The sequence below is a fragment of the Kitasatospora sp. NPDC001175 genome, assembly GCF_053598215.1.
Map to the genome: position 1 here is coordinate 1 of NZ_JBSFJU010000048.1, position 56746 is coordinate 56746.

Annotated in this window: 49 protein-coding genes and 2 tRNA genes (1 of these 51 cut by a window edge); 32 read left to right on the forward strand and 19 right to left on the reverse strand. The window is 71.9% G+C overall.

Annotated elements, in window-relative coordinates; translation table 11 throughout:
• A partial coding sequence (locus ACWDAK_RS28110; protein WP_427395115.1) for an FtsW/RodA/SpoVE family cell cycle protein occupies positions 1-1049 on the reverse strand: 1049 nt, incomplete at its 3' end.
• A 232-nt stretch (positions 1050-1281) separates the two neighbouring features.
• Between ACWDAK_RS28110 and ACWDAK_RS28115 the strand changes: the two genes are divergently transcribed.
• Positions 1282-2481, forward strand: coding sequence for a cytochrome c oxidase assembly protein (locus tag ACWDAK_RS28115; RefSeq protein WP_427395114.1), 1200 nt, complete (start codon positions 1282-1284; stop codon positions 2479-2481).
• 61 nt (positions 2482-2542) lie between these two features.
• Here ACWDAK_RS28115 and ACWDAK_RS28120 read toward each other — a convergent pair whose 3' ends face one another.
• Entirely contained in the window at positions 2543-3214 is a 672-nt protein-coding gene (locus ACWDAK_RS28120; RefSeq protein ID WP_344640162.1) for a CGNR zinc finger domain-containing protein, read from the reverse strand.
• Between the two features lie 238 nt (positions 3215-3452).
• On the opposite strand from ACWDAK_RS28120, the gene lpdA reads away from it, so the two are divergent.
• Positions 3453-4853 carry a dihydrolipoyl dehydrogenase gene (gene lpdA / locus ACWDAK_RS28125; RefSeq protein WP_344640163.1) on the forward strand — a complete coding sequence of 467 codons (1401 nt, stop codon included), beginning with the start codon at positions 3453-3455 and terminating at the stop codon, positions 4851-4853.
• 202 nt (positions 4854-5055) lie between these two features.
• A complete protein-coding gene (locus tag ACWDAK_RS28130; protein ID WP_427395113.1) occupies positions 5056-5913 on the forward strand; it encodes a metallophosphoesterase family protein in 858 nt (285 codons plus the stop codon).
• A 65-nt stretch (positions 5914-5978) separates the two neighbouring features.
• Here the strand turns inward: ACWDAK_RS28130 and murJ are convergent, their stop codons facing one another.
• The gene (gene murJ / locus ACWDAK_RS28135) at positions 5979-7949 is read right to left on the reverse strand and encodes a murein biosynthesis integral membrane protein MurJ (RefSeq protein ID WP_344640165.1); all 1971 of its coding nucleotides are present in this window, start codon (positions 7947-7949) and stop codon (positions 5979-5981) included.
• Positions 7950-8338: 389 nt separating this feature from the next.
• Positions 8339-9145: a phosphatase PAP2 family protein gene (locus tag ACWDAK_RS28140; protein WP_427395112.1), complete on the reverse strand. Its 807-nt coding sequence runs from the start codon at positions 9143-9145 to the stop codon at positions 8339-8341.
• Between the two features lie 376 nt (positions 9146-9521).
• Between ACWDAK_RS28140 and ACWDAK_RS28145 the strand changes: the two genes are divergently transcribed.
• Positions 9522-10493 carry a sigma-70 family RNA polymerase sigma factor gene (locus ACWDAK_RS28145; protein WP_344640167.1) on the forward strand — a complete coding sequence of 324 codons (972 nt, stop codon included), beginning with the start codon at positions 9522-9524 and terminating at the stop codon, positions 10491-10493.
• Between the two features lie 115 nt (positions 10494-10608).
• Positions 10609-10788 carry a hypothetical protein gene (locus ACWDAK_RS28150; RefSeq protein WP_344640168.1) on the forward strand — a complete coding sequence of 60 codons (180 nt, stop codon included), beginning with the start codon at positions 10609-10611 and terminating at the stop codon, positions 10786-10788.
• Positions 10789-10825: 37 nt separating this feature from the next.
• On the opposite strand, the gene ACWDAK_RS28155 is transcribed toward ACWDAK_RS28150, so the two are convergent.
• The 4 genes from ACWDAK_RS28155 to ACWDAK_RS28170 all read right to left on the reverse strand — a co-directional run bounded on the left by ACWDAK_RS28155 (position 10826) and on the right by ACWDAK_RS28170 (position 14826).
• Positions 10826-11149: a hypothetical protein gene (locus ACWDAK_RS28155; RefSeq protein ID WP_344640169.1), complete on the reverse strand. Its 324-nt coding sequence runs from the start codon at positions 11147-11149 to the stop codon at positions 10826-10828.
• 177 nt (positions 11150-11326) lie between these two features.
• Positions 11327-11617, reverse strand: a complete 291-nt coding sequence (locus tag ACWDAK_RS28160) for an FmdB family zinc ribbon protein (protein ID WP_344640170.1) — start codon at positions 11615-11617, stop codon at positions 11327-11329.
• Positions 11618-11755: 138 nt separating this feature from the next.
• A complete protein-coding gene (locus ACWDAK_RS28165; RefSeq protein WP_344640171.1) occupies positions 11756-13045 on the reverse strand; it encodes an MFS transporter in 1290 nt (429 codons plus the stop codon).
• Positions 13046-13341: 296 nt separating this feature from the next.
• Positions 13342-14826: a potassium/proton antiporter gene (locus tag ACWDAK_RS28170; protein WP_427395111.1), complete on the reverse strand. Its 1485-nt coding sequence runs from the start codon at positions 14824-14826 to the stop codon at positions 13342-13344.
• Between the two features lie 248 nt (positions 14827-15074).
• Between ACWDAK_RS28170 and ACWDAK_RS28175 the strand changes: the two genes are divergently transcribed.
• A complete protein-coding gene (locus ACWDAK_RS28175) occupies positions 15075-17801 on the forward strand; it encodes a penicillin acylase family protein (RefSeq protein ID WP_344640173.1) in 2727 nt (908 codons plus the stop codon).
• 62 nt (positions 17802-17863) lie between these two features.
• On the opposite strand, the gene ACWDAK_RS28180 is transcribed toward ACWDAK_RS28175, so the two are convergent.
• Positions 17864-18445: a 5-formyltetrahydrofolate cyclo-ligase gene (locus tag ACWDAK_RS28180; RefSeq protein ID WP_344640174.1), complete on the reverse strand. Its 582-nt coding sequence runs from the start codon at positions 18443-18445 to the stop codon at positions 17864-17866.
• An 88-nt stretch (positions 18446-18533) separates the two neighbouring features.
• Here ACWDAK_RS28180 and ACWDAK_RS28185 point away from each other — a divergent pair, with 88 nt between their 5' ends.
• From ACWDAK_RS28185 to ACWDAK_RS28220, 8 genes are all read left to right on the forward strand, one after another.
• Positions 18534-19559 (forward strand): GGDEF domain-containing protein, encoded by a 1026-nt coding sequence (locus ACWDAK_RS28185; protein ID WP_344640175.1) that lies wholly within the window; start codon positions 18534-18536, stop codon positions 19557-19559.
• A 46-nt stretch (positions 19560-19605) separates the two neighbouring features.
• A complete protein-coding gene (galU, locus tag ACWDAK_RS28190; RefSeq protein ID WP_344640176.1) occupies positions 19606-20526 on the forward strand; it encodes a UTP--glucose-1-phosphate uridylyltransferase GalU in 921 nt (306 codons plus the stop codon).
• A 58-nt stretch (positions 20527-20584) separates the two neighbouring features.
• Positions 20585-21907 carry a molybdotransferase-like divisome protein Glp gene (gene glp, locus ACWDAK_RS28195; RefSeq protein ID WP_427395110.1) on the forward strand — a complete coding sequence of 441 codons (1323 nt, stop codon included), beginning with the start codon at positions 20585-20587 and terminating at the stop codon, positions 21905-21907.
• Between the two features lie 158 nt (positions 21908-22065).
• Positions 22066-22506, forward strand: a complete 441-nt coding sequence (gene moaC / locus ACWDAK_RS28200; protein ID WP_425557829.1) for a cyclic pyranopterin monophosphate synthase MoaC — start codon at positions 22066-22068, stop codon at positions 22504-22506.
• Positions 22503-23036, forward strand: a complete 534-nt coding sequence (locus tag ACWDAK_RS28205) for a MogA/MoaB family molybdenum cofactor biosynthesis protein (RefSeq protein WP_344640179.1) — start codon at positions 22503-22505, stop codon at positions 23034-23036. Before moaC ends, ACWDAK_RS28205 begins: the two co-directional genes overlap by 4 nt.
• A 14-nt stretch (positions 23037-23050) precedes the next feature.
• Positions 23051-23659, forward strand: a complete 609-nt coding sequence (locus tag ACWDAK_RS28210; protein ID WP_344640180.1) for a GNAT family N-acetyltransferase — start codon at positions 23051-23053, stop codon at positions 23657-23659.
• Positions 23660-23811: 152 nt separating this feature from the next.
• On the forward strand, positions 23812-24939 hold the full coding sequence (gene sepX / locus ACWDAK_RS28215; RefSeq protein WP_427395109.1) for a divisome protein SepX/GlpR: 1128 nt from the start codon (positions 23812-23814) through the stop codon (positions 24937-24939).
• 112 nt (positions 24940-25051) lie between these two features.
• Positions 25052-25125, forward strand: a tRNA-Ala gene (locus ACWDAK_RS28220).
• Positions 25126-25522: 397 nt separating this feature from the next.
• Here the strand turns inward: ACWDAK_RS28220 and ACWDAK_RS28225 are convergent.
• The 3 genes from ACWDAK_RS28225 to ACWDAK_RS28235 form a co-directional block, all read right to left on the reverse strand.
• Positions 25523-26191, reverse strand: a complete 669-nt coding sequence (locus ACWDAK_RS28225) for a TNT domain-containing protein (protein ID WP_427395108.1) — start codon at positions 26189-26191, stop codon at positions 25523-25525.
• A 215-nt stretch (positions 26192-26406) separates the two neighbouring features.
• Positions 26407-27294: a peptidase gene (locus ACWDAK_RS28230; RefSeq protein WP_427395107.1), complete on the reverse strand. Its 888-nt coding sequence runs from the start codon at positions 27292-27294 to the stop codon at positions 26407-26409.
• Between the two features lie 2 nt (positions 27295-27296).
• Positions 27297-28613 carry a VWA domain-containing protein gene (locus tag ACWDAK_RS28235; protein ID WP_344640226.1) on the reverse strand — a complete coding sequence of 439 codons (1317 nt, stop codon included), beginning with the start codon at positions 28611-28613 and terminating at the stop codon, positions 27297-27299.
• 539 nt (positions 28614-29152) lie between these two features.
• Here ACWDAK_RS28235 and ACWDAK_RS28240 point away from each other — a divergent pair.
• Positions 29153-30634 (forward strand): amino acid permease, encoded by a 1482-nt coding sequence (locus ACWDAK_RS28240; protein ID WP_344640184.1) that lies wholly within the window; start codon positions 29153-29155, stop codon positions 30632-30634.
• A 144-nt stretch (positions 30635-30778) separates the two neighbouring features.
• Positions 30779-32407: a N,N-dimethylformamidase beta subunit family domain-containing protein gene (locus tag ACWDAK_RS28245; protein ID WP_427395106.1), complete on the forward strand. Its 1629-nt coding sequence runs from the start codon at positions 30779-30781 to the stop codon at positions 32405-32407.
• A 43-nt stretch (positions 32408-32450) separates the two neighbouring features.
• On the opposite strand, the gene ACWDAK_RS28250 is transcribed toward ACWDAK_RS28245, so the two are convergent.
• Together ACWDAK_RS28250 and ACWDAK_RS28255 are read right to left on the reverse strand one after the other, a co-directional pair.
• The gene (locus tag ACWDAK_RS28250) at positions 32451-34130 is read right to left on the reverse strand and encodes a penicillin-binding transpeptidase domain-containing protein (protein ID WP_427395105.1); all 1680 of its coding nucleotides are present in this window, start codon (positions 34128-34130) and stop codon (positions 32451-32453) included.
• A 130-nt stretch (positions 34131-34260) separates the two neighbouring features.
• Complete coding sequence (locus ACWDAK_RS28255) at positions 34261-36084, reverse strand: dolichyl-phosphate-mannose--protein mannosyltransferase (protein WP_344640228.1); 1824 nt, start codon at positions 36082-36084, stop codon at positions 34261-34263.
• Positions 36085-36343: 259 nt separating this feature from the next.
• Here ACWDAK_RS28255 and rsmI point away from each other — a divergent pair, with 259 nt between their 5' ends.
• The 7 genes from rsmI to ACWDAK_RS28290 all read left to right on the forward strand — a co-directional run bounded on the left by rsmI (position 36344) and on the right by ACWDAK_RS28290 (position 42989).
• Complete coding sequence (rsmI, locus tag ACWDAK_RS28260; RefSeq protein ID WP_344640186.1) at positions 36344-37189, forward strand: 16S rRNA (cytidine(1402)-2'-O)-methyltransferase; 846 nt, start codon at positions 36344-36346, stop codon at positions 37187-37189.
• Positions 37190-37438: 249 nt separating this feature from the next.
• The gene (locus tag ACWDAK_RS28265; RefSeq protein ID WP_344640187.1) at positions 37439-37885 is read left to right on the forward strand and encodes a hypothetical protein; all 447 of its coding nucleotides are present in this window, start codon (positions 37439-37441) and stop codon (positions 37883-37885) included.
• Between the two features lie 107 nt (positions 37886-37992).
• On the forward strand, positions 37993-39612 hold the full coding sequence (gene metG, locus ACWDAK_RS28270; protein ID WP_344640188.1) for a methionine--tRNA ligase: 1620 nt from the start codon (positions 37993-37995) through the stop codon (positions 39610-39612).
• On the forward strand, positions 39612-40487 hold the full coding sequence (locus ACWDAK_RS28275) for a TatD family hydrolase (protein ID WP_344640189.1): 876 nt from the start codon (positions 39612-39614) through the stop codon (positions 40485-40487). The genes metG and ACWDAK_RS28275 overlap by 1 nt, the downstream gene beginning before the upstream one ends.
• Before the next feature lie 79 nt (positions 40488-40566).
• Positions 40567-41166: a Uma2 family endonuclease gene (locus ACWDAK_RS28280; protein WP_344640190.1), complete on the forward strand. Its 600-nt coding sequence runs from the start codon at positions 40567-40569 to the stop codon at positions 41164-41166.
• Positions 41167-41193: 27 nt separating this feature from the next.
• A complete protein-coding gene (gene rsmA, locus ACWDAK_RS28285; protein WP_344640191.1) occupies positions 41194-42078 on the forward strand; it encodes a 16S rRNA (adenine(1518)-N(6)/adenine(1519)-N(6))-dimethyltransferase RsmA in 885 nt (294 codons plus the stop codon).
• Positions 42075-42989 carry a 4-(cytidine 5'-diphospho)-2-C-methyl-D-erythritol kinase gene (locus ACWDAK_RS28290; RefSeq protein WP_427395104.1) on the forward strand — a complete coding sequence of 305 codons (915 nt, stop codon included), beginning with the start codon at positions 42075-42077 and terminating at the stop codon, positions 42987-42989. The genes rsmA and ACWDAK_RS28290 overlap by 4 nt, the downstream gene beginning before the upstream one ends.
• Positions 42990-43025: 36 nt before the next feature.
• Here the strand turns inward: ACWDAK_RS28290 and ACWDAK_RS28295 are convergent, their stop codons facing one another.
• Entirely contained in the window at positions 43026-43367 is a 342-nt protein-coding gene (locus tag ACWDAK_RS28295) for a DUF6191 domain-containing protein (RefSeq protein WP_344640193.1), read from the reverse strand.
• A gap of 132 nt (positions 43368-43499) precedes the next feature.
• Here ACWDAK_RS28295 and ACWDAK_RS28300 point away from each other — a divergent pair, with 132 nt between their 5' ends.
• Positions 43500-44135 (forward strand): hypothetical protein, encoded by a 636-nt coding sequence (locus tag ACWDAK_RS28300; RefSeq protein WP_344640194.1) that lies wholly within the window; start codon positions 43500-43502, stop codon positions 44133-44135.
• A 76-nt stretch (positions 44136-44211) separates the two neighbouring features.
• Positions 44212-46026, forward strand: a complete 1815-nt coding sequence (locus ACWDAK_RS28305; protein WP_344640195.1) for an ABC-F family ATP-binding cassette domain-containing protein — start codon at positions 44212-44214, stop codon at positions 46024-46026.
• Positions 46027-46184: 158 nt separating this feature from the next.
• Here ACWDAK_RS28305 and ACWDAK_RS28310 read toward each other — a convergent pair whose 3' ends face one another.
• Positions 46185-48023, reverse strand: a complete 1839-nt coding sequence (locus tag ACWDAK_RS28310) for an FUSC family protein (protein ID WP_427395103.1) — start codon at positions 48021-48023, stop codon at positions 46185-46187.
• 345 nt (positions 48024-48368) lie between these two features.
• On the opposite strand from ACWDAK_RS28310, the gene ACWDAK_RS28315 reads away from it, so the two are divergent.
• The gene (locus ACWDAK_RS28315; RefSeq protein ID WP_427395102.1) at positions 48369-49745 is read left to right on the forward strand and encodes an MFS transporter; all 1377 of its coding nucleotides are present in this window, start codon (positions 48369-48371) and stop codon (positions 49743-49745) included.
• A gap of 41 nt (positions 49746-49786) precedes the next feature.
• Here the strand turns inward: ACWDAK_RS28315 and ACWDAK_RS28320 are convergent, their stop codons facing one another.
• The gene (locus ACWDAK_RS28320; RefSeq protein ID WP_344640198.1) at positions 49787-50383 is read right to left on the reverse strand and encodes a flavodoxin family protein; all 597 of its coding nucleotides are present in this window, start codon (positions 50381-50383) and stop codon (positions 49787-49789) included.
• A gap of 148 nt (positions 50384-50531) precedes the next feature.
• Between ACWDAK_RS28320 and ACWDAK_RS28325 the strand changes: the two genes are divergently transcribed.
• The 6 genes from ACWDAK_RS28325 (at position 50532) to ACWDAK_RS28350 (ending at position 55516) form a co-directional block, all read left to right on the forward strand.
• Entirely contained in the window at positions 50532-50930 is a 399-nt protein-coding gene (locus ACWDAK_RS28325; RefSeq protein ID WP_344640199.1) for a winged helix-turn-helix transcriptional regulator, read from the forward strand.
• Positions 50931-51086: 156 nt separating this feature from the next.
• Positions 51087-51159: transfer RNA gene (locus ACWDAK_RS28330), tRNA-Thr, on the forward strand.
• A gap of 213 nt (positions 51160-51372) precedes the next feature.
• Positions 51373-52041, forward strand: coding sequence for a helix-turn-helix transcriptional regulator (locus tag ACWDAK_RS28335; protein ID WP_344640200.1), 669 nt, complete (start codon positions 51373-51375; stop codon positions 52039-52041).
• Positions 52042-52297: 256 nt separating this feature from the next.
• On the forward strand, positions 52298-53401 hold the full coding sequence (galT, locus tag ACWDAK_RS28340; RefSeq protein WP_344640201.1) for a galactose-1-phosphate uridylyltransferase: 1104 nt from the start codon (positions 52298-52300) through the stop codon (positions 53399-53401).
• A complete protein-coding gene (gene galE / locus ACWDAK_RS28345) occupies positions 53398-54366 on the forward strand; it encodes a UDP-glucose 4-epimerase GalE (RefSeq protein ID WP_427395101.1) in 969 nt (322 codons plus the stop codon). The genes galT and galE overlap by 4 nt, the downstream gene beginning before the upstream one ends.
• 283 nt (positions 54367-54649) lie before the next feature.
• Entirely contained in the window at positions 54650-55516 is an 867-nt protein-coding gene (locus ACWDAK_RS28350; protein ID WP_344640203.1) for a LuxR C-terminal-related transcriptional regulator, read from the forward strand.
• 43 nt (positions 55517-55559) lie between these two features.
• On the opposite strand, the gene ACWDAK_RS28355 is transcribed toward ACWDAK_RS28350, so the two are convergent.
• Both ACWDAK_RS28355 and ACWDAK_RS28360 read right to left on the reverse strand, forming a co-directional pair.
• The gene (locus ACWDAK_RS28355) at positions 55560-56054 is read right to left on the reverse strand and encodes a MarR family winged helix-turn-helix transcriptional regulator (RefSeq protein ID WP_344640204.1); all 495 of its coding nucleotides are present in this window, start codon (positions 56052-56054) and stop codon (positions 55560-55562) included.
• 132 nt (positions 56055-56186) lie between these two features.
• Positions 56187-56746, reverse strand: the 3' portion of a protein-coding gene (locus tag ACWDAK_RS28360; RefSeq protein ID WP_280701072.1) for a TetR/AcrR family transcriptional regulator. The gene runs 43 nt beyond the window's last position; 560 of the gene's 603 nt are visible here — the last part of the coding sequence; its start codon lies off the right edge, out of view; its stop codon occupies positions 56187-56189.

The window sequence follows — 56746 nt, forward strand, 5'->3', positions numbered from 1 at the left end:
CGTCCGGCGAAGCCGATCAGGTACGGCCGGCCCTGGCCGAGGCCGGTGCCCAGCAGGTGTCCGGTGCCGAAGCTGAACATGGCCTGGGCGGGCTGGTCGGAGATCAGGGCCGGGTTGTGGACGGGCTTGTAGATGTCCAGGGGGTGCAGCCAGGCTTCCACGCGGCCGTGCACGTGCGGTTCGATCGTGCCGACGACGGCGGCGCCGCCGACGGCCATCAGCAGGCCGAGGACCACCCAGCTGGTCCGCTCGGTGGCCACGTAGAGCATCACGACGAAGATGCCGAAGAAGATCAGCGAGGTGCCGAGGTCGCGCTCGAAGATCAGCACCAGCAGGCTGACCACCCAGATGGCGAGCACCGGGCCGACGTTGCGGCCGCGCGGCAGGTTCATGCCCCAGACCTTCCGCCCGGTCAGCGCGAGCGCGTCGCGGTTGGCCATCAGGTAGCCGGCGAAGAAGACGGTGATGGCGACCTTGACGAACTCGTCCGGCTCGAGCTGGATCCCGGGGAACTTGATCCAGCGCTTGGCACCGAAGTCCTCCGGGCTGGAGGGGAAGAAGGCCGGTGCCGCCAGCAGGATCATCGCTCCGGTCATGAGCAGGTAGACGTAGCGCTGGAAGAACCGGTGGTGCTTCACCAGGATGATCAACCCGGCCGCCACCGCCAAGGCGATCCACACCCACATCACCTGGTTCGGGGCCGCCGGGATCTTCTGGTAGTCGCCCTTGGCGGCGTGGAAGAGCGCGTAGGACTGGTCCAGCCGGTTGAGCAGCACCAGTCCGAAGCCGGTCAGGAAGACGGCCAGCGGCAGGATCAGCGGGTCCGCGTACGGGGCGAAGCGCCGGACCGCCAGGTGCAACCCCAGGGCCAGCAGCGGCAGGCTGAGGCCGTAGACCAGCAGGCCCTTGGGCAGCGCGTGGTTCATCGCCTCGTTGGCGGTCACGTAGCCCACCAGGCAGACCAGGACCGCCGCAGCCAGCATGAAGAGTTCGAGGTTGCGGCGCCGGGTGGCCAGCCTGCGCCCGGAGCTTCGTGGGCTGTCTGTCACGGATTCCCCACCTCGGCGGCTTCGACAGTGATGTAGTAGACGACGAATCCTCGCACGAGAGTGACGTCGGTGGGAGCGCAGGGGGTTCCGGACCCAGCTCCGGTGATCGTCCGGGCGTCGGTCATCATGTCCGAGGAGCCGCAAGCGCCGCAGCACGGCGACCGGCCGCGCGACGGCCGGCTGCCCTGCACCGACCGGCTGCCCGCACCAGCCGGAACAGGAGAACCACCGGATGCCGACCGCAGCACTCGCCCTCGGGCACGACGGCCCGCCACCCTGGCACTGGGCCGACCTGGCCACCAACTGGACCGCCGAGCCCGTCGTCCTGGCACTCGCCGTACTGCTCGCGGGCGCCTACCTGCTGGGCGTACGGGCGTTCCACCGCGGCGGCGGGAGTGACGGCGGGAACGGCAGCGGTGCTGTGAGCGGCAGCGGAGGCGGTGGTGCGAGCGGCGCTGCGCGCTGGCCCCTGCATCGCACGGCCGCGTTCCTCGGCGGCCTGCTGGTCTGGGTCTGGGTGACCTGCTCGGGCCTCGGGGTGTACGAGCGGATCCTGTTCACCGACCGGGCCGTCCAGGTCGTGCTGCTGCTGATGCTGGTGCCGTTCCTCCTGGTCCTCGGTGCTCCGGTCTCGCTGCTGGTCGAGACCGCGTCCGAGGCCCGTCGCGCGCGGATCATGCGAGTGCTGCGCAGCCGACCCTCCCGGGTGCTGATGTTCCCCGCGGTGTCCACGGTGCTGCTGATGGCGCCGCCGTGGCTGCTCTACTTCACGCCCTGGTACGAGAAGACCCTCACCAGCGGTGCCTGGAACATCGGCCTGCATCTCTCACTGGTCGCCCTCGGCCTGCTCTACTACTGGCCGCGACTGCAGCTCGACCCGGTCGCGCACGAGTACCCGCTGCTGGTCAGCCTGGTCATCACCTTCGCCGAGGTCATCTTCGACGCGGGCCTCGCCCTGATCCTCATCTACGGCCACCACCTGATCGCCGAGCCCCACTACGCCGGCCTCGGCCGCACCTGGGGACCGACCCTGCTGCAGGACCAGACCTGGGGCGGCAACGTGATCTGGGTACTGGGCGACCTGATCGGCCTGCCCTTCCTCTGTGCGCTGATCCGCCGCATGATCGTGACCGGCCGGGCCGAGACGGCGGCGGTGGACGCCGCACTGGACGCCGAGTACGAGGCGCAGATGGCCGAGCGGCGGGCGGCGAAGGCGGCCGAGGGGGAGGCGGCCGAGGGGGAGGCGGCCGAGGGGGAGGCAGCTGCGGCAGAGGCAGCTGCGGCGGATACGGCCACGGGGGAGACGGCTGCGGGAGAGGCGGTGCCCGTCGCCGCGCGAGCCGCCGTCGAGGAGGACGAGCCGGAGGGCACGCGCCCGTGGTGGCTGGACGACCCCAATCTGAAGCACCGTTTCGGAGGCGCCGGGCGCTGAGCCGTTCCCGGTTGGGCGCCCCCCGGGGCTCGGGAGTCCGCCCGGTCGCCGGTCAGTCCTGCTAGGCCGCGGGTTCGGTTCGCCGCCCGGTGGCGGGTTCCGCCGGCGGTTCCCCCGCCCCCGGTTCGCGATGGCGGCGGCTGTGCCGCGCGACCCGCACCCGGTTGCCGCAGGCGCTGGTGCACCACTCGCGGCGGGCGTGGCTCTTGACGAAGTACAGGATGCAGTCGGGAGCCGGGCATGCCCGCACCTGTCCGGCCGACGGTCCGGTGAACAGGGCGACGGCCGCCGCCGCGACCTCACCGAGCGCGACCAGGTGCAGATCGGGCTCGGTCCAGCGGGGTATCCGGACGCCGGGACGGTCCGGGTCCAGCTCCAGCCAGCCGGTCGAGAGTCGGGCGGCAGCATTGACGGCGGCCACCGTGCCGGGCGGCGGAGTCGTACCGGAGACCGTCGCGGCGGCCAGGTCGCGCAGCGCGGCGCGCAACTCGCGGTAGCGGTCGAGGTGGAACCGGGTGGCCGGGGCGCCGTCGTCGAGCAGCGGACGCAGCGGCTCGCCGAAGTCGGCCGACCGGGTCCGCAGCCAGTGGTCCAGATCGGCGGGTTCCCGCAGGGCGTCCACCAGGGCGCCGCGGGCGCCGCCCTGGATGAACGTGGTGTTCACCAGGTCGAGCGCGAGGGACTCGCCGGTGAGGGGCAGGTCGTCGACCGCCGATGCCGTGGGACTGCTCATGGCTCCATCATGCCTGGCCGCCGGCCCCGGCCACGCCAGGCGTTGCTAATGAGAAATATTCCTGTCTCCTATTAGCGTTCTCCGATCCTGACCGTCCCTCCCCGGGACTCGCCGGCCGATTCTGGGGTCCCCGGTGCCTGCCGCGCCCGCATAGGCCAGGCTTGGGGGCGGTCGGTCTCTCCGGAGCCGGCTGTCCGGATGAACACGGACACGGTCACCAACCGAATCGAAGGCGAAAATGACCAACCACTTTGATGTCGTTGTCCTCGGTGCCGGCCCTGGCGGGTACGTCGCTGCCATCCGCAGCGCGCAGCTCGGCCTGAGCGTCGGCATCGTGGAGGAGCGCTACTGGGGCGGGGTCTGCCTCAACGTCGGGTGCATCCCCTCCAAGGCGCTGCTGCGGAACGCCGAGCTCGCGCACATCCTGACGCACGAGACGAAGACCTACGGCATCCAGGTCGAGGGTCGGATCACCTTCGACTACAAGGAAGCCTTCCAGCGCAGCCGCCAGGTCGCCGACGGCCGGGTCAAGGGCGTCCACTACCTGATGAAGAAGAACAAGATCACCCAGTTCGAGGGCCGGGGGCACTTCACGGACGCCAACACCCTCCAGGTGGCCGGTGCCGACGGCTCCGTGCAGACCGTCACCTTCGACCACTGCATCCTGGCCACCGGCGCCACCCCGAGGCTGCTGCCCGGCACCTCGCTGAGCCCGCGCGTGGTGACGTACGAGGAGCAGATCCTGGCCGACCAGCTGCCGGAGAGCATCATCATCGCGGGTGCCGGCGCGATCGGCGTCGAGTTCGCGTACGTGATGCACAACTACGGCGTGAAGGTGACCATCGTCGAGTTCCTGGACCGGATGGCCCCGCTGGAGGACGCCGAGGTCTCGGCCGAGCTGTTCAAGCGCTACAAGCGCCTGGGAATCGAGGTGCTGACCTCCACCCGGGTCGACGCGATCGACGACTCCGGTGAGAAGGTCAAGGTCACCGTCACCGCGGGCGGCGAGCAGCGCGTGCTGGAGGCCGACAAGGTCCTGCAGGCGATCGGCTTCGCTCCCCGGGTCACCGGCTACGGCCTGGAGAACACCGGTGTCCGGCTGACCGAGCGTGGCGCGGTCGAGGTGGACGGCCGCTGCCGCACCTCGGCGCCGCACATCTTCGCCATCGGCGACGTGACCGCCAAGCTGATGCTGGCCCACGCCGCCGAGTCGATGGGCGTCATCGCCGCCGAGACCATCGCGGGCGCCGAGACCATGGAACTCGACTACGTGATGATCCCCCGCGCCACCTACTGCCAGCCGCAGATCGCCAGCTTCGGCTGGACCGAGGAGCAGGCCCGCAGCCAGGGCTTCGACGTCAAGGTCGCGAAGTTCCCGTTCATGGCGAACGGCAAGGCCCACGGTCTCGGGGACACGGTCGGCTTCGTCAAGATCATCAGCGACGCCAAGTACGGTGAGCTGCTCGGCGCCCACATGATCGGCCCCGAGGTCACCGAGCTGCTGCCCGAGCTGACCCTGGCCCAGCAGTGGGACCTCACCGTCACCGAGATCGCCCGCAACGTCCACGCCCACCCGACGCTGGGTGAGGCCGTCAAGGAGGCGATCCACGGCCTGGCCGGGCACATGATCAACATGTAGTCGCCGCGCCGCCCCCGCCCGCCGTTCTGCCGGGGGTGCCGAGACCGTCGACTCGGCGCTCCCGGCCGGATCGCCAGCCGCGAAGCCCGTCCGCCACGGCTCCCCGCGCCCTCGGGCGCTGCGAGACGGGCGGGGCCCGGGAATTGACCACCACTCACATTCGTTGATCCACAGGTCAGTTCCCGAGCGAGATGATGGCGCGATGAGCGAGAGCACCGAACGGCCCGGCCGTCTGCTGGCCGTCTCCGACCTGCACGTCCACCATGCGGACAACCGCCGCATCCTGGCGGAGGAGCTCCTCGCGACCTCGCCCGAGGACTGGCTGATCGTGGCCGGGGACGTCAGCGAGACCGTCAGCCAGATCGAGTGGGCGCTCGGCCTGCTCAAGGAGCGTTTCGCCCAAGTGATCTGGGCCCCCGGAAACCACGAGCTGTGGACGCCGCCGACGGACCCGGTACAGCTGCGCGGTGAGGCACGCTACCGGCACCTGGTGGAGATCTGCCGCCGCCTCGGCGTGCTGACGCCGGAGGACCCGTACGCCGTCTGGCGCGGCCAGGGCGGTCCGGTGGCCGTCGCACCGCTCTTCCTGCTCTACGACTACTCGTTCCGCGAGCCGGGCCTGAGTCGTAAGGAGGCGATGGAGCGGGCCTACGAGTCGGGCGTGGTGTGCTCGGACGAGTTCATGCTGCACCCGGAGCCCTACCCGGACGCCGCCGCCTGGTGCGAGGCGCGTCTGTCCTGGACGGGTCAGCGGCTCGCCGCCGTCGACCCAGGGCTGCCGACCGTGCTGGTCAACCACTTCCCGCTGGTCCGCGAGGACACCGCGGTCCTGCGCTATCCGCAGTTCGCCCAGTGGTGCGGCACCGAGCGGACAGCCGACTGGCACCGCCGGTTCCGGGCCGCCGCGGTGGTCTACGGCCACCTCCACATCCCCCGGACGACGGTCTACGACGGCGTCCGCTTCGAGGAGGTCTCGATCGGCTACCCGAGGGAGTACCGCCGCTGGGGCTTCCCCCGCGGGCTGCTGCGCGAGGTGCTGCCCGGGGCGGAGAGCGTCTGACCGCTACGGCCGGAGGAGACCGGCACCGTCCGAGGAGACCGCCCCGCCCGGCGGGCGGGTGCGGGCTACCGCCGGTGCTTGCCGCTGTTGGCGGGCGTCGGCTCCGGGTACGGGATCCGGAGCTTGCGGGCCAGCGGGGCCACGGCGCCCGCGGCACCGAGCGGCTTGGCGAGCACCAGGACGGAGAGCAGCACCGCCGGTGCGCCGGCGCCCAGTGCCGCGAAGTTGCCCACGATGCCGTGGCCGAGCGCACCGCCCACCTGACCGGCGATCCAGTGCGCCGCCAGGGCGCCGGGGGCGCAGGCGAGTGCCAGGCCCAGGTGCAGGGTGGTCACCCGGACACCGTCCAGGCCGCTGCGGATCCGGCCGCGCCGCCCGCCGCCGATCTCGAGCGTGGCGTCGGCGGATACGACGGCCGCCGCCTCCCGGCGGAGCCGCTTGCCCAGCGCCCGACCGGTGATGATCACGCCGAGCGTGGTGGCCAGCGTCTGGGCGAAAGCCATCCCGATGATGATCCAGCGCACCGGCAGGGTGTAGTACGCGACGGCAGAGAAGGCGACGTTGCTACCCGCGATCGCCGTGGTCAGCCAGAACGGGGTCCGGGCGTCGCTCATCGCGTAGAACCCGCGTGCCAGTGCGTACTGGGCGCAGAAGGCCGGCAGGCCGATCGCGAAGGCGATCAGGACCTGGGCCATGACATCGACGTCCGCGGGCCGGACCTGGCTGCCGTGCCCGTAGGCGAGGCCGATGATCGGGTTGGCCATCGAGAGGAAGACCGCCATGGCCGGGACGATCATCCCGGCCGAGCTGCGCAGCGTCTGGGCCAGCTCCCGGCCGACGTCCTCGAACCGGCCCGAGCTCACCGCACGGGACATGATCGGCAGGATCGCCGTCACCATCGAGACCGTGATGATGCCCTGGGGGACGACGAAGAGCAGGTACGCGTTGTTGTACGGGGTGTAGCCCAGCCCCGCCTGCAGATGCAGGTTGTGGGCCTGCGTGCCGGCGCCGGTCGCCATGTTGGTGATCGCGTTGAAGGACAGCTGGGTCACCACGACCAGCATCAGCGCCCAGCCGGCGGCCCGCAGCGGGGTGGTGAGACCGGCGCCCTTCCAGTCGAAGCGCGGCCGGAAGCGGAATCCCGAGGCGCGCAGCGAGGGCAGCACGGAGAGCGCCTGCACCAGGATTCCGAACGCCGTGCCCGCGCCCAGCAGCATGGTGGCGCCGCTGGTCATCTGGTCGGCGGATTCCGCGTGCTTGCAGACCCCGATGTAGAGGCTGAAGACGCCGATCACCACGACGTTGTTCATCACCGGCGCCCAGGTCATCGCACCGAAGCGGTCACGCGCGTTGAGCACCTGGCTGAGCAGGCCGAAGACGCCGTAGAACAAGATGGCCGGGAGGCAGTACTGGGCCAGCGCGATGGTCAGATCCCGCTGGACGTGGTCCTTGGGGGTGTAGTTCGTGTAGGAGTCCACGATCTGCGGCGCGAACAGCCAGGCAACCAGGGTGATGGCGATCAGCGCCACACCGCAGGCCGTCAGCAGACGGTTGGTGTAGGCGACGCCGCGGTCCTTGTGGGTCTGCGCGGCCCGGACCAACTCGGGGACGAAGACCGAGTTGAGCACACCGCCGATCAGCATCATGTAGACGGTGGTCGGCAGCAGGGTCGCCACGCCGTAGCCGTCGGCGAGCTGCTGGGTGCCCAGCGCGGCGGCGATGACGCCGGCCCGCACGAAGCCCAGCGCGCGCGAGGTGAGCGAGCCCAGAGCCATGATCAGCCCGTTGCGGGCGGCGGAGGACTCCTTGCCCTCCGGCGCCTTCTCGGCCTCCGCCGGGGGCTGCTCCACCGGCTGGCGCGGCGGCGGCAGCTGGGTGCCCAGCTGCATGGTCGGATGTGAGCCGTGCTGCTGTTGGGACACGGGTGGCAGGTACTGCTCGGGCGACATGAACTGCTCGTCAGTGATCTGACGCAGCGGCATGGTGGGCGGGTCGCCGTACGAGCCGGAGGGCTCGCCCGTCGTGTGCATGGTCATCGGACCCCCGTCACTCGGTGCCTGGGCAGTGCGCGGTCACGGGGCTTCCGCAGACCGCTGTCCGGCGGTCCCTTGGTGTACGGAGCCGGTACTGCCTCGTACGACCGGCTCGGTCCGCGCCGTCGTGCTTGGTTCCCCCGGGCTGGGCGCGGGTGCACCCAGCCGGAGAAGTCTGCCTTAACTCGGTACCCGATGGGGAGCGGTGTGCCGCGTGCCCGAGATCTCCCAGTGGCACTGATTGGCCCGTATTCCGAACGAACCCGGCGGAAGTCGGTCCCTAATGACCGGATTTGCAGCGGTTTTTCCCGGCTCTGATGCGAGGGACTTCGGCGGGCGCGGCACTCTACCGATTCCTCCCCGAAGGTCACCCCAATGAGATGTGACCTTTCTCACTGACTGTCAGGAGTGGCGGCGGATCCACTTTCGCGACGGGTTCCGGCCCCCGCTCCGGAGGCCAGGACGCGCTGCACCCTCGGCCTGGTCCGCCAGTCGACCCGGCGCACGTCCCGGCTCAGTGCGCGGGGCCGCCACAGCTCGACCGCGACCGTCACCCCGCCGACCACCAGGCCCGCCGTCAGCCATCCGGCCAGGACGTCGCTGGGCCAGTGCACGCCGAGGGCGATCCTGGTCCAGCCGATGGTCAGGACGGCGAGTGCGGCGATGGTGCAGGCGACCGCCCGTCCGGCCCGGTTGGCGTGCGGCCAGACCAGGATCACCAGGGCGGCGGCGGTGATAGCCGAGGCCATCGCGTGCCCGGAGGGGAAGGCCGCACCCGTGGCGGACGAGACCGGGTCGACGAAGTGTGGCCGGGCGCGGCCGACCAGCGCCTTGCCACCCCAGTTGGCCAGCCAGCCGAGCAGGATCTGGGCCGCCGCCCAGCCGGCCAGGATCCGCGCGCCGATCGCCCAGAGCCAGACCGCCGTCACGCCCAGCAGGGCACGGGTGACGGTCGGGCCGCCGAGGTCGGAGACCATCTGCATGGATGCCGTCCAGGCGGTGTGGTCGCGGGCGTAGTCGTGTAGCGAATCCACCCAGTCGCGATCCAGCCGGGCCAGCGGGCCCCAGTGGCTCTCCGCCAGGGCCAGGAGCAACCCCAGGAGGGCGGCGCAGCCGAGAGTCAGCGCTGCGGACTCGATCAATCGGCCACGGCGGTGCCGTGCGGTGGCGGCGGTGGCGCCGTCGATGGACAGGTGCATGGCTGACACCTTCCCAGGGGTCGAGATGGCCCCGCACCGTACCGATAGCAATTTTGCATCTTTTGTGAGGAGAAGCTGCGGATGTCGGATCTCGTTCGTTGATCCGGTGGACGGGGTGATTGCCGACACTGTCCGCACCTGCTCGATCGCATAATGTGCGCGATCATGGGCCAAATTGCGCAGGATACTGCATCGCGCGAAGAATCTGGGCTAGTTGGGAATGTTGTCCGAAATCTGTGCGTTGGATCGTTACGTGTGAGCCTTCAGGGGCCCGCATCTCTTTGCCTTCATCTCTCTGCCTCCTCTCTTCGGCCCTAGCTCGCCCCGTCGGGGGTGAAGACCAAGGCAGACCGGCACCAGCAGCAAGGGAGCAAGCATGGCCACTCGTGCCGTCGTTCGCGGCAGTGCCGACCACCCTCGTTCGGCTCGCCCGAACAACCTTGAGGCCGACCGCGACCTTGTCGGCATGTACCTCGACGAGATCGCCCGGACGCCACTGCTCGATGCCGCCGAGGAGGTCGAGCTCTCGCTGCGCATCGAGGCGGGTGTCTACGCCCAGCACCTGCTGGACGAGGACGCCATTCCCGAGAGCACCACGCGCAAGGAGCTGGAGGCGATAGCCGACGACGCCGAGCGCGCGAAGGACGTCTTCATCCGCTCGAACCTCCGCCTGGTGGTCGCGGTCGCCCGGCGGTACCCCCGCAGCGGCCTGCCCCTGCTCGACCTGATCCAGGAGGGCAACGCCGGCCTGGTCCGAGCGGTCGAGAAGTTCGACTACGCGAAGGGGTTCAAGTTCTCCACCTACGCGACCTGGTGGATCCGCCAGGCGATCACCCGCTCGATCGCCGACCAGTCGCGCACCATCCGGCTGCCCGTGCATCTGGTCGAGGAGCTCGGCCGGATCCGCCGGGTGCAGCGTGAAAAGGCCAAGGAGCTGGGCCGTGAGCCCGAGCCCGCCGAGATCGCGGCCGAACTCGACACCACCGAGGACCGGATCAAGGACGTGCTCGACTGGGCCCGTGACCCGGTCAGCCTCAACATGTCCGTGGACGACGAGGGCGAGACCCAGTTCGGTGACCTGGTCGAGGACACCGGCGCGGTCTCCCCGGAGGACGCCGTGATGGTCATGCTCCGCCGCGAGGAGCTGGACGACCTGATCGGCCGGCTCGACGACCGGACGGCCTCCATCATCCGCTCCCGGTACGGAATGGAGGACGGCCGCGAGCGCACGCTGACGGAGGTGGGCAAGCAGCACGGACTCACCCGGGAGCGAATCCGCCAGATCGAGAAGCACGCGCTCGCCGAGCTGAAGAAGATCGCCGACCACGCGGGCTTCGAGGCAGCCTGACACCCGGTTCTCCCGGGGCCCCGGTCCGGTGCCGGCCGGACCGGGGCCCCGCTGTCCGAAGCCGCTGCTGCCGTGCCGCCTACGCTGGATGCAGTTGACAAGGATCGGAGCAGAGATGGCCGAGCAGGAAGAACCGACCCGGCCGAAGGCGAAGCTGGTCTTCGGCGACCCGCTGGACCGCCAGACGGGGGACGATACCGACCGGGGCTGGGGCGAGCGCCCGGAGTCGGGGGAGAGCGGCGGGCGCGGCCTGGACTGGTATCTGAGCCAGCGGCCGCCGCACCACGGTGACTGACCGCTGACCGAGGCCCCGCGCCGGGGCTGCGCGGATCTCAGCCGTCGGGCGGCGCCGTTCCGGTGCAGCGCGGGGTGGCGGTCGGCCCGGCCGCTGCCGAGGCCGTCGAAGGGGCGGCGGGCGGCGGTGGGCCGGGCCGCAGCGGACCGGCGGTGATCGCGGTGGCGGCGGCCAGCAGCCCCGTCGCCAGCAGCCCGGGCCGGTGCCGGACGGCCTGCTGGAGCCGGTGTCGCCCCCCGCCCCCGCGCCGGATCGGTGGGAAGGGCGGAACGGTGCGCCGTGGTGGTACGGCCGAGGGTGCCGTGGCGGTCGTGGTGGCGGTCGGGTGGCAGTGCGGCTGGTTCGCCAGGTACGTCGTCATGCGCATCAGGGTGAGCGCACCGCACCTGCCGCGGAATGCCCCCTCGAATTCCTGTGGAAAACCCGGCCTTGTGGACAACTTCGTTCACCCGCAAGGCTGGTGCGGTCATACGAAAGGCCCGGGTTCGGAACCGAACCCGGGCCTTTCGTGCGGATGCCGCGGACGGCGGTGCCGGCGTCAGCTCGCGGTGCTGGTGCTCGCCGCCGGAGCCGGGGAGGCGGCCGGAGCCGACGAGGCGGACGACGAGGACGAGGCGGACGACGACGAGGAGCTCACCGAGCTGCTCGAGGAGGACCGGCTGTCGGTGCGGTAGAAGCCCGAGCCCTTGAAGACCACGCCGACGGCGGAGAAGACCTTGCGGAGCTTCCCCTGGCAGTCGGGGCACGTGGTCAGCGCCTCGTCGGTGAACTTCTGCACCGCCTCCAGGCCGTTGCCGCACTCGGTGCACTGGTACTGGTACGTGGGCACTTGTCTTCCTCCTGGCACTCTCGCCTGATGAGTGCTAACGACGGTCAATGATGCGGCATTCCGCTGGATCAGTCCAGCGACATCGGGTGTGAGATATCGCTGCCCCGGCCCGGTTCGGGCCGGGGCAGCGGACGCGTCTCAGCCCTTGGAAGCGCCGGCCAGTTGCACCTTGGCCCCGCCCTGCGCCGCGATGCGGCCGGGCCCGGCGGGAGTGTCCAGCAGCCGCCGCAGCGACACCAGTGCGACCAGGCCGATCCCGGCCCCGACGACCGGTACCACGAAGCCCGCCCTGGCACCGTGCGAGTCCACCAGTAGTCCGGCCACGATCGAACCCGCGGCCAGGCCGAGGCCGATCGCACCGGTCAGCCAGGTGAACGCCTCGGTCTTCGCGCCGGCCGAGACCAGCGTCTCAACCAGGGTGTAGCCGCTGATCAGGGTCGGTGCGATGGCCAGACCGCAGCACAGGCCGGCGATCGCCAGCGCGGTCAGGTTGGGCATCGCCCAGAGCGTCGAGCAGCCCAGGACCAGCAGCGTGTAGCTGCCGAGCATCCGCTGCCTGACCGAGCGGCGCCAGGCGATCATGCCGTACAGCACGCCGGCCAGCATGCTGCCGCCCGCGAAGATGCCGTACACCACGCCGTTGAGGCCGGGCTGGCCCTCGGCCCTGGCGAAGGCCGCCACCGTGACGGTCATGGCGCCGAAGACGGAGCCCACGCCCAGGAAGGAGCCCGCCAGTAGCCGGACACCGGGCGATGAGAGCGCCGAGGCCTGCTCGGCGCCGGGTACGGACGGGTGCGGAGCGGGCGCGGTGCCGCGCTGCGCGGCGAAGGCCAGGCCGCCGATCACGGTCAGCGCGGCCTCGGTGATCAGCGACACCGAGGGCGAGACCAGGGTGGCGATGCCGGTGGCCAGCACCGGTCCGATCGCGAAGGTGAACTCGTCGGTCACGGACTCGAAGGCGAACGCGGTGTTCAGCGTCTTGGGCGAGTCGGAGAGTCTGGTCACCCAGCGGGCCCGGACCATCGCGCCGATCTGCGGCACGCTGGCACCGGCCACGCCCGCGGACACGAAGAGCGTCCAGGTCGGGGCGTGGCCCAGGGCCAGCGCGAGCAGCGCGCCCACCGAGACCGCGTGCACCGCGACGGTGGGCAGCAGCACGGCGGCCTGGCCGTACCGGTCGGAGAGCCGGCCGGTCTGGGGGCCGATCAGCGCCTGGGTCGCGGCGGCGAAGGCCACCACCAGGCCGGCCGTGCCGTACGAGCCGTAGGCGCTCTGGATGAGCAGGACGATGCCCGCGCTGAGCATCGCGTAGGGGAGTCGGGCCGCGAAGGCGGGGACCAGGAAGGTCCAGGCTCCGGGGGTGCGGAGCAGGGTGCCGTAGCCGACGCGGGTGGGAGTGGGCTCTGCGACCGTTCGGCGCGCCGTCACGGTCGGTCCTTCCTGCTGCCTGGTAGCACTCACCGGGCATGGGGCGGCCCGGTAGCGCCGAGAGTTGTCCTCTCGTGCGTTGACCGGGGTAGATACCGGGTCCACGCCGGCCGGGGGAATCGCGGAAGCGGGCCGGCAGAGGAGGGACCACGGCCGCCGAGCGGTCGCGCCAACTCTGCATCAGACAGATGTTGCGGATTTTCGGTGATCGAAACAGGTATGTCGGTCCATAGTACGCATTGCGGACCGGTCCCACGCGATCAATGCATGGTGAACAGCGTGGAAAAGGTAGGAATCTAGCGGCCGTGCAGCCAGCCGGCAAGCTTTCCGCCCCGGTCTACCGCCCGCAGCCTGCGCTCGGCGGCCTCGCTGACCTCCTCGGTGGTGACCACCAGGAGTTCGTCGCCGCCTCGCAGCACGGTGGCCTTGTCGGGCACGAAGCTGCTGTTGTCCCGGACCACCAGGGTGACCGCGGACCCGGCGGGCAGCCGCAGCTCGCCGACCTCGACGCCGGACATCTTCGACTCCGCGGCGAGCGCGACGGAGAGCAGCCGGCCGTGCAGGTGCTCCAGCGGCGCGGACTCGATGCCCAGGTCCTGGCCCATCGCACCCTCGGAGATCCGCAGGCCGCGGGCGACCAGCGGCAGGGTCGGGCCCTGGACCAGGGTGAAGACCACGACCAGGATGAAGACGATGTTGAAGACCTGCTGCGCCTGCGGCACCTCGGCCACCAGCGGGATGGTCGCCAGCACGATGGGCACCGCCCCGCGCAGTCCGGCCCAGCTCAGCAGGGCCTGCTCGCGCCAGGGCAGCCGGAACGGCGTCAGGGTGGCGAAGACCGAGGCCGGCCTGGCGACGAAGACCAGCACCGCGCCGATCACCAGCGCGGGGACGAACGCCGAGCCCATGGTCTCCGGGGTGCACAGCAGGCCGAGCACCACGAACATGCCGATCTGCCCGATCCAGGCCAGTCCGTCCGCGAAACCCCGGACGGCGGGGCCGTGCGGCAGTTTGGCGTTGCCGAGGATCACCGAGGCGGTGTAGACGGCCAGGAAGCCGGAGCCGTGCAGCAGTGAGCCGCCCGCGTAGGCCAGGACGGCCAGCGACATCACGGCGATCGGGTAGAGGCCGGAGGAGGGCAGCGCGACGTGCTTGACCGCGTACGCGCCCAGCTTGCCGACGACCAGGCCGACGACGGCGCCGATGGCCAGCTCGGCGACGATCGTGGCGACCAGTGCGTACCAGGAGTCCAGCGGCCCCGTGGTGGCGAAGGCGACCACCAGGATGACCACGGGGGCGTCGTTGAAGCCGGACTCGGCCTCCAGCAGACCGGTCAGCCGGGACGGCAGCGGCACCGTCCGCAGCACCGAGAAGACCGCTGCGGCGTCGGTGGAGGAGACGATCGCGCCGAGCAGCATCGAGACCCGCCAGTCGAATCCGGCCAGCCAGTGCGCGCCGGCCGCGGTGACGAAGACGCTGACCGCCACGCCCAGGGTGGCCAGTACCGAGGCGGCCGGCAGGACCGGCTTTATCGCCTGCCAACTGGTCTTGAGGCCGCCCTCGGCGAGGATCACCACCAGGGCCGCGTAGCCGAGGACCTGGGTGAGTTCGGCGTTGTTGAAGGTGACTCCGAGGCCGTCCTGGCCCATGGCGACGCCGATGCCCAGGTAGATCAGCAGACTGGGCAGCCCTGATCGGGTCGAGAATCGCACGGCCACCACCGCGAATAGGAGTATCGCGGAGAACTCGAGCAGGAAGCGGTTCAGGTGGTCGACAGTCACGCAGTAGCACCTCGGCACGTCAAGGGGGCGGTCGGGGGCAGAGAGTGGCCGGAAACGATTGGCTCGCTCGACGACTTGTTACTCAGTCTAACATTTTACCTGATCTTTGATTGTCTGATTCCGCCCATCGAGACCGGATAGGGTCCACCTCGGCCGACCGTGGACGTCCCCAGTGCATGTCCGCCAACCGAGTCGCCCTAATGTGGTGACCTGTCACGGCCGTCAACGCAACCCAGCCAAGGACCCAGATGCCCCGCTCGAAGAAGTTCCGGCGCGCCCGGCTGCTTGTGCTCGTGCTGGTCGTGCTGCTCGTGGCCGCCGTCGGAGGCGGTGGTTACTGGGCGGTGAGCGCCGTCCGCGCTTCCTTCCCCGACGTCGACGGCAGCGTCTCGGTGGCCGGCATGTCAGCGCCGGTCGACGTCAAGCGCGATGCCAACGGCATTCCGCAGCTGTACGCCGACACCCCCGAGGACCTGTTCCGCGCCCAGGGCTACGTCCAGGCCCAGGACCGGTTCTGGGAGATGGACGTTCGACGGCACATCACCTCGGGGCGGCTCTCCGAGATGTTCGGGTCCAGCCAGGTCGAGACCGACACCTTCCTGCGCACCATGGGCTGGCGCCAGGTCGCGCAGCAGGAGTACGACACCCAGCTCTCCGCCGACACCAAGAAGTACCTGAAGGCCTACTCGGACGGCGTCAACGCCTGGCTGAACCAGCACCCCGGCGGCCAGAGCGCCTCGCTGGAGTACGCCGTGCTCGGCGCGGTCAACAGCGGTTACAAGCCCGAGGCCTGGGACCCGGTGGACTCGGTGGCCTGGCTGAAGGCGATGGCCTGGAACCTCTCCGGCAACCTGCAGGAGGAGATCGACCGGTCGCTGCTCTCCCAGGACTTCTCGACGGAGCAGATCGCCCAGCTGTACCCGGACTACCCGTACGACCGCAACGGCACCATCGTGAAGACCGGCACGATCGGCAAGGACGGCAACTACCAGCCCGCCGACGGCTCCACCGCTCCGGCTGCCGCCACCGCCGCCGCCCAGGGCCGGGCGACGACCAAGTCGCTGTTCACCGACATCTCCGACAAGATGGCCGCGCTGCCGCAACTGCTCGGCCCGCAGGGCCAGGGCATCGGCTCCAACTCCTGGGTGGTCAGCGGTGACCACACCACCACCGGCAAGCCGTTGCTCGCCAACGACCCGCACCTCGGCCCCGGCCTGCCCTCGGTCTGGTACCAGATGGGCCTGCACTGCCGGACCGTCAGCGCCAAGTGCGCCTTCGACACCTCGGGCTTCACCTTCGCCGGCATGCCCGGTGTGGTGATCGGCCACAACCAGAAGGTCTCCTGGGGCTTCACCAACCTCGGCGCCGACGTCCAGGACCTCTACCTGGAGAAGGTGACCGGCCCCGACACCTACCTGGTCGACGGCCAGCAGGTGAAGTTCCAGACCCGCAAGGAGACCATCAAGGTCGCCGGCGGAGCCGACCGGACCATCACCGTCCGCACCACCAACCGCGGCCCGCTCATCTCGGACCAGAGCTCCGAGGAGCAGAGCGTCGGCAAGTACGCCCCCGCGGGCAATGCCGCACCCGACCGCGCCCAGGGCTACGGCGTGGCACTCCAGTGGACCGCCCTCACCCCGGGCAAGACCATGGACGCGGTCTTCATGCTCGACCGCGCCACCAACTGGAACGAGTTCCGCAACGCCGCAGCCGACTTCGCGGTCCCGGCGCAGAACCTGATCTACGCCGACACCAGCAACAACATCGGCTACCAGGCGCCGGGCATGATCCCGCAGCGCACCAAGGGCGACGGCACCTACCCGGTCCCGGGCTGGGACTCCGGCTACGGCTGGCAGAAGGACTTCGTGCCCTTCCAGGCCCTGCCGTACAGCTTCAATCCCAAGAACGGCTACATCGTCACCGCCAACCAGGCCGTGGTGGGCCCCACTTACCAGTACACGCTCACCAAGGACTGGGAGTACGGCACCCGGGCCAAGCAGATCACCGACCTGATCGAGGGCAAGCTGAAGAACGGCGGCAAGATCTCGCCGGACGACATGCAGTCGATGCAGCTGGACAACACCAACGTGATGGCGGAGACGCTGGTCCCGCTGCTGCTCAAGGTCAACATCACCGACCCGTACGTCCGCGAGGCGCAGGACCTGCTGAAGACCTGGAACTACCGCCAGGACGCCGACTCCGCCGCCGCCGCGTACTACAACGGCGTCTGGCGCCAGCTGCTCACCCTCGCGTTCGGCCAGAAGTTCCCGGCCGACCTCCGGGCCAAGGGCGACTGCCTGCTGGTCCGCCAGAAGAGCAACAGCACGCTGCCCGACGGCGCGGTCGGCGCGGACACGCACCCGGTCACCGAGTGCGGCACCCGCGACGCCCACTTCGCCCAGCCGGACGGCGGCGACCGCTGGACCGAGGTGGTCCGGCAGCAGCTGGCCAACCCCAAGAGCCCGTGGTGGGACTACGTCGACTCCAACCACATCCAGCAGCACGGCCTGAACAACCTGCTCGCCGAGGCCCTCAAGGACGCCCGTCAGGACCTCACCGCGCAGATGGGCAAGGACATCAAGACCTGGAACTGGGGCCGGCTGCACTCGCTGAGCCTCAAGGAGCAGACGCTCGGCACCGACGACTCCTCGATCGCCTCCGGGCTGGTCCACGCGCTGCTCAACCGAGGCCCGTACCAGCTCTCCGGCGGCAGCGCGGCGGTCAACGCCTCCGGGTGGAACGCCGCGGCGGGGTACGACGTGGACTGGATCCCCTCGATGCGGATGGTCGTCGACCTCAGCGACTTCAACGCCTCACACTGGATCAACGTCGGCGGCGCCTCGGGCCACGCCTTCCACGCCAACTACAACGACCAGACCGCCCTGTGGGCCAAGGGTGACCTGCTGCCCTGGGCCTGGTCGGCGGACGCGGTGGAGAAGGCCACCAAGCACAAGCTGGTCCTCAGCGCGCAGTAGGCCCATGGAGTAACCCCGTAGGGGGGCGGCGCGGTCCCCCGGGACGCGCCGCCCCTTTCGCGTCATCGGGGGCCGAAGCGGTGCACGGCGCTGGGCGTGACCACGGCGTGGACCGGGCGGTCGTGGGGCTCGGCGGGGACGGCTTCGAGGAGTTCGGCGTCGTACAGCAGCGTGGCCAGCAGCGGGTGCGCCCGGGCGCGGGCCAGCCGGGCCAGCACCCGGTCGTACGAGCCGCCGCCGCGGCCGAGCCGCAGGCCCCGCCGGTCCACCGCGAGCCCGGGCAGCAGGACCAGCGCGGCGCCGCAGACCGCGTCCGGGCCGAGCCGCTGCCCGGTCGGCTCCAGCAGGCCGCGCCCGGCGGGGGCGAGTCGCTCGGGGCCCTGGTACTCGGCCCAGTCCAGGTCGTTGTCGGGGAGCAGTACCGGCAGCAGCACCCGAACTCCCCGTCCCCGCAGGGCGTCCAGCAGGGGCCTGGTCCCGGGCTCCGTCCCGACCGACACGTACGCGGCGACGGTCTGCCCCGGACCGGCCAGCTCCACGGCGTGTTCCGACAGCGCGGCGGCGGCGGTTTCGCGCCATTCGGGCGACAGCGCACGTCGGTCCGCGAGCAGCCGTGACCTCAGCTCGGCCTTCTCGTTGTGCAATGGATCCTCCTGGGTTCCGCTCCCGCCGACGCCACGGGTCTGTCCTGTGCCGGTCGGCGTTCAGAGCCTGACATGCGGAAGGCGATGGATGTCCACCCAGCTGCTGACCGGCGCCCTGGCCGGGCTGAGCGCCACCGGGCTGGCCGCGGCCGCGCTGTCCGGGCTGCGGCTGCGCCGGCTCGCCGCGGGCGCCGCCGAGCGGGAGTCGGGGCTGCGGCAGCGGATCGCCGAGCTGGAGGCCGAGCGGGACGCGCTGCAACGGACCGCGTCCTACGACCCGCAGACCGGTGTCTGGAACTACCGCCATCTCCAACTGACCCTGGACCGCGAGGTGGAGCGCTGCCGCCGGGCCGGGGCGGGTACCGGCCCGCGCCGGCTGGCGCTGCTGATGATGGAGATCACGGGCTTCGAGGCGGTGGTCGCCGAGCACGGGCGGCGCCGGGCCAACGCGGTGCTGCGCGACCTGGCCCAGCGGCTGAGCGTGGAGATCCGCCGCTCCGACACCCTCGGCCGGTACGGCGGTGAGGAGTTCCTGGTGCTCCTGCCGGACACCGGCGCCGAGGGTGCGGCGCACGTGGCCGAGCGGCTCTGCTGGTCGGTGCGCCGGCACCAGCTGCTGGACTGGTCGCCCGCCGGCCCGCAGACCCGCCGACCGGTCGGCGGCAACGGCCTGACCGCCGCCATCGGTATCGCGGTGCTGCCCGCAGACGGCATGCACGCGGCCGTCCTGCTGCGCGCCGCCGACCGCGCGCTCGCCCGCGCCCGTAGCGCGGGGGGCGACTGCTGGCGCTCCGCGCAGCAGTCCGAGCACACCGGTGACGAGGGCCCGGTCAGCCACACCAGACCCGTGGACCCGGTGCACCGGGCCGACCCGGTGCGGCGCTCGCACGAGGCCGCCCTCGCCCGCGGCGCCGACGGCGCCGGGCCCGACGTCCCCCGGGACGGACCGGAAGATCGGAACAATCAGCCCGAAAACGCTGAAAGCACCGGTAATCTGGCGCCCTGCACCGAAGGGGCGGCACCTCTCACCTCCATCGGTGCTGCCCATCCCACCCGGCCACAACCGCCGGACACGACGGGATCTGAAAGTGATCTCGGGTTTACGTTCGGTTAACCCGGATCTCAGGTCAGCGGAACCATGCCTTAGTAAGGTCGACGCCATGACGAAGACGCACTCCCGAACGCCCGTCACGAAGGCGGTCGTTCCCGCCGCAGGGCTGGGGACCCGCTTCCTGCCCGCGACCAAGGCGACCCCGAAGGAGATGCTGCCGGTTGTCGACAAGCCGGCCATCCAGTACGTCGTCGAAGAGGCCGCCGCCGCCGGGCTCTCCGACATACTGGTGGTCACGGGGCGCAACAAGCGGGCCCTGGAGGACCACTTCGACCGGGCCTACGAGCTGGAGGAGCTGCTCGCCCGCAAGGGTGACAAGGACCGGCTCACCCGGGTCCAGGAGTCCGCCCGCCTGGCCAACATGCACTACGTCCGCCAGGGCGACCCCAAGGGCCTCGGCCACGCCGTCTCCGTCGCCGAACAGCACATCGCGGGCCAGCCGTTCGCCGTCCTGCTCGGTGACGACCTGATCGACCCGCGCGACCCGCTGCTGTCCCGGATGATCGAGGTGCAGCAGGAGCTCGGGGGCTCGGTGGTGGCGCTGATGGAGGTCGACCCCTCGCAGATCCACCTCTACGGCTGCGCCGCCGTGAAGCCCAACGGCTTCGGCGAGGACGTGTTCCGGGTCACCGACCTGGTGGAGAAGCCGGACACCGCCGACGCGCCGTCCAACTACGCGGTGATCGGCCGCTACATCCTGGACCCGGCGGTCTTCGACGTGCTGCGCGAGACCGAGCCGGGCCGCGGCGGCGAGATCCAACTGACCGACGCGCTGCGCGAGCTGGCCCAGCGGGACGAGTCCGCGGGCGGACCGGTGCACGGTGTGATCTTCAAGGGGCGTCGCTACGACACGGGCGACCGCGCGGACTACCTTCGCGCTATCGTCCGACTTGCGTGTGAGCGCGAGGACCTGGGCGCGGAGTTCCGTTCCTGGCTCAGGGAGTTCGTGACCACCGAGATGCAGGACTGAGCCGCGGCCGACCGGCCGCCGGGGTGCGACCGAGCTGCGAGGAAGCGAGCGTGAGGCGATGACCGGGACGAACGACCCCTGCTGCGAAGAGAGTTCGACCCCGGCTGCGCCCCGGATGTGGACGGTCGACGAGCACCTCGCCGACATCCTCGGGCAGATCGCCCCGCTCCCGCCGATCGAACTCCAGCTGCTGGACGCCCAGGGCTGCACCCTCGCCGAGGACGTGGTCGCCGCCACCGACCTGCCGCCCTTCGACAACAGCTCGATGGACGGCTACGCGCTGCGCACCGCCGACACCGCCGGGGCCACCGAGCAGCACCCGGCGGTGCTCACCGTGGTCGGCGACGTCGCGGCGGGCGCGGACGAGCTGCCCAAGGTCGGCCCCGGCCAGGCCGCCCGGATCATGACCGGTGCCCCGATGCCCCCCGGTGCCGAGGGCGTCGCCCCGGTCGAGTGGACCGACGGCGGCACCGGCACCGGGCGGGCCGCTGACAGCATGGCCGCCCCGGTCGAGGGTGAGGAGGTGCGCGTCCTGCGCCCGGTGGACGAGGGCGCGCACATCCGCCGCCGCGGCAGTGACATCGCCGCCGGCGACCGGGTGCTCCCGGCCGGGGCCATGCTCGGCCCGGCCCAACTCGGCCTGCTGGCCGCCATCGGCCGCGGTACGGTCAGGGCCCGGCCGCGGCCGCGCGTGGTGGTGCTCTCCACCGGCAGCGAACTGGTCCAGCCAGGGGAGAGGGTGGGCCCCGGACAGATCTCCGACTCCAACAGCTTCACCCTCACCGCCGCCGCCCGGGACGCGGGCGCCATCGCCTACCGGGTCGGCGGCGTCCCGGACGACACCGCCACCCTGCGCTCCGTCCTGGAGGACCAGCTGGGCCTGGCCGACCTGATCATCACCAGCGGCGGAGTCAGCGTCGGCGCGTACGACGTGGTCAAGGAGGCCCTCCAGTCGGTCGAGGGCGGCGAGGGCGCCGGGGTCGACTTCCGCCGGCTCAGGATGCAACCGGGCAAGCCGCAGGGCTTCGGCCGGATCGGGGCCGGTGCCGGAGTGCCGCTGCTGGCGCTGCCCGGCAACCCGGTCAGCGCGTACATCTCCTTCGAGCTCTTCGTCCGCCCGGTGATCCGCACCATGCTCGGTGCCGCGGACATCCACCGCCCGGTGGTCCGGGCCCTCTGCCCGGACGAGCTGCGCTCCCCGGCGGGACGGCGGCAGTACCTCCGCGGCTGGTACCAGGACGGCGAGGTGCGCCCGGTCGGTGGCGAGAGCTCGCACCTGGTCGGTGCGCTGGCCAGGGCCAACTGCCTGATCATCGTCCCCGAGGAGACCACTGCGCTGGCCCCGGGCGGCACCGTGGATGTGGTCCTTCTCACGGACTGAGCGGGGCGGGGAGGTACGGTAGCGCGGTATTCGTACCCACAGCGCGGAGTTCGCGCCGCGCCTGTCTGCCGTACCCCTGGAGTTTCCCCGTGACCGCACCCTCCGGCGAGCGACCCGGCGACCGTCTCACGCACGTCGATGACACCGGCGCCGCCCGCATGGTCGACGTCTCCGAGAAGGCGACCACCGTACGGACGGCCGTGGCCGCCGGACGGGTGCGGGTGGCCCCGCGTGTGATCGAACTGCTGCGTGGCGAGGGGGTGCCCAAGGGCGACGCGCTCTCCGTGGCGCGGATCGCCGGGATCATGGGCGCCAAGCGGACCCCCGAGCTGATCCCGCTCTGCCACCCGATCGCCATCTCCGGAGTCAAGGTCGACCTGACCGTCGCCGACGAGGCCGTCGAGATCACGGCGACCGTGAGGACCGCCGACCGGACCGGCGTCGAGATGGAGGCCCTCACCGCGGTCGCCGTGGCCGGCCTCACCGTGATCGACATGGTCAAGGCGGTCGACAAGGGCGCCGCGATCGAGGACGTCCGGGTGCTCGCCAAGACCGGCGGCAAGAGCGGCGACTGGTACGCGCCGGAGGCCTCGCGATGAGGGCACTGGCGGTCACCGTCTCCAACCGCGCCGCCGCGGGGGTGTACGAGGACAAGGGCGGCCCGCTGCTGGTCGCCGGCCTGCGCCGGATGGGCTTCGAGGCGGACGGCCCGCGGGTCGTCCCCGACGGCGACCCGGTCGAGGCCGCCCTTCGCGAGGCCGTCGCCGCCGGCTACGACGTCGTGCTCACCACCGGCGGCACCGGAATCTCGCCGATGGACCTGACCCCCGAGATGACCGCCCGGGTCATCGACCGTCAGGTCCCCGGCATCGCCGAGTCGATCCGGGCGTACGGGCGCGAGAAGGTGCCCGCCTCGGCGCTCTCCCGGGGCCTGGCGGGCCTGGCCGGACGCACCCTGATCGTCAACCTGCCCGGCTCCACCGGCGGCGTCAGGGACGGCCTGGCCGTCCTCGAACCGCTGCTCGCCCACGCTGTGGACCAGCTCGGCGGCGGCGACCACCCCCGGCCGGCCGCGGACGAGGGCGGGCCGGCCGGGCCCGCCGCGGGTTCCGAGGGAGGCGCGAACTGAACAGCGGCTGGCAGGTGGAGCTGCACCTGGGGGACGTGACGCTGCGCCCGATCAGGGTCCGTGACCAGCGCGCCTGGCAGGAGGCCAACCGGCGGAACCGGGACTGGCTGCGCCGCTGGGAGGCGACCGTTCCGCCCGCGCAGCCGGGCCGGATGTCCGGCTCCCGGCCGACGTACCGGCAGATGGTCCGCTACCTGCGCGGCGAGGCGGCGGCCGGGCGGATCCTGCCCTTCGTGGTGCTCTACCGGGGCGAACTGGTCGGCCAGTTGACGGTCGGCAGCATCACCTGGGGCTCGATGTGCTCGGCCAACGTCGGTTACTGGATCGACGAGGCGGTGGCCGGCCGGGGCATCATGCCGACCGCCGTGGCGCTTTCGGTGGACTATTGCTTCGCGGTTCTCGGCCTGCACCGGATCGAGGTCTGCATCCGACCGGAGAACGGGCCGAGCCGCCGGGTCGTCGAAAAGCTCGGCTTCCGCTCGGAGGGAATGCGTCCACGATATCTGCACATCGACGGGGACTGGCGGGATCACCTGGTCTATGCGCTGACCGCCGAGGAGGTGCCGGAGGGCCTGCTGAACCGCTGGCGTGCGGTCAGTTCCCGAGGTCGGTGCGGTAATTGAATATATGTTCGAATAGATGATATCGATATGGCATCGACGCCCCCGCGAGTGGTCACAAATGCCGGCAAAATAGTCGGAGAATCAGCTTGATCGCACGACACGCCGTGCCAAATTGCCGCCGGGCCTTCATCGACCCCCGTACCGTGTGAAAGGTGAGCAGCAGCGGCCTTATCTACGCGGTCATCGTAGGGGCCTGGGCTGCCTATCTGGTGCCGATGTGGCTCCGCAGGCAGGACGAGCTGAACGAGGCTCGTCCGACGGAACGCTTCAGTACCGCGATCCGCCTGCTGGCCGGCCGATCGGCACTGGAGCGGCGGGCGGCCCGGTCCCTCGGTGACGACGGCGACAGTCCGGCTTCGGAGCCGGTTCCCGACTCGGGGTCCCCTCGGTCCCCGGGGGCTTCCGCGTCCTCGGGATCATCGGGCGCTTCGGCCTCCGCCGACCGGAGCGAGGTGGACGCCCCTTCCCAGGCGGCCTCGGGGCCTTCGCCGCAGCGGGGTGCGCAGACCGACCCGGGCGACCGGCGGGCCCGGCTGCTGGCCCGGCGGCGGCGGATGGTCACCACGCTCTTCCTCGCCTTCGCGGCGGGCGCGGTGACCGCCGCGGTGGCGGGCGTGGCCTTCCTCTGGGTCCCGGCCGTTCCGGCGATCCTCCTCACCCTCTACATCGGCTACCTCAGGCGGCTGGAGCACCAGCGGTACGAGGTCAAGCTGGACCGCGCCCGCGCCGCCCAGGCCGCCGAGCGCCTACGCGAGCGGGAGCGGGCCCGTGCGGGCCGCCCCGAGGCGGCGGGGGACGACGCGTTCCCTACTGAGCGGGGGGGTGAGCCGGCTGCGGAGCGGGCGGACGAGCCGACGGTGGAGCTCGCGGCGGAGCGGCCGGCCGACCGGGCGGGGGAGCGGGTCTTCGAGCGTCCTGCCGACTCCGACCGTCCGCACCTGCGGGTGGCCGAGCCGGGCGGGCGGCGCGAGCCCGCGGAGAGCTCGGCCGCGGTGCTGGCGGAGGCGACCGACCACGAGGAGTGGGTGGACGGCATGCGCGAGAACGCCGCCGCCGGTCCGGAGTCGTGGGAGCCGGTCCCGGTTCCGCTGCCGACGTACGTGACCGCTCCGGTGGCCCCCCGGGTCACCCGCGGCCTCGATCTCAACGCCCGCGACGCCTGGGACTCCGGCCGCCCCGCCGAACCCCGCAGGACGCCCCTCTTCGACCAGTACGCCGAGGCCGTCCCGCCTCCATCGGGGGAGGACTACCTCGCCCGCCCCCGGGCTGCCAACGAGTAGCCCGCCCCGACCCCTCGCGCCCCGCCGCCGGTCAGTGACCTGCGGCGGGGCGTCCGGCTGTCAGGGGGTGGTCACGAGCCACCTCGAAAAGGTGCTAGAGTTCTTTCTCGTTGGGGCTGTGGCGCAGTCCGGTAGCGCACCTCGTTCGCATCGAGGGGGTCAGGGGTTCGAATCCCCTCAGCTCCACCCAACGTCAGAGGCCCTTCCGGGATTAACCGGGAGGGCCTCTGGCCGTATGTGCGGCAGTGAAGTGCAGCGGCTGTTCAGAGTTCTGTGGTGCATGATCCACATCACCCGAGGTGATTTTCCCCAGTGCCTGACGGGCCGCCTCGGGTGGCACGCGGACGCCCCGGCTGTCGCGGGGGCGGATCGCATGGACTTCGGCCGGTTCACGGCGCCGGCGGCGGGTGGACGGCCGTTCCCGGGGGCGTGCCCCCTGGAACCCGGGGCGCGGCGCGGGCCGGCATCCCGCTCGACGCGAAAGGCGCTCGCGGGATCCCGGGAGGGCCTTCGGGTTTGCTTGGGGTGTCCGGTGTCCGGTGTCCGGTGCCTGGGCGCTGCCGGTGCCAGTGGTGCGGCTGCGTCAGTTCAGGCGGGCCAGGTAGCCGTTGTCGACCAACCAGAGGACGTTGAGGCGGGCCGGGGAGCCGGCGACGAGGGCGGCGTTGAGCTGGTACTGGAGGCCGTAGCCGGGCTGGCCGAACCACGGGGCGATCGGGCCGGCGTGGACGGCGAAGGGCTTGAGGACACGGTAGTCGTGGTAGTTGCAGGCGGCGGCTGGGCTGCCGTCGAGGCTCTGCGGGGGGATGGAGCGGGAGGCGTAGGGGAGGCCCTCGGGGGCGAGGAAGCCGCCGTGCTCGCTGCCGTAGCGGTCGATGTCCTGACCGGGGAGCAGGTGGACGGTGAACTCGACCGGGGTGCCGTCGGCGTGCAGCAGGTAGCCGTCGGACGGCGGGTAGATCCAACCAGGGGAGCCGGAGTTGGCGGTGGGGCTGTAGTAGGTGGCGAGGAACTTCTCCTCGGTCAGGCCGCCGGTGCGCCGGTAGCCGATCAGTTCGCGGCCGACCGGGCCGGTCCCGGGTAGGTCCTGCGGGCCGAGCCGGGCATCGCCGCCGTGGAAGTCGGTCGAGCACTCGTCCGCGGGGGTGGTGGAGCGGGCGGCCGTCGGGCCGGTGGCGGCCGCGGCCGGTACGGCGGGGGTGAGGAGTGCGGCGGCTGCCAGGACCGGCGCGAGGAACAGGCGAAGGCGCACGTCGTCTCCGGATCGGGAGGGCGGGTCGGCTCGGAGGGAGAGCGGTCACCCTCCGTGCCGGGGGCGTCGCATAGGCAATCCGATCGGATGACGATCCGTCAATCGAGTGCCCGGGTACGGCTAAGCGGAGGAATGGATTTCGGCCAGCCGTCCGGACAGCACGACGGGCCCGGAGCCGGGATGCGGCTCCGGGCCCGTCGTCGGGCCGGTCCGGGTCAGCCCTGCGGGCCGGGGTGCCGGGTGAGCCGGCTGCCGCGCGGATGACGGGTCAGCTTGTAGCCCGCGACGCCGGCCAGGGCGGCCAGGGCGCCACCGCCGAGGGTCCAGAACCACCGGGTGTTCCAGCCGGAGAACAGGTCGGAGTACCAGTGGGTCTTCGGCTGGGCCGGTGCGGCGGCCCGGGTGGCGTCGGAGCCGTCCGCCGCCGCGGTGGGCGCGGTGGAGGCGCCGGCGGAGGGCGAGCCGGCGTTGACCGGGGGCGCCAGCGGCGCCTTCAGCTCGCCGCCCTCGGGCTGGGCGTCGTCCGCCCCGCCCTTGGCGGTGATGTGCAGCTTGACCTGGGCCGCGAGGCCGAGGTCCTGCTGGTCCACGTCGCTGGTGGTGAGCCGGATGTAGTACGTACCCGGCAGCGGGTCACCGGACCAGGGCTCGGCCCAGGAGCGGATCTGCCGCAGGGTGCAGCTGACCGAGAGCGAGGTGTCCTTGGGCGTTGCCGCGGCGTTCTGCGGTCCGGCGGTGCAGGACTGGCGCCGGCGCAGCCCGTCGAAGAGCTCCACCGCCCAGGTCTGCGGTCCGTGCCGGTCCGTGCCGGAAGGCAGGGCGACGGTCACCTGCACGGTGTCGGTCTGGCCCTCGGAGGCGGGGAACGCCCAGTAGAGGTAGTCGCCGGTGGAGGCCGACACGTTGGCCTCCTGGCCGGCTGCCAGGGTGGTCGCGGTCAGGAAGGAGGTGCCCGAGGTGGTGGCGGGGGCCTGGTTCCTGCCGGCCGGGCTCGCCGAGGGCGAGGCCGCCGAGGCGGCCGGGGCCAGGGCCGGCAGCAGTCCGAGCGCGAGCAGCGCGCCCGCGGCGAGGCGGTGCGGCGTGGTGGTGAGTCTCGTGCGCATCGTCAGTTCTCCTGCCAGATGGCGATCCGCCAGCGTGCCAGCCAGCCGAAGACCAGACCGGTCAGCAGACCGGCGCCGGTGAGCACCAGCAGCAGCACCCAGCCACGGCCGAGCCCGGCGGCCGGGCCGTCGGGGGCGGGGGAGGCGGCGGCCACGTCCACGGTCAGCTCCAGCGGCAGTCCGGGATCGGCGGACACGCCCGGCTGCGGGGCGAAGGAGTTGCTGACGACCAGGCAGACCGTGTGGTCGGCGTTGGTGGCCGCCGAGCTGCCGGTCGCGGTGGCCTTCGCGGCGGTCGTCCCGGACGCGGACCAGCGCACACCGGTCGAGACGACGTCGGTGCGACCGCTGCCCGCGTCCGTGCCGCGGACCAGTTCCTGTCCCGTCGGGTCGGTGGCCTGCAGCAGCACGCCGTAGTCACGGGCGACGGCGCGGTCCATCGCGACGCTGACCGAGGCCCGCAGCTCCTGGCCCGCCTTGACCGGCACCCGGTAGACGCGGTGCTCGGAGAACTTCTCCCGGTCGCTGTAGACGCCGGGGGTCAGCAGCGGTGCGGTCTCGCACTTGTCGGTGCCGGCGGTCTTGGCGGGCGTCACCTTGTAGGTGTCGGCGTTCTGCTGGACGATCTGCTTCACCTTGCCGGTGAGCTGTTCCTGGCTGCGGACGTCGGTGTAGGTACCGCCGGTCGCGCCCGCGATGCAGAGCAGTTGCTGGCGCGTCTTGTCGTCGTGGGCCAGGCCGAGGGTGTCCACCACCAGGTGGGTGCCCTGGGCGGCGAGTTCGCGGGCCACGTCGCAGGGGTCGGGCGGGGCGCAGGTGTCCTCGCCGTCGGTGATCAGCACCACCCGGCGGGTGGTCTGGCCGCTGCCGAGGTCCTTGGCGGCTTCGCGCAGGGCGAGCCCGATCGGCGTCCAGCCGGTGGGGCGGAGGGTGGCCACGGCGGTCTTGGCCTCGACCTTGTTGGTCTTTCCGATCGGGAACAGCTGCTGGGTGTCCTTGCAGCCCATGGCCTGCTCGTTGCCGGGGTAGGTCGCGCCGAGCGTGCGGATGCCGAACTCGGTCTCGGCCGGCAGTGCGTCGATCACCTCGTCGATGGACTGCTGGGCGACCGAGATCCGGCTCTTGCCCTGGATGTCGGCGGTCCGCATCGAGCCGCTGACATCCAGGATCAGGTCGACCCGTGGGGCCTCGGAACTGGTGGGGCTGCTGGGGGTGGTCTCGTCCGCCTGCGCGGGCAGCCCGCTGAGCAGGGCCCCGGCGGATATCGCCAGCGCGGCCAGCAGGCCCAGCGGCCGCCTGACCGGCAATCGTCGTCTCATGGTCGTCACGGACTCGATCCTATGGATCATCAGTTGGGAAAGACCAATGCTCCACGGGTGCCCGAACTGCCTTGCCGGAGAAGGAGAAACGGTGGTCCCGGGGTTTTGCGCGGGGAGAGTTCGTCAGGATCCTGTGGGCGCCTCCTGCCGTCGGGCTTCCGACGCTGCGTCGGGAGAAGCCGGTGCTGGGTGGTTCGGATCCGGCCGACGCGCCCCGCGGTGGATCCACAGCCTGTGGACACATTCGGGGGTCTGTGGCGCCCCGACCGGCGCCGACCTGTGCGTTTCGGCGTACCGGCACCCCGTGTGACCTGCCGGACCGACGCAGGGGTCCCGCCGCGCCGCCTGCTTTCTGTCCGGTTTGTTGGAGCACATGCGACGATTCGTATAAGGCGGACCTCGCCGTTCACCGTTTGCGCCACTGGTGGATTCGCGGGGTACTGTCCCATCTTTGTGCGGTTGGTCCGCCCACTCTCCCCACGGAGCGGCCGCGGCACAGCCAGCTAGGACACCCTCCACCGCCTAGAAGGAACCACGCGTTGACCACCCATAGCCCCACCAGCGCGCGTCTGTTCAGACGGAAGCCCATCGACACCCTGATCGCCGAAGCCGGTTCGCCCGAGGGCCTGCCCGCCGGGGCGCCCGAGGAGGGCGGCCGTTCCGGGATCCACCTGCGCCGCTCGATCGGGCTGTGGCAGCTGTCCTCGATCGGCATCGGGGCGACCGTCGGAACCGGCATCTTCTTCGTGCTGAGCAGCGCGGTTCCCGAGGCGGGCCCTGCGGTGATCGTGTCCTTCGTGCTCGCGGCGGTCACGGCCGGCCTGACGGCGCTCTGCTACGCCGAGATGGCCTCCGCCATCCCGGTGTCGGGCTCCTCGTACAGCTACGCCTACGCGACGCTCGGCGAGATCGTGGCCTTCGGGGTGGGCGTCTGCCTGCTGCTGGAGTACGGGGTCTCGGCCTCCGCGATCGCGGTGAGCTGGGGCCAGTACCTGAACAAGTTCTCCGACCTGGCCTTCGGTTTCCGGATCCCCGAGTGGATGGCGCAGCCGCCCGGCGACGGCGGGTACTTCAACCTGCCCGCCGTGATCCTGGTGGCCATGGTGGTCGTGCTGCTGATCCGCGGGGTCAGCGAGTCGGCCAAGGTCAACGCGACCATGGTCGGCATCAAGATCGTGATCTTGCTGCTCTTCATCGCGATCGGCCTGACCGGCTTCCACTCCGGCAACCTGAGCCCCTTCATGCCGCTCGGCTTCGGCGGCGTCCAGGTGGCGGCGTCCAGCATCTTCTTCTCGTTCATCGGCCTGGACGCGGTCTCCACGGCGGGTGAGGAGGTGAAGAACCCCCGCCGCACCCTGCCGCTGGCGATCATCATTTCGCTGGTGGTGGTCACCCTGCTGTACATCGGTGTGGCCATCGCCGCCCTCGGCGCCCAGTCGTGGCAGAAGTTCGACGGCCAGGAGGCCGGGCTCGCGCAGATCCTCCAGGACATCACCGGGCAGAGCTGGCCGGGCCTGATGTTCGCGCTCGGCGCGATCATCTCGATCTTCAGCGTCACCCTGGTGGTGATCTACGGCCAGACCCGCATCCTGTATTCGATGGGCCGCGACGGCATGCTGCCGAAGAAGTTCGCCGAGATCTCCCCGAAGACCGGCACCCCGGTCTGGAACACCCTGGTGGTCGGCATCGGCGTCGCCGCCCTGGCCGCCTTCGTGCCGCTGGACATCCTCACCGACCTGACCAGCCTCGGCACCCTGGTCGCCTTCTCGGTGGTCTCGATCGGCGTGATCATCCTGCGCCGCACCCAGCCGCACCTGCCGCGCGGCTTCAGGGTGCCCGGCTACCCGGTGGTCCCGCTGCTCAGCGTCGGCTTCTGCGTCTACCTGATCTACGGGCTGCACCCGCTGACCTTCCTGTTCTTCGGGATCGCCCTCGTGCTGGCGGCCGCCGTCTACTTCGGTTACAGCGTCAGGCACTCCAAGCTCAACCGGGCCGAGACCGAGCTCAGCACGACCGGCTGAGCGTCGGCCGGAGCCGCCCGCGTGCCGGGTTGAGGGGCCGTCGGGGAGGATCTCTCCCCGGCGGCCCCTCGGCGTTCGCCACGCACGCGCCGACGGCACGTTGGTGGGCCGTCGGGGATGCTCCCGGGCGCGATCGGAGGTTGGATGCGTATCGACAGGCCGCGCGGTGCGGTGCCGGCGGGGGAGTCACGGGTGGTACGGGAGTCGGGCATGGGCACTGGGCGGCGGCGGTTTCTGGGAATGGCGGTGGGGGCCGCGGCCGGGCTGAGTGCCTGCGACGCCGCCGGTACGCCGGGTGGGGCCGCCGCCGCGAGCGCGGCGGTCGCGGGAAGGCCGGCGGGCACGCCGTCGCCGAGCCCGTCCGCGACCTCGGCCGAGAACGCCCGGCCGGGCAACGCCGACTGGGGGGTGACGAAGGCCGGTCCGGCGCGGGCGATCGAGGGGTACGCCGACCGGGTGAGTGTGCTGCCGGGTGAGCGGTTCGGTCTGTACGTGTCGACCACCGCGCCGCATTTCACCGTGTCGGCGTACCGGATGGGCTGGTACGGGGGTGCGCGGGGCCGGCTGGTGTGGCGGTCCGAGCGGCTTCCGGGCAGCAGGCAGGGCGATCCGACGGTCGACGGGCGGACCAGGACGGTCCGCACCGACTGGGCCAGGAGCACCACGGTGGACACCGAGGGCTGGCCGGAGGGCAGTTATCTGCTCCGGCTGGACGCCGAGGACGGCTCGGGGCAGCGGTTCGTCCCGGTCACCGTGCGGTCGGCCACGACCGCGGGGAAGACGGTGATCGTCAACGCCCCGGCCACCTGGCAGGCGTACAACGAGTGGGGCGGCTACAGCCTCTACAACGGTCCGACCGGCGGGCTGGCGACCCGTTCGCTGGAGGTGACCTTCGACCGGCCGTACCTGTACGACAACGGCGCCGGACTGTTCCTGGTGTACGAGGCGCCGCTGGTCGCGCTGGCGGAGCGGCTCGACCTGCCGCTGGCGTACACCACCGGGGTGGACGTGGCCCGTGAGCCGGAGCTGTTGCACGGGGCAACCGCCGTGCTGTCGCTGGGACATGACGAGTACTGGTCGCCGGAGCAGCGGCAGCACTTCACCGCAGCCCGGGACGCCGGGACCAACCTCGCGATCCTGGGCGCCAACTGCTGCTTCCGCCGGATCCGCTTCGAGCCCTCGGCCCTCGGTCCGGACCGCACCGTGGTCTGCTACAAGGGTGCCTGGCAGGAGGACCCCGGCTACCGGGCGGGGAAGCCCGCGACCACCGACTACCGGGAGCAGCCGGATCCCGACCCGGAGAGCTCGCTGCTCGGGGTGATCTACGACGGCTACCCGGTGGACGCCCCCTACGTGGTGACCAACCCGGGCCACTGGCTGTTCGCCGGGACGGGGGTCGGAGCGGGCGACAGCTTCGCGCACCTGGTCGGGGTCGAGTACGACCGGGTGCTCACCGGCTTTCCGACGCCCCGGCCGATCGAGATCCTGGCGCACTCGTTGGTGGTCTGCGACGGGCGGCGCAGCTTCGCGGACTCCGCGTACTACACGGTGCCCAGCGGTGCCGGGGTGTTCGCCAGCGGAACGATGCGCTGGGTGGAGTCGCTGGACGCCGACGGGCCCGGCGGCGGCCGGGCCGACCACGGGATGGACGGCAGGACCGGAGCGATGACCCGGCGGGTCACCGAGAACCTGCTGCGGGCGTTCGCCGCCGGCCCGGCCGGGCGCAGCCACCCGGCCAGTGACAACGTCGAGGCCGTCTACGGGAAGAGCTGAGCGGCCGGGGAGGGCTGACGGCGCGTACCGGGCGGAGAGCCGGTCAGTCCTGGTTGCCGACGCGGAGCACCTGGGCGGCGGCCGGTCCGGCGGCCTCGGAGCCGTGGCCGCCGCCCTGGACCTCGGCGGCCACCGCGAGGTCGTCGCGGTAGGCGGTGAACCAGCTGTTGTCCGAGGACTGGCCGCCGACCTGGGCGGTGCCGGTCTTGGCGCCGGTGTCCCCGCCGATCCCGGACATCGCGGAGCGGGCGGTGCCGCTGGTGACGGTCAGGTGCATCATCCGGCGCAGCGACTTCAGGGTGGACGCGGAGAGCTTGCGCTCGGCCGGGATCTGGTCGTAGCCGGGGATGAGGATCGGCTGGTGGAAGGTGCCGTTCTGGACGGTGGCGGCGACCGAGGCCATGGTGAGGGAGTTCATGGTGATCTGGCCCTGGCCGATCAGCTGGGCGGCCCGCTCGGTGGCGCTGCCCGGTGCCGGGACCTTGGCCGGGGACAGCTTGAGGCCGGTCTTCCAGGTCGGTCCGATGTTGAAGAACTTCCGTGCGGTGTCCTGGAGTTGGCTGCCGGTGAGGGTGGTCATGCCCTGCTGGATGAAGGCGGTGTTGCAGGACTGGGCGAAGTCCTTGCTGAAGCTCCAGTCCTCGCCCGACTCGTCGTCGTCGTTCTTGAAACTGAAGCCGTTCACCGAGTAGTTCTGCTTGCACGGCATGGCCGAGTCGGCCGGGACGCCGCTCTCCAGCAGGGCCGCGGCGGTGATCACCTTCATGGTGGAGCCGGGCGCGATCGCGCCGAGGAAGGCCCGGTTCTGGCCGCTGGCCGGGGCGTTGGCGAAGGCCAGGATCTTCCCGCTGCTGGGCTCGACGGCCACCAGCGAGGCGGGCCTGCTGCCGTCGGCGGAGGCATCCCGTACGGCCTGCTCGGCGGCCGCCTGGAGCTTGCCGTCGATAGTCAGTCTGGACTTCTGCCCGGCCTTCGGCTCGGTGACGGTGAAGAGTTTCTCGGAGCTGCCCTCACCGCTGTCGTCGGTGATCATCACGGCGCTGCCGGCCGTGCCGGACGCGCCCGCCGGTACCCGATCGCCCAGTTCACCCAGCAGCGGCTGGAGCGAGGGGTAGCCGGCCAGGGACTGGCCGTCGCGGTCCGTCAGCGAGTCGGCGGACGAGGCGGGCAGCGGCCGGACGGCGATGCTCCTGCCCGCGGTCAACTGCGGGTGGATCACGGTCGGGGTCCAGTGCACGGCGCTCTTGCCGTCGCTCATCCGGACCATCCCGAGCGTACTGTCGTAGCTCCAGGCCGCCTCCGAACCCGCGAAGTGCAAGGTGGCCTTGAAGCCCAGCGAGAGCTGTCCCGCCGGTGCGGACGGCCTCGGCGACGGGGCCCCGACCGCCGGGTCCGGGCCGGTGACGGCCAGCGTGATCGAGCTCGGCCGCACCTTCTCCCGGAAGGCCGCCAGCGCGGCGGTGGCGCTTTCGGGCTGGTCGGTCAGCGCGGCCGCGGCCTGGAAGTCGCCCTTCGCCCAGGCGGCTAGGAAGGCGTTCGCCGCGTCCTCGGCCTGCTGGGGGCTCGGGGGTTTGGTGACCACCGTACGGACCTGCGGCTGCGCGTCCGACTGGCCGGTCCTCCCGTCCATCAGCGCATCGGCGACGTTGTACACGCCGTAGCCGGCGACCGAGAGCATCCCGGTGCAGACGACGCCGATCCCTATCTTCACGCCCTTGTGCATGCTGCGGTTCCCCCCGCGTTCAGACGGTGTCCGACCTACCCTAGGCGGGCGGTCTCGGCAGCCCCACGGAGCGTCCGCGCTCGTGACGCATTCGGTACCGGAGGTCTCGACCTCTGCGGCGGATCCGGTGTCAGATCCAGCTGGTGAACCACATCCTGGCGCGCCAGTCGCTCATCGGGATCATCTCGCCGGTGTACAGCGGCAGGAAGTACAGGAAGTTCCACATGATCGCGAGCACCAGCAGCGCCGCCGCCGTGGTGCCGATCACCCGGCGGTCGTGGGTGGCGTCCGGCGGGCCGATCAGCGCGCCGACCAGCATCGTCACGGCCAGCACCAGGAACGGGACGAAGGCGACCGCGTAGAAGAGGAAGATGGTCCGCTGCTGGTACATGAACCAGGGCAGGTAGCCCGCCGCCACGCCGCAGAGCACCGCGCCGGCCCGCCAGTCCCGCCGCAGCGCCCAGCGGTACAGGCAGTACGCCAGTGCGGCGATGCCCGCCCACCACAGCAGCGGGGTGCCGATGCCGAGCACCTCGCGGGCGCACTCGTTGGCGGTGCAGCCGGACTGGCCGTACTTCGGGGAGTCGTAGAAGTACGAGACCGGCCGGCCCAGGAACAGCCAGCTCCACGGGTTCGACTGGTAGGTGTGCGGGTCGCGCAGGTTGACGTGGAAGCTGTACATCGTCGCGTGGTAGTGCCACAGGCTGCGCAGCGCGTCCGGCACCCAGGTCATGTCGAACTGGAAGGGCATCTTCACGCCGAACACGTACTCCGGCGACAGCCCGGCGCGGTGCACCGCCCAGTCCCGGCCGTAACCGCCCTGGCCGGGGACGTCGCTGCTGAGGAACCAGCCGGTCCAGGAGGCCAGGTACACCCCGATCGAGATCAGGGTGAGCACCGGCAGCGCGATCGTCGCGTCCCACAGGCCGAGCCGCAGCCAGTGCCGGGCCCCGGCCAGTCGCCGGGCGCCGATGTCCCAGCCGGCGCCGAGCAGCCAGAACGCCAGCAGCACGTACATCCCGCTCCACTTGGTGGCGCAGGTCAGGCCGATGCAGACGGCGGCCGCCAGCCGCCACGGACGCCAGCCCAGGCTCAGCCACTCGCCGCCCGGCCGGGTCTCCAGGCGTCGGGCGATCAGGGCCCGGGTGCGGTCACGGTCCAGCAGCAGGCAGCCGAAGGCCGCCAGCATCCAGAACATGACGATCAGGTCGAGCAGCGCGGAGCGGCTCATCACGAAGTGCAGGCCGTCGACGCTCAGCAGCAGGCCCGCGACGCAGCCCAGCAGGGTCGAGCGCAGCAGCCGGCGGGCGATCCGGGCCAGCATCAGGATCGAGAGCGTCCCGAGCACCGCCACCATGAACCGCCAGCCGAACGGGTGCATCCCGAACAGCTGCTCCCCGATGCCGATCAACCACTTCCCGACCGGCGGGTGCACGATGTACGCCGCGTCGGTGCGGAACGGGACGCTCGGGTGCGCGGCCACGATCTGCGCGTTGGCGTCGTCCGGCCAGCTGGTCTCGTAGCCGACGTGCCAGAGCGCGTACGCGTCCTTGGCGTAGTACGTCTCGTCGAAGATCAGGGAGTTCGGTTCGCCGAGGCCCCAGAACCGCAGCACTCCGCCGAACAGGGCCACCGCGAGCGGGCCGAGCCAGCCCGACCAGCGGCAGAGCCAGGACCAGAGCGGGGCCGGAAGAGTGACGCCGAACCTCGCCAGGAGCGGTGAGGGCTCGACCCGGTGCGGGGTGACCCCGGGGCCGTCCGGCATCGGGGGGACCAGCTGTTCGGCGGGTTCTGGGCGGACCGGGGCACGGTAGCCGTACCCGGCCAGCCGGCGCGCCCAGACCGAGCGCGGACCGGCCGCCGCGCGCGGGGCCGGGACGCCCGCCGCGGGCGGTCGGTGGTCGGGCGCGGGCAGTACGGCGAGGCCGCCCTGCTCGGGGTGGTCCACGCCCATGGGCCTCTCGGGTGCCTTCTCGCCGCTCACCCGCCACATCGTAGGGGCGGGGCATGATCAGGCAAGGGGTACTCGGCCGGTGAGGGGGCGGCACGGGCGGCTTTCCACGGCGGTCGGCCGGGGCGGTGCCCCGGGACGGGGGCGACTGTCCGGGCCGCGGGGCCGCAGGCCGTACGGTTGCGCCGGCCCGGCCGCGCGCGCCCCCGGGCGTCGCCGTTCACCGGGAAGGGCCGGGCCGCCGCTCTGGGAGGATGGGGGTGTGACAGGAGTACTGGTTCTCGCAGGGACGCCCATCGGTGATGTTTCGGACGCGCCGCCCAGACTGCTGACGGAGCTGGCGACGGCGGACGTGATCGCCGCCGAGGACACCCGGCGGCTGCGGAGGCTCACCCAGGCACTGGGGGTGACCCCGGTCGGGCGGGTGGTCTCGTACTTCGAGGGCAACGAGGTGGCCCGGACACCCGAGCTGGTGGAGGCGCTGCGCGGCGGCGCGCGGGTGCTGCTGGTGACGGACGCCGGGATGCCCTCGGTCTCCGACCCGGGCTACCGGCTGGTGGACGCCGCGGTGAACGCCGAGATCAAGGTGACCGCGGTGCCGGGGCCGTCCGCGGTGCTCACCGCCCTGGCGCTGTCCGGCCTGCCGGTGGACCGGTTCACCTTCGAGGGCTTCCTGCCGCGCAAGGCAGGCGACCGCTCCCGGCAGCTGGCGGAGATCGCGGCCGAGCCGCGCACCATGGTGTTCTTCGAGGCACCGCACCGGATCGCCGAGACCCTGGAGGCGATGGCGGCGGCCTTCGGCGAGGACCGTCCGGCCGCGGTCTGCCGCGAGCTGACCAAGACGTACGAGGAGGTCAGGCGCGGCCCGCTGGGCGAGCTGGCCGAGTGGGCGGCGGACGGCGTCAAGGGCGAGATCACCGTGGTGGTCGCGGGCGCGCCGCCGGCCGCGCCGAAGGAGTACGGCCCGGCGCAGCTGGCCGAGCTGGTGGCGGCCCGCGAGGAGGCCGGGGAGCGCCGCAAGGAGGCCATCGCAGCGGTGGCGGCGGAGCTCGGGCTACCGAAGCGGGAGGTCTTCGACGCGGTGGTGGCGGCCAAGCACGGCGCCTGACCGGCGGCGGCCGACTTCACCCGAACGCCGCAGCTCAGGATGCGGGTGCCGAGGTGTTCACCCGGTCCTACCCTGGAAGGAAGACCCGGGACACGCCCCCGAGCTACCAGTCGTCGACGGCTTTCTACAGCCCTCTCCAATTCGGCGCCAAGACTTGGCAAGCCGGGTAGCGAAAGGCATGTCCCGGGCATTCCCTGAGAGGGAAAGACCCGAGCCGGACGGACGTCCGGCGGGCGCTGGGAGACGGCTATGAGCGAGACGATCGGTAGCCCTCTGAGTGGCAGTGCAGTGCGCGACACCGCGTCGGCCGGTCTCGGCCTGACGAGCAGGCCGCCCACCCCCGTGGAGACCGTCCGGGAGGCGTACTCCTTCGCCTGCCTGAGCTGCGGTTATGGGTGGGAGCAGGCCTACGAGATCGAGCACCACGTGGCCAAGGACGGACACACGGTGTTCGAGTACCACGCGAACGGTGTCCGGGTGCCGTCGCCGCTGCGCCAGCCGACCTGCCCGGGATGTGGCGGGCACAAGGTGCGGATCATGCGGGCGGGCCGGGTCGCCACCGCCGAGCAGCCCTGGCACCACGGTCCCGGTTACGCCAGGCACGCCGAGCCGGAGGACGCGCCGATCGACCGCCCCGTCCGGGTGCGGCGCGGGTTCCGAGCGTGGTTGCGGGGCATGTTCGGCCGCGCCGCCTGAGCGGATCCGCGCAGCGGAGGGCGGTAGCGGGAAACGCGCAACCGAAGGGGCCACCCCCGAGTAAGTCGGTCGAGGGCGGTTCCTTCGCGCGGCTAAGATTTCGGAGCATGGCGGCCACTGAAGACCACAGCACCACCGAGCGCTCCGACTCGGCGTACTACGTCACCACCCCGATCTACTACGTGAACGATCGCCCGCACCTGGGCCACGCGTACACGACCGTCGCGGGCGACGTACTCACCCGCTGGCACCGCCAGCGCGGCGAGCAGGTGTGGTACCTGACCGGTACGGACGAGCACGGTCAGAAGATCCTGCGCACGGCGGAGGCCAACGGCGTCACCCCGCAGGAGTGGTGCGACAAGCTGGTCGAGGAGGCGTGGAAGCCGCTCTGGCAGCACCTGAACATCGCCAACGACGACTTCATCCGGACCACCCAGAAGCGGCACACCGACCGCGTCCAGGAGTTCGTCCAGGACCTGTACGACAAGGGCGAGATCTACAAGGGCGGCTACTCCGGCCCGTACTGCGTGGCCTGCGAGGAGTACAAGCTCCCCGGTGAGCTGCTGCCGGGCGCGAGCGACGACGAGAAGCTCTGCGCCGTGCACAAGAGGCCGGTCGAGTGGCTGGAGGAGGAGAACTACTTCTTCCGGCTGTCCGCCTACGGTCCGAAGCTGCTGGAGTTCTACGCCCAGAACCCCGACTTCATCGCGCCCGCCTCCGCCCGCAACGAGGTGCTGCGCTTCGTCGAGCAGGACCTCAAGGACCTGTCGATCTCCCGGTCCACCTTCAACTGGGGCGTGCCGCTGCCCTGGGACGAGAAGCACGTGCTGTACGTGTGGGTGGACGCGCTGCAGAACTACATCACCGCCGCCGGTTACGGCGCGGACCAGGCGCGCTTCGAGCAGCTGTGGCCGGCCTCGGTGCACCTGGTCGGCAAGGACATCCTGCGATTCCACGCGGTGATCTGGCCCGCGATGCTGATGGCCGCCGGTCTGCCGCTGCCCAAGCGGGTCGTCGCCAACGGTTGGCTGATGGTCGGCGGCGAGAAGATGTCCAAGTCCAACCTGACCGGTATCGCGCCGACCGACCTGACCTCGCACTTCGGCGTGGACGCGTACCGCTACTACTTCCTGCGGGCGATCCCGTTCGGCACCGACGGCTCGTTCTCCTGGGAGGACTTCACCGCCCGGTACACCTCCGAGCTGGCCAACGACTTCGGCAACCTGGCCTCGCGGGTGGCGGCCATGGTCGGCAAGTACTTCGAGGGCACGCTGCCGGCGGCGACCGCCGCCGGTGCGGCCGAGCAGGCCGTCCGTGACGGGCTGGCCAAGGCCGCCGAGCTGGCCGATCGCAAGATCGGCGAGGAGCTGGACTTCGCGGGCGGCATCGCGGCGGTCTTCGACTTCATCAAGCTGGTCAACGGCTACCTGACCGAGCAGGAGCCGTGGAAGGTCGCCAAGGACGAGTCCGAGGAGGGCCAGGCCCGTCTGGCCACCATCCTCTACACCGCGGCCGAGGCGCTGCGGGCCACCGCGGTGCTCCTCAACCCGCTGATGCCGGTCGCCTCGCAGAAGCTGTGGGACTCGCTCGGCGCGGAGGAGTCGCTGGGCGCGCTGGGCGAGCAGACCATCGCCACCGTCGCCGACTGGGGCCGGCTGCCCGCCGGGACCACCGTCACCAAGGGCGACATCCTGTTCCCCCGTCTCGAAGAGAAGCCCGCCGCCTGATGGCCAAGGACGCCGACCGGTCGACCCCGCCGCCGCTGCCCGAGCCGTTGGCGGTGGCGGTGGCCGATTCGCACACCCACCTGGACATGCAGTCCGGCACCCCCGCCGAGGGCCTGGCCAAGGCCGCTTCGGTCGGGGTGACCACGGTCGTCCAGGTGGGCTGCGACGTGCCCGGTTCGCGCTGGGCGGCGTCCCTGGCCGAGGAGTTCGAGCAGGTGCACGCCGCGGTGGCGCTGCACCCCAACGAGGCGCCGAGGATCTTCCTCGGCGACCCCGACGGCTGGTCCGGGCAGCAGCGCCCGGCCGGCGGGATGACGGCGCTGGACGCGGCGCTCGCCGAGATAGACGCGCTGGCGGCGCTGCCGCAGGTGAAGGCCGTCGGCGAGACCGGGCTGGACTACTTCCGTACCGGGCCCGAGGGCGTGGACCTGCAGAAGGAGTCCTTCCGGCGGCACATCGAGATCGCCAAGCGGCACGGCAAGGCGCTGGTCATCCACGACCGGGACGCCCACGAGGACGTCATCGCCGTCCTGCTGGAGGAGGGCGCGCCCGAGCGGACGGTCTTCCACTGCTACTCCGGCGACGCCGCGATGGCCAAGACCTGCGCCGAGCACGGTTGGTACCTCTCCTTCGCGGGCCCGGTCACCTTCAAGGCCAACCAGCCGCTGCGGGACGCCCTGGCCGCCACCCCGCTGGACCGGATCCTGGTCGAGACCGACGCCCCCTTCCTCACTCCGCACCCGTACCGGGGCCGCCCCAACGCGCCGTACCTGATCCCGGTCACGGTCCGCTCGATGGCGGCGACGCTCGACCTGCACGAGGACGAGCTGGCCACGGCGATCGCGGCGAACACGGCGCGGGCGTTCGGGTACTGACACACGGGTGCGACTCGCGCGAAGATCGGGTCGTGGAGAAACGATTCGGCACTCTTGCCGCGCTGCCATGCTGGCTAGCATGAGTGCAGTGAGGGAGGTGGCGATGACCGCCGAGCCGATCGACTGGATGAACGCGCCGTCCCAGGGCTGGACGTACGAGCAGGTCAAGGACGTCGATCTGCCGTTCGAATGGGATCTGGTGGACGGAGTCATCGTGGTCCGGGGGCAGACGAATCAGTGGCATGACCAGGTGCGCGATGAGCTGTACTCGGCTCTCCGCACCGCGCGGGTCGCGCCCTACGCGACGAACGTCGAGCGCCGCGTCCTGCTCGACGAGGCCAATACGACCAAGCCGGATGTCGTGGTGTTCGACAAGACCGGCATCGATGTCTTCGAGCTGGAATGCCTTCCGCCGGAGTCCGTGGTCCTGGCGGTCGAGGTCGTCTCGCACGGTACGCGGGCTACCGACCGCTTCCGCAAGCCCGGCCAGTACGCCGAGAAGAAGATCCCGTACTACTGGCGGGTCGAGCGCGGCATCGACGACCTCCCGATCGTCCACGAGTTCCACCGCGACGAGGAGAAGGGCGTCTACCTCCCGGTCGCCCAGCACGAGCACGTGCTCCGCACCGAGCTGCCCTACCCCGTCGAGATCGACCTCAGGAAGGCCGTCGAACTCTGACCACCCCCACGCCCGTATCCTTGGCGCGTGAGCAGCACTGACCCCACCCCCTCCGACAGTCACCTCCTCGGCGCCTCCGACATCCGCGAGCTGGCGGAGGCGTTCGGCGTGAAGCCGACCAAGCAGCGCGGGCAGAACTTCGTCATCGACGGCAACACGGTGCGGCGGATCGTCCGGGCCGCCGAGGTGACGCCCGAGGACGCGGTGGTCGAGGTCGGGCCCGGGCTCGGGTCGCTGACCCTTGCGCTGCTGGAGGTCGCCAGGCACGTCACGGCGGTGGAGATCGACCCGCTGCTGGCCCAGCACCTGCCGACCACGGTCGCGGCCCGGATGCCCGAGAAGGCCGAGAACTTCAACCTGGTGCTCTCCGACGCGATGGAGGTCACCGAGCTGCCGGGGCCGGCGCCGACCGCGCTGGTCGCCAACCTGCCCTACAACGTGGCCGTCCCGGTGCTGCTGCACATGCTGGCCACCTTCCCGAGCATCGAGCGCACCCTGGTGATGGTGCAGTCCGAGGTCGCCGACCGGCTCGCCGCCAAGCCCGGCAACAAGGTGTACGGCGTGCCGTCGGTGAAGGCCAACTGGTACGCGGACGTGAAGCGCGCCGGCGCGATCGGCCGCAACGTCTTCTGGCCCGCGCCGAACGTGGACTCCGGCCTGGTCTCGCTGATCCGCCGGGAGCCCCCGAAGACCGCCGCCAGCCGCGAGGAGGTCTTCGCCGTGGTGGACGCCGCCTTCGCCCAGCGCCGCAAGACCCTGCGCGCCGCGCTGGCCGGCTGGGCCGGCTCGCCGGCCGCCGCCGAGCAGGCGTTGGCCGCCGCCGGGATCGACCACCGGCTGCGCGGCGAGATGCTGACGGTGGAACAGTTCGCGGCCATCGCCGAGCACAAGCCCGTGAAGGACTCCGAGTGACCGTCACCGTACGCGTGCCCGCCAAGGTCAACGTCCAGCTGGGGGTCGGCGGCCTGCGCGCCGACGGCTTCCACGACCTGGCCAACGTCTTCTTCGCCGTGGCCCTGGGCGACGAGGTGACGGCCGAACCCGGCGAGGGCGTGACGCTCACCTGCACCGGCCCCGACGCCGCGAGCGTCCCGCTGGACGACAGCAACCTCGCAGCCCGGGCGGCCCGGCTGCTGGCCGCCCACCACGGCGTCACACCGAACGTCCGGCTGCACATCGCCAAGGCCATCCCGGTCGCGGGCGGCATGGCGGGCGGCAGCGCGGACGGCGCCGCGGCACTGGTGGCCTGCGACGCGCTGTGGGGTCTGGACACCCCGTTCGAGACGCTGCTGGAGCTGGCGGCGGAGCTCGGCTCGGACGTGCCGTTCGCGCTGGTCGGCGGGGTCGCACTGGGGCGCGGACGAGGCGAGATCCTGGAGCCGCTGCCGGTCGCCGGCACCTTCCACTGGGTCTTCGCGGTCGCCGACGGCGGGCTCTCCACCCCGGCCGTCTTCCGCGAGTGCGACCGGCTGCGCGAGGAGGCGGGCACCGGCTCCTCGGACGCCGACGTCCCCACCCCGGACGCCGACCCGGCGCTGCTCGCCGCACTCGCCGACGGCGACCCGGTGGCACTGGCCGCCGCGCTCACCAACGACCTGCAGGCCCCGGCGATCTCGCTGCGTCCCGCGCTGGCGGAGACCCTGCGGGCCGGCACCGAGGCCGGCGCGATCGGCGCCCTGGTCTCCGGCTCCGGACCGACCTGCGCGTTCCTGGCGAAGGACGCGGAGGCGGCGGCTGCCATCGCCAAGTCCCTTGAGGAGTCCGGGACTTGCCGGGCCGCCCACGCGACGTACGGTCCGGCGCCGGGCGCCCGGGTCAGCTGACGAAGGGGTTCGCCGGGGAGCCGTCCCGCAGGCGGCTCAGGACTGCTCGGGGCGGGGCGGCCTGCTGATCCTGGCGGTGCCCGCTGCGAGGTCGATGCCGGTGCGTTTCGGGGCGCCGTCGTGCTCGTCGTCGCGCAGTACCAGGGCGATCCGTCGTTCCTCCAGCTGGACCCGCTTGCCCGGGTAGAGCAGGGCGTGCAACTCCTCGGTGGCGGTCGCCCCGGCGCCGCGCGTCCCGGGATCGGCGTGCACCTGCAGCCGGCCGGGGAACAGCCCGTGGCGCTGGGCGCGGGCGACGGCCGTCTTCAGGGCGGCGGCCAGGAAGAGCGGGACCACGATCAGCAGGACGGCGAACGGGCCGGTCAGTAAGCGCACCATGAGCGGGGAACGCCCGCGCGCGGACGGTTGTTCCGTGCGGTTTCCTGATCGCGGCATCACTTCGACCCCGGCCGCGTCGGGGCTGTCAGGAAGCCCCGGTACGCTCCCGCCGAGACGCGGGAGGTACGGGGGATGGAACAGCAGGTCGCAGGTGCGGAGGACGGTGCCGGGGCGGAGGGGGTGCCGGCGCGGGACCCGGGGCCCAACTGGGCGCTGACGGCGGTCGGCACGCTGTTCGCGATCGGGGTGCTGGCGCTGGCGGGCTGGCTGGTGCGCTTCCCGGCGGACGAGTTCCGCTACACGTCCGACATGGCCGGCACGCCCGGCACCTTTACGGCCGCGCACTGCCACAACGAGGGCGCGGGGAAGAGCCGCACCCGCCAGTGCGAGGGCCCCTTCGTCCCGCACAACGGTTCGCCCACCGACCCGGCCGCGCACATCACCAACGCCCGGGTGGACGTCGGCAAGCCCGCCGAGCTGCGCCGCACGGACGGCGGCGGCTACGTCCAGCCCGGGGTGCTGAACGCCGGGATGGACCTGGCGGGGGTCTTCGGCATCTTCTGCGGGGCCGCGTTCCTGCTGATGTTCCCGGCAGCCGGGCCGCGGAGGGTCAAGGTAGAGACGGGCGTTCCGCTGCGGGCCAACCCGCAGCCCTGGGGGACGCTGGTACCGCTGCTCCTCGGCCTGTTCGTGTTCTTCGGGGCGGCGGCGATGCTGACCCTCTTCGGGGCGGTGGTGCTGGGTGTGATCGGGGCGATCTTCTTCTAGTCCACCCGGGGGACGGCGACCACTAGGCTGGTACGGCGGAGAACATTCCCCGACCCCTCCCAGGAGCGCAGCAGCAGTGGCCGTCAACCTCGCCACCATCGAGTCCGTCACCAAGGTCTACGGCACGCGGGCCCTGCTCGACGGCGTGAGCCTCGGCGTCAGCGAGGGGGACCGGATCGGCGTCGTCGGCCGCAACGGCGACGGCAAGACCACCCTGATCCGGATGCTCGCCAAGCTGGAGGAGCCGGACAGCGGCCGGATCACCTGGTCCGGCGGGCTGCAGCTGGCGGTACTCACCCAGCACGACTCGCTCGACCCGAAGGCCACCATCCGGCACGAGGTGATCGCCGACCGCGCCGACCACGAGTGGCTCGGCGACAGCCGGATCCGCGACATCATCCAGGGCCTGTTCGGCGGCCTCGACCTGCCCGGGTTCAAGGACGGCCTGGACACCGTGATCGGTCCGCTCTCCGGTGGCGAGCGCCGCCGGATCGCGCTGGCCAAGCTGTTGCTCGGCGAGCCGGACCTGATCGTGCTGGACGAGCCCACCAACCACCTGGACGTCGAGGGCATCGCCTGGCTCGCCCAGCACCTGCAGAAGCGCCGCTCCGCGCTGGTCTGCGTGACCCACGACCGCTGGTTCCTGGACCAGGTCTGCACCCGGATGTGGGACGTCCAGCGCGGTGGGGTCCGCGAGTACGAGGGCGGCTACTCCGACTACGTGTTCGCCCGCGCCGAGCGCGCCAGGATCGAGGCCACCGAGGAGCAGAAGCGGCAGAACCTGGCCCGCAAGGAACTGGCCTGGCTGCGCCGCGGCGCCCCCGCCCGGACCTCCAAGCCGCGCTACCGGATCGAGGCCGCCAACGCGCTGATCGCCGACGTGCCGGAGCCTCGCGACAAGAGCGAGCTGATGAAGTTCGCCAACGCCCGGCTGGGCCGTACCGTCTTCGACCTCGAGGACATCACCGTCAAGGCCGGCGAGAAGCTGCTGCTGGAGCGGCTCACCTGGCAGCTCGGCCCCGGCGACCGGATCGGCCTGCTCGGCGTCAACGGCGCCGGCAAGACCTCGCTGCTGCGGGCCATGCAGGCCGCCTACGCCACCGACGGCGACGTGCAGCCGTCGGGTGGCGTGATCAAGGTCGGCAAGACCGTACGGCTGGCGTACCTCTCGCAGGAGGTGCACGAGCTGGACCCGGCCACCCGGGTGCTGCAGGCCGTGGAGCAGGTGCGCGGGCGGGTCGACCTCGGCAAGGGCCGGGAGATGAGCGCCGGTCAGCTGTGCGAGCAGTTCGGCTTCGGCAAGGACAAGCAGTGGACGCCGGTCGGGGACCTGTCCGGTGGCGAGCGCCGGCGGCTGCAGCTGCTGCGGCTGCTGATGGACGAGCCGAACGTGCTGTTCCTGGACGAGCCGACGAACGACCTGGACATCGAGACCCTGAACCAGCTGGAGGACGTGCTGGACGGGTGGCCCGGGTCGATGGTGGTGATCAGCCACGACCGGTTCTTCATCGAGCGGACCACGGACACCGTGTACGCGCTGCTCGGGGACCGGCGGATGCGGATGCTGCCGGGCGGGGTGGACGAGTACCTGGACCGGCGGGCGAAGCTGGCTGAGGCGGTGTCGGCGACGGCGGCGGTCGCCGCCGCGACGGTGGCGGCTCCGGTGGCGGAGAAGTCCGCCGCGGACGTGCGGGTCGCCAAGAAGGAGATGCAGAAGCTGGAGCGGCAGATCGCCAAGCTGGACCAGCAGGAGTCCAAGCTGCACACCCAACTCGCGGAGCACGCCGCCGACTTCTCCAAGGTCGCGGAGCTGGACGCCCAGCTGCGCAAGGTCCGGGAGGAGAAGGAGGAGCTGGAGATGGCCTGGCTGGAGCTGGCCGAGCAGGTCTGACCGGACCGTGCCGTCGGCGGCCCGGGCCGGCCGGGTTCGATCCGGTCGGCGGGTCGTCGGGGTCCGGGTGGTTCGTGGTGCCCCGACTTCCGCTGCCGCCGGGGTGCCGGCTGTCCACAAGGACGGCTCCACCGGCGGGAGTTGCAGCTGAGCGGCCGTCAGCCCAGTAGGACGTCGAGTTCGTCGGCCGCCCGGCCGATCGCGCTGCGCGAGGGATCGTGCGGTCCGGTCGGCCGGGCGGCCCTTCCGGTCGGCGGCTGGTGGGCACGGGCAGCGGCGGTGAGGTGGTCGAGGGCGTCGAACACCCGCTGGATCTCGGCGGGTTCGGGGGTTCGGCCGCCGTAGCGGATCTGGGCGGCGTAGGCGGCGACCGCACCGCTGAGGCGTTCCAGGGCGGCGGTCGCGGGCAGCCACTGGCTGGCGAGCCGGCCGGCGGGCGGGGGTTCGGTGAGCCCCTGCTGCACCTCCTGGCGGGCGTCGGCCAGGGCCCGGTAGGCGGTTCGGCGCAGCCAGACCTCGGCGACCGGTGCCTGTGGGGACCCGGCCACCGAGGCCAGGTACTCGCGCAGCGCGGTGGCGGCGGTGACCAGCCGGGGTTCGATCCGGTGCGGGGGTCGCTCGGGCCAGAGCAGGTAGCCGAAGACCAGCACGATCGCGCTGGCCAGGGCGGTGTCCAGGACCCGGGGCCAGAACTCGGCCATCCCGCTCTCCCCGCCGAGCTGGACCAGGACCAGGGCCATCGGGGTCATCACGGCCGTGTTCAGCCCGTAGTGCGCGGCCGCCGAGTACGGCAGCAGCGCGACGCAGCCCGAGGCGATCAGCGCCAACGCCCACTTGTCGGTGGTGGTCAGGAGCAGCGCCGCCGTCACCGCCACGCCGAGCACGGTGCCGACCGAGCGGCTGACCGCCCGCAGGAAGACCGAGCCGAGGTCCGGCTTGAGGACGAAGGCCACCGTCATCGGCACCCAGTAGGTGCGGCCCGGCGGCAGCAGGGCGCCGGCCAGTTCGGCGACCGCGATGCAGAGCGCCACCCGCAGGCCGTACCGGACCGAGCCCCCGGAGAGCAGACGGACGCGCAGCCGCCAGGGGTCCGGGGGCGGCGCGGGCGCGGTGCCGGGTTCGGCCGGGCGGCCCGCGACGGTGTCGGTGGCGGCGCGCAGGGCGATGTCCAGGGCCTTGAGGGCCGGGGTGTCCGGCTCCCAGCCGGGGTACTCGGGCTGCGGGCCGCCGAGTACCGCGCGGGCCAGCCGGCCGGGCAGTTCGGCCACCGCGGGCGGGACCGGACGCCAGGCCCAGAGTAGCCCGGTGGCGGTCTCGGTGGCGGCGAGTCCGGCTTCGTACATCCGGCGCAGCCGCTGGACGTGATCCGGTTCCTGACGGCCGGCGCGGGCGTGCGGGAGCAGGTCCTGAAGCTGGTTCAGCCGGGCGGTCAGCACCTGGCGGCGGGCGGCGCCCTGCGGCGTGCCGAGTGCGGCGAGGGTGTCGCCGAGCGCCTCGTACGCGGCCGCCAGGGCCCGGCGGCGGGGGTCGGAGCGGGGGAAGCTGCGGTGGGCGCGGTGCGGCAGCCTGAGCAGGACCACGAACGCGGCGCCGGCAAGCATCATCAGCGGCGCCGCCCACCAGGGGCGCGGCAGCGCCATGCCGCTGCCGAGGGAGGCCGAGACCAGCAGCAGCATGCCGGAGGACGAGCCGCGCGGACCGGTGGCGCTGATCGCTCCGGAGGCGAAGGCGACGGCGGTGAGCGCGAGGCCGACCGTGAGCGGGTCGCCGCCCTCGTACTGGAGGGCGGTGCCGATCAGCATGCCGAGGGAGGAGGCGAACAGGGCGGCGGCGATCCTCGGGGCGCGCAGCCGGGCCGGTTCGACGCGGTCGTTCATGGTCGCGTGCATCGCGCCGAGGCCGGCGAAGACGCCCAGGTCGAGCCGGCCGAACAGCAGGCCGAGGAAGAGCGGGGTCGCCATCCCGAGGGCGGCCCGGAGCATCAGCGTCCGGGGCATCGGCGGTCTGACCGGCCGGGCGGCCCGGGCCCACCAGGCGGGCGAGCGGTCGGGGCCGGGACTGTCGGGTCCGGAGGATCCAGGGGCTGACAAGGGTCGTGTGCCTTCCGCTGATGCCCCGGTCCGCCGGGAGGGCGTCGGGACGTCGCTGCTGTGCGACGTTGCGCGGCAGATGGGACCGGACCGGGCGAATCCGGTTCGGGCTCAGTCTATCGGCGTGGCCTCCCCGTACCGGACGGGTGTGGCGGATCGGCGCACCACCCCGGCGGGTGACGGTTCGTATGCTCCCGGTTCACCCGTGTGCGCGCTGTCACCGCTGACTGTCGCGCCGTCACTGTGGGTTGCATGACTCCTGCACCAGAGAGCACTTCTGACGCATCGTCCGAACGGTCGCCGACAGCGGTACCGGACCTGCGCCCGATCGCCGTCTCGGCGCTGATCGGCACCACGATCGAGTACTACGACTTCTTCATCTACGGGACGGCCGTCGCGCTGGTCTTCGGCAAGGTCTTCTTCCCCGAACTCGGGCGCGCCGGTGGGTTGCTGGCATCATTCTCGGTGTACTCGGTGGCCTTCGTCGGGCGTCCGCTGGGTGCCCTGGTGTTCGGGCACTTCGGCGACCGGCTGGGCCGCAAGACGACCCTGGTGGTCTCGCTGTTGCTGATGGGCGTCTCCACGGTGGCCGTCGGCGTGCTGCCCGGGTACGGGTCCTGGGGGATCTGGGCGCCGGTGGCGCTGGTGGTGCTGCGGGCGCTGCAGGGCTTCGGGTTGGGCGGGGAGTGGGGCGGCGCGGCGCTGCTGTTGGCCGAGAACGCTCCGGCGGAGCGGCGCGGCCGGTACGGCGGCTACCTCCAACTCGGGCCCTGTCTGGGTTTCTTCGCCGCCACCGGGGTGTTCCTGCTGCTCTCGGAGGTGCTGAGCGAGCGTGCCTTCGCCGACTGGGGCTGGCGGGTGCCGTTCCTCGCCTCGGTCGGGCTGGTCGCGACCGGTCTGTTCGTCCGGCTGCGGATCGGCGAGACGCCGGTCTTCGCGCGGCAGACCGAGCGCGCCAAGGCGCCGGCCGCCGAGGTGCTGCGCGGGCACGGCCGCACGGTGCTGTCCGCGGGCGGCGCGATCATGATCGGGTACGCGCTGTTCTACCTGACCACCACCTACGCGCTGGCCTACGCCACCGAGCAGTTGGGCATCGGGCGGGGGCTGATGCTGGCCCTGCTGCTGGCGGGCGCGGTGCCGAAGGGCGCGGCCGCCTGGTACTGCGCCGGGCTCAGCGACCGCTGGGGTCGGCGCCGGACGCTGCGGCTGGCCAGCGCGCTCGCGGTCGGCTGGTCGCTGCTGCTCTTCCCGCTGCTGCAGACGGCGCGTACGCCGCTGGTGGCGCTGGGGGTGATCGGTGCGATGGCGGTGCTCGGCTGCCTGTTCGGGCCGGTGGCGGCGTATCTGCCGGAGCTGTTCCCGACCCGGGTGCGCTACACGGGCGCCTCGCTCGCCTTCAACCTCGGCGGGGTGGTCGGCGGGGCGACGGCGCCGCTGGTGGCGGCCCGGCTCACCGGGATGTACGGGACGGCCGAGCCGGTCGGCTGGTACCTGGCCGGGATCGGGGTGGCGTCGCTGCTGTGCCTGTACGCGCTGCCGGAGACGCGTGGGCCCGCTCTCGGCGCGAGGGTGGTGCGCCAGGGGCGCGGGGAGCCGTCCGACCAGCCGAGCACCTCGGTGGAGGGCTGATCGTGCGGTCCCCGCGCCCCGGGACCTGGTCTGCCGGTCGGTCAGAGGCCCAGCGCGGTACGGCCGGCGACCAGGACGACGGCCTGCTTGGCGACGCGCTCGCCCAGGTGCTCGGCGGTGGCGATGTCGGCCTTGTGGACGCCCTCCGGGCCCTGGTCGTTGTTGCTCTGGGCGGCGGCGCCGAGGAAGAAGCCGAGGCGGTTGATGTCCTCCTCGGAGGCGGTGGAGCTGTTCCAGCCCGGGTGCAGGCCCAGGTTGACCCACTGCATGCCGTGCTGGGCGGCCAGCACGGTGAAGAACTGCAGGGTGTGCAGCTTGTCGCCGCTCTTCGAGGCGGAGTTGGTGAAGCCGGCCGCCAGCTTGTCCTTCCAGGCATTGGTGAACCAGCGCTTCGAGGAGTTCTCGGCGAAGGTGTGGAAGGCGGCCGAGGCGGTGCCCATGTAGGTCGGCGAACCGAAGACGATCGCGTCGGCGGCGTCCAGCTGGGCCCACTGCTCCTCGGTGATGGTGTCAACGGCTATCCGGACGACCTCGGCCCCACCGGCGGCGGCACCGCGGGCAACGGCCTCGGCGAGCACGGCGGTGTGGCCGTAGCCGGAGTGGTAGGCGATGGCGACGGTGGGGGTGGCGGTGGTCATGGCGCGATGACTCCTGTGGCGTCGGGATGAACGGGAGGGTCGGGGAGGGCGCTCTGGCGCTCCCCGACCCCTGCGGTCTCTAATGTAGACCAGGTCTCCATCAGATACCAAGTATGGAATAGAGACCTGCGCGCGTACCCTGGATCACATGGCCCATCCGCAGCAGCACTCCGAGTACGACGTCTTCGCCGCCTTCTGTCCCAGTCGGAACGTCTTCGCCGAGCTCGCCGACAAGTGGTCGCTGCTCCTCCTGCTCAGCCTGCACGAGCTGGGTGAGCAGAGGTTCTCCGAACTGCAGCGGTCCGTCACCGGAGTGAGCCGCAAGATGCTCACCCAGACCCTGCGTGAGCTCGAGCGGAGCGGGCTGGTGCGCCGCACCGTCCACCCCGAGACCCCGCCGCGGGTCGTCTACGGCCTGCTGCCGCTGGGGCGCTCGCTCGCCGAGCGGCTGGTCCCGGTCGCGGAGTGGGTCGAGGAGAACAGCGGCTCCGTGCTGGAGGCCCGGAGGGTGTTCGACGGCTCGCGCTGCTCCTCCGTCGCGGACTGAGGTCGCAGTCGAGGGGGCGTGGCCGCGGGGCGGCGGGGTGGCTGCGAGGTGGCGGGGGTGGCCGCGGGGTGGCGACCGGGGTCGATTTCACTTTCGGGCCGCTGACCGGGTAATGTCTTCCTCGTTCGAGCGGGACGGAAAAGCCCCGCAGGACAGGCCCCTATAGCTCAGTCGGTAGAGCGTCTCCATGGTAAGGAGAAGGTCAACGGTTCGATTCCGTTTGGGGGCTCAGTAGAACGAGGCCCTCGCCGTAAGGCGGGGGCCTTCGTCGTTTCGTGTCGCCTGTTCCGCGCGGCCCGTTCCGTCCGGGGTCCGCCACATGGCTTGCGGCGAGTACGCGGCCTAGCGGTCCCGGCCGGGTATGCGCTGTGATGGTGCGTCATTGGCGGTCGGCCGTGCGGACGGATGCCGCGGCAGGCCGGACGGGGACTGGGAGGGCGCCATGGGCGTTCGACTCGTGGTGGTCGACGACCACCGGCTGCTGGCGGAGGCGCTGGCGGCGGCCCTGCAGCTGCGCGGGCACCGGGTGCTCGCGATCGGCTCGCCGTCCCGGACGGTCGGCGAACTGATCGTCGGGCGCCGCCCCGAGGTCTGTCTGCTCGGCGTGTCCGGGTCGGGCGAGCCGGACACGTTCGATCCCGTACGGCGGCTGCGCCGGGAGCGTCCCGAGATCTCCGTCGTGGTCCTCGGGCCGGTCGGCGAGCCCGGGCGGGTGGCCGCCGCCTTCGCCGCCGGGGCCGCCGGGTACGTCCGCAGCGACGAGCGGATCGAGGTCGTGGAGCGGGCCATCGCCCGGGTCCGGGCCGGGGAGGCGGCGGTCGCCGCGGACGTCCTGCAAGGCGCCTTCGAACGGCTGCTCAGGCCCGCGGTGGAGCCGGACGACGATGCGCTGCGGCTGCTCAGGTTGCTGACCCGGCGTGAGGTCCAGGTGCTGCTCAGGATCGCCGAGGGCGAGGACACCGCCGGCATCGCCGCCGGCATGGGCATCGCCCCCAGCACCGCCCGTACCCACGTCCAGCGGGTCCTGATGAAGCTCGGCGCGCGCACCCGCCTGGAGGCCACCGCGGTCGCCGCCCGTACGGGGCTTCTCGACCGGGTGTCGGGCGCGTAGGCGAACCGAGGGGCGCCCGGGCAGCACGGCCGCCCCTGGCCCCGTGAAGCGCCGGAGGGCGGCTCCCCGCATCCTCGGGCGGTATCCGGCCGCCCGGGTGCCCACCGCTGCCCACCGCTGCGCGAGCGGCTGGGTCTCACGGACCCGCGGTTGACGTCCGGAGCCCCGCGGCTCCGTTTTCGCACCCCGGACTTGTTGACTTGTGATCGGTCTTGTTGGAATGTGTTTCCGATCCTGCGATGAGGAGGGCGAGGCCGTGAAGAAGACCACGACCAAGCTCGCGGACGGCCGCGAGCTCATCTACTTCGACGCGGACGACACCGCGTCCCGGGACGACCGCGACCTGCGCCCGCTCGCCGCCGTCACCCCGCTCTCCGAGATCCGCCGCGATCCGGTGACCGGTGACCACGTCACCATCGCCGCACACCGCCAGGCCCGCACGTACCACCCGCCGGCGGACGAGTGCCCGCTCTGCCCCTCCAGGGACGGCCGCCTGAGTGAGATCCCCGCCGCCGACTACGACGTCGTGGTCTTCGAGAACCGCTTCCCCGCGCTGGCCCTGCACCCGGCGGTCGCCGACAGCGGCGGCGCGGACCCGCTGCACCTCGCCTTCCCCGGCGCCGGCCGCTGCGAGGTGGTCTGCTTCACCGCCGGCCACGACCTCTCGTTCGCCGACCTCACCGAGGCCAGAGCCCGCCTGGTGCTGGACGCCTGGACCGACCGGACTGCCGAGCTCTCCGCCCTCCCGGGCGTCCGGCAGGTGTTCTGCTTCGAGAACCGGGGTGCCGAGATCGGCGTGACCCTGGCCCATCCGCACGGTCAGATCTACGCCTTCCCGTTCACCACCCCGCGCACCGCCCGGATGGCCGGGCAGGCCGCCGCCCACCGCGCCCGCACCGGCCGCAACCTCTTCGAGGACCTGCTCGCCGCCGAACTCGGCGATCCCGCCCGGGTGGTGCTGGCGGGCGAGCACTGGACGGCCTTCGTCCCGTACGCGGCCCGCTGGCCGTACGAGGTGCACCTCTACCCCAACCGCCGGGTCGCCGACCTGACCTGGCTGAGCGAGCCCGAACGCTCAGAGTTTCCCAAGCTCTACCTGGAATTGCTGCGTCGTTTTGACCGGCTCTTCATCCAAGCGGGCCAGACTGCCCCGATCGCACCGACGCCGTACATCGCGGCCTGGCACCAGGCACCCACCCTTGGGGGTGACGAACTCGCGCTTCACCTGGAGCTGTTCACGATCCGGCGTACGGTGGGCAAGCTCAAGTTCCTGGCCGGGGTGGAATCCGGCATGGACGCGTTCGTCAACGACGTGTCGCCCGAGGCGGCGGCACAGCGCCTGCGGGAGGTCGCATCGTGAGCAAGTACCTGGTCACCGGCGGAGCCGGCTACGTCGGCAGTGTGGTCGCCGCCCACCTGCTGGAGGCCGGCCACCAGGTCACCGTGCTCGACGACCTCTCCACCGGGTTCCCTGCCGGTGTGCCGTCCGGCGCCGAGTTCGCCCGGGGGCGGATCCAGGACGCCGTCGAGGTGCTGGACGGCTCCTACGACGCGGTGCTGCACTTCGCCGCCTCCTCGCAGGTCGGCGAGTCGGTCGCCGACCCGGAGAAGTACTGGCGCAACAACGTGGCCGGTTCGCTCGAACTGGTCAGCGCGATGCGCAAGGCGGGGGTGCGCAAGCTGGTCTTCTCCTCCACCGCCGCCGTCTACGGCGAGCCCGAGAGCGTCCCGATCGCCGAGACCTCCCGCACCTCCCCGACCAACACCTACGGCGCCACCAAGCTCGCCGTGGACCACCTGATCGCCAGTGAGTGCGCCGCCCACGGCCTCGCCGCCGTCAGCCTGCGGTACTTCAACGTGGCCGGGGCGTACGGCTCCTACGGCGAGCGGCACGAGCCCGAGTCGCACCTGATCCCGCTGGTCTTCCAGGCCGCCCTCGGCAAGCGTCCGCACATCGCCGTGTTCGGCGACGACTACCCGACCCCCGACGGCACCTGCATCCGCGACTACATCCACGTCGCCGACCTCGCCGAGGCCCACCTGCTGGCCCTGGACGCCGCCAGGCCGGGCGAGCACCTGGTCTGCAACCTCGGCAACGGCAGCGGCTTCTCGGTCCGCGAGGTGATCGAGTCGGTCCGCCGGGTCACCGGCCGGGAGATCCCGGTCGTCACCGCCGAGCGCCGTCCCGGCGACCCCGCCGTGCTGGTCGCCTCCGCGCAGCGGGCCCAGGAGGTGCTCGGCTGGCGCCCCAGCCGCCCGCAGCTGGACGACATCGTGGCAGACGCCTGGAACTTCACCCTGGCGCTGGACGGCGCGGCCTCCTGACCCGGGAACGCGGGGAACCGTGACCGGCGTCCGCAGCGGGTGCGGCGCCGCCCCGGCGGGGGTGACCTGATCGGCGGACACACCGGTCGGGGGCGGCCGAAGGGGGCGCGCGGCTGTCCTGGCGCTGCATCAGGAAGGTGTGCGCGTAGTCTGGTTCGGTACATCCTGACGTCGCGCGGGGCCAGGTCCGAAAGTTCACCAAACCTCCGCCGAGTCGCCCCGCGCGCCGTACGCTGAGTGCGGTACCGGTGGGGGTCGGGCGCCTGAGCAGGGGGGTACGACGATGGGGCGGATCCGGGTCCTGGTGGTCGACGACCACCGCATCTTCGCCGAAGCGCTGGCGGCCACGCTCGCCGCCGAACCCGATGTCGAGGTCGGCGCGGCCGGCAGCACGCTCGCGGCCGAACGCGCGCTGGAGCGGGCCGCCGCCGAGGGCCGGGCCTTCGACGTGGTCCTGATCGACGCCGACCTGGCCCCGGCCGGCCCGCCGCCGTGCCGTCCCCGTCCGCTCGCCGAGTCCGAGCCGCAGCCCGGCACCAGACGGCTCCCCGCCGCACCGGCCGGCCGCCGCCAGCCCGGCCCGTCGACGGGCGCGCCGCACCGCGTCCCGCCCCCCTCGGCGACCAGCCCCGCAGCCCCGGCCGGGGACGGGCTGGCCCTGCTCGCCCGGGCCTGCCGCGCCCACCCGGCGCTGCGGGCGATCGTGCTCGCCACCGAGGACGACACGGGGCGGGCGGTGCGTGCGCTGCAGGCGGGGGCCTGCGGCTGGGTGGCCAAGGACAGTTCGCTGCCCCGGCTGATGGCGGTGATCCGGGGGGTGCTGCGGGGCGAGACGCACCTGCCGCCGGCCCTGCTGACCGGCGTGGTACGGGAGTTGACCTCAGCGCGGCGGGACCGCACGGAGAGCGAACGGCTGGTGGAGACGCTGACGCCCCGCGAGGAGGAGGTGCTCCGCTGCATGGTGGCCGGGCTCGGGCGGCAGGCGGTGGCGGAGCGGTTGTACCTCTCGCCGCACACCGTCCGCACCCACATGCAGAACGTCCTGGGCAAGCTGGGCGTCCACTCCACCCTCGCCGCCGTCGCGGTGGCCCGCCGAGCGGGCGTCAGCCCCTCCGAGCCGCCGCTCCCGGCCCACTCGGCCACGCCGTAGGCGACACCTCCGGGGCCCGGCCTTCGCCGCCGATGGCGGAGCCTCACCCCGCGCTGTCGAAGGGGGCGACCAACTGCCGGAGCAGGGCGGCCAGGTCGTGCTGCTGGTCGGGGCTGAGCTCGGCGAGCAGGGCGCGCTCGTGGGCGAGCAGCCCGGCGAGCGCCTGGTCGGCGCGGTCGCGGCCGTCGTCGGTGAGCCGGACCAGCACACCGCGCCGGTCGTCCGGGTCGGGCAGTCGCTTGACCAGGCCCTTTCCGGTGAGCCGGTCGATCCGGTTGGTCATCGTGCCGGAGGTCACCAGGGTCTGGGTGAGCAGCTGGCCGGGGGAGAGCTGGTAGGGGGAGCCGGCTCGGCGGAGGGCGGTCAGCACGTCGAACTCCCAGGGTTCGAGACCGTGCTCGGCGAAGGCGGTGCGGCGGGCGCGGTCGAGGTGGCGTGCGAGCCGGCTGACCCGGCTGAGCACCTCCAGCGGCCCGACATCGAGGTCGGGGCGCTCGCGGCGCCATGCTGCGACCAGCCGGTCGACCTCGTCCTCCATGTGGATCAGTGTATCGGTGGGTGTGTCGATATGAAGCCTCTTGACATCAAGATGAACGCTCCGGGTATCGACAAACCCCCCGTTTCCCTGCCAATCACCCACCCGTCCCCCGGTCGGGAGCCCCGCCGGGAACTACTGCTTCCGCTCGCCGACCAGTTTGGGGTGGCGCTCCAGCCCCTCCAGCCCGTGCCAGGCGAGGTTGACCAGGTGGGCGGCGACCTCGGCCTTCTGCGGCTTGCGCACCTCCAGCCACCACTGCCCGGTCAGCGCGACCATGCCGACCAGCATCTGGGAGTACATCGGCGCCAGCCGGGGGTCGAAACCTCGGGCCTTGAACTCCAGGCCCAGGATGTCCTCGACCTGGGTGGCGATGTCGCTGATCAGCGAGGCGAAGGTGCCGGTGGACTGGGCCACCGGGGAGTCCCGGACCAGGATCTTGAAGCCGTCGGTGGAGGTGTCGATGTAGTCCATCAGCGCGAAGGCGGCCTGCTCCAGCAGTTCGCGGGAGTGCCCGCCGGTGAGCGCCCCGGTGACCATGTCGAGCAGCAGCTGCATCTCGCGGTCGACCACGACCGCGTACAGCCCCTCCTTGCCCCCGAAGTGCTCGTAGACCACCGGCTTGGACACCCCGGCCCGTTCGGCGATCTCCTCGACCGAGGTGCCGTCGTAGCCGCGCTCCGCGAAGACCGAGC

Coding starts and splice junctions, on each gene's coding strand:
- ACWDAK_RS28115 (WP_427395114.1), top strand. CDS start 1,282: ATGCCGACCGCAGCACTCGCCCTCGGGCACGACGGCCCGCCACCCTGG.
- ACWDAK_RS28120 (WP_344640162.1), bottom strand. CDS start 3,214: ATGAGCAGTCCCACGGCATCGGCGGTCGACGACCTGCCCCTCACCGGC.
- lpdA (WP_344640163.1), top strand. CDS start 3,453: ATGACCAACCACTTTGATGTCGTTGTCCTCGGTGCCGGCCCTGGCGGG.
- ACWDAK_RS28130 (WP_427395113.1), top strand. CDS start 5,056: ATGAGCGAGAGCACCGAACGGCCCGGCCGTCTGCTGGCCGTCTCCGAC.
- murJ (WP_344640165.1), bottom strand. CDS start 7,949: ATGACCATGCACACGACGGGCGAGCCCTCCGGCTCGTACGGCGACCCG.
- ACWDAK_RS28140 (WP_427395112.1), bottom strand. CDS start 9,145: ATGCACCTGTCCATCGACGGCGCCACCGCCGCCACCGCACGGCACCGC.
- ACWDAK_RS28145 (WP_344640167.1), top strand. CDS start 9,522: ATGGCCACTCGTGCCGTCGTTCGCGGCAGTGCCGACCACCCTCGTTCG.
- ACWDAK_RS28150 (WP_344640168.1), top strand. CDS start 10,609: ATGGCCGAGCAGGAAGAACCGACCCGGCCGAAGGCGAAGCTGGTCTTC.
- ACWDAK_RS28155 (WP_344640169.1), bottom strand. CDS start 11,149: ATGACGACGTACCTGGCGAACCAGCCGCACTGCCACCCGACCGCCACC.
- ACWDAK_RS28175 (WP_344640173.1), top strand. CDS start 15,075: ATGCCCCGCTCGAAGAAGTTCCGGCGCGCCCGGCTGCTTGTGCTCGTG.
- ACWDAK_RS28185 (WP_344640175.1), top strand. CDS start 18,534: ATGTCCACCCAGCTGCTGACCGGCGCCCTGGCCGGGCTGAGCGCCACC.
- galU (WP_344640176.1), top strand. CDS start 19,606: ATGACGAAGACGCACTCCCGAACGCCCGTCACGAAGGCGGTCGTTCCC.
- glp (WP_427395110.1), top strand. CDS start 20,585: ATGACCGGGACGAACGACCCCTGCTGCGAAGAGAGTTCGACCCCGGCT.
- moaC (WP_425557829.1), top strand. CDS start 22,066: ATGGTCGACGTCTCCGAGAAGGCGACCACCGTACGGACGGCCGTGGCC.
- ACWDAK_RS28205 (WP_344640179.1), top strand. CDS start 22,503: ATGAGGGCACTGGCGGTCACCGTCTCCAACCGCGCCGCCGCGGGGGTG.
- ACWDAK_RS28230 (WP_427395107.1), bottom strand. CDS start 27,294: ATGCGCACGAGACTCACCACCACGCCGCACCGCCTCGCCGCGGGCGCG.
- ACWDAK_RS28235 (WP_344640226.1), bottom strand. CDS start 28,613: ATGAGACGACGATTGCCGGTCAGGCGGCCGCTGGGCCTGCTGGCCGCG.
- ACWDAK_RS28245 (WP_427395106.1), top strand. CDS start 30,779: ATGCGTATCGACAGGCCGCGCGGTGCGGTGCCGGCGGGGGAGTCACGG.
- ACWDAK_RS28250 (WP_427395105.1), bottom strand. CDS start 34,130: ATGCACAAGGGCGTGAAGATAGGGATCGGCGTCGTCTGCACCGGGATG.
- ACWDAK_RS28255 (WP_344640228.1), bottom strand. CDS start 36,084: ATGGGCGTGGACCACCCCGAGCAGGGCGGCCTCGCCGTACTGCCCGCG.
- ACWDAK_RS28265 (WP_344640187.1), top strand. CDS start 37,439: ATGAGCGAGACGATCGGTAGCCCTCTGAGTGGCAGTGCAGTGCGCGAC.
- metG (WP_344640188.1), top strand. CDS start 37,993: ATGGCGGCCACTGAAGACCACAGCACCACCGAGCGCTCCGACTCGGCG.
- ACWDAK_RS28275 (WP_344640189.1), top strand. CDS start 39,612: ATGGCCAAGGACGCCGACCGGTCGACCCCGCCGCCGCTGCCCGAGCCG.
- ACWDAK_RS28280 (WP_344640190.1), top strand. CDS start 40,567: ATGAGTGCAGTGAGGGAGGTGGCGATGACCGCCGAGCCGATCGACTGG.
- ACWDAK_RS28295 (WP_344640193.1), bottom strand. CDS start 43,367: ATGGTGCGCTTACTGACCGGCCCGTTCGCCGTCCTGCTGATCGTGGTC.
- ACWDAK_RS28300 (WP_344640194.1), top strand. CDS start 43,500: ATGGAACAGCAGGTCGCAGGTGCGGAGGACGGTGCCGGGGCGGAGGGG.
- ACWDAK_RS28310 (WP_427395103.1), bottom strand. CDS start 48,023: ATGCCCCGGACGCTGATGCTCCGGGCCGCCCTCGGGATGGCGACCCCG.
- ACWDAK_RS28315 (WP_427395102.1), top strand. CDS start 48,369: ATGACTCCTGCACCAGAGAGCACTTCTGACGCATCGTCCGAACGGTCG.
- ACWDAK_RS28320 (WP_344640198.1), bottom strand. CDS start 50,383: ATGACCACCGCCACCCCCACCGTCGCCATCGCCTACCACTCCGGCTAC.
- ACWDAK_RS28325 (WP_344640199.1), top strand. CDS start 50,532: ATGGCCCATCCGCAGCAGCACTCCGAGTACGACGTCTTCGCCGCCTTC.
- ACWDAK_RS28335 (WP_344640200.1), top strand. CDS start 51,373: ATGGGCGTTCGACTCGTGGTGGTCGACGACCACCGGCTGCTGGCGGAG.
- ACWDAK_RS28350 (WP_344640203.1), top strand. CDS start 54,650: ATGGGGCGGATCCGGGTCCTGGTGGTCGACGACCACCGCATCTTCGCC.
- ACWDAK_RS28355 (WP_344640204.1), bottom strand. CDS start 56,054: ATGGAGGACGAGGTCGACCGGCTGGTCGCAGCATGGCGCCGCGAGCGC.